Raw genomic sequence first — 57,671 nt, forward strand, 5'->3', positions numbered from 1 at the left:
TAGCCGCCTCAAGCAGTTTCGCCGCGTGGCCACGCGCTATGACAAGTTGGATGCCCATTTTCTGGCCTTTGTTCATCTTGCCGCAACCGTACTCTGGCTGCGTGACTGTTAACACTTCCTAGAATCTATGACCTACTGTTAAGCCTAATATTCCAGTTAAACCACCGGAATTGCGCAAGCTAGCCAGACCTATTCGACTGCCCAGAGCAGTATGTCTAGTGAGCAAGTATTCGTACTCCGATATTACATGGAACCCGGCGTTAACGCCTTGCGAAGGCTCCCAATTCACTTTCACATTTGTTATACTACCATCTCCGCGAATAGTATAAGAGGCTGCTCCCATTTTCTCATCCTCACAGTACCACACTGAAGGACCCGCCCCTAATCTCAGAGCATGTCGTGAACTGCGCAGAAAGTCGAATAAAAAGGTAGCATCGGCAGTAACTCGTTTTACGCGCCGGCCATATAGCTTGACATCTGTTCCAGTCAGATAACGCGGATTCGGCGCATTCAAATACCCCCCACTGAATGAAATTACCATTTTATCGTCGTGAAGGTGCCTAACATATTTCCCTAGATAGCGAACACCTACGTTATCAGGCATGCCCAAGTAATCGGCCCCGAGGTGGAAGGAGTTTTTGTACTCTGGCTGTTGAGCTTGAGTAACACTTATAACCAGTAGACTGAAGAAAGCCAGCAGTAAAATGCGCATTATTCTAGAAAAGTAAATTTTTCTTACGGAATATAAGTTCTGTTATTTAAAGTAAAGCTATCATCGGACGAATCATATCGAATAGGCCAACCATTATAAAACCCACTTCCTTGATCGATTCTATTTAAATAAAAAAATACATCATGCTTATAGTTAGTTTGAAATATAATATTATCATCTGATTTGTAATTTATAGTAAATCCTATGTTACCTTCCCCTGTACTTCCTGTTCCAAGTGGATCTTTCAGAGTTGTTTTTAAAGAGCCATTGATCGTGGAAGTGTTTCTATTATCCTCTTCATACAAAGCAATATTTTGCTCTTTGTTATCTACTTCCCAATCCTCATCCCATGCAATATCTATAGCACAGAATTTTTATTTCTAATATGCCAACGGTTGACCTCTCTTTGCTGAGTCTTGTATGCATCAGCCTGCACTTGCCCATCTGCAACCTTCAAAAAGCCATCCGCCCTAGTAAACACCATATCGTTACCGCCACCATTACCAGTAAAACTCACAAGTGCATCGTAATACTTCTTACATCTTAAATCTCCTATGTGAACCTGCTTAACCGCTCTAGGAATACCAGGAAGCACGATAGGACCTGAAGGTTGATAAACAGCGTTGGCAACAGCAGGTTCAGTATACGGCTCGATTCCGTTGATACCTATTATCAGAATAGGGTTATTATAAGCGTAATCATCGTCTATCAACACCTCTCTATACTGTTGATAACCGTTCTAATCAGTGTAAGGCTGCCAACCCCAAGCCTGATCAGCATCAGCAGTGGCAGTAACTATGCTCGTGATAGGTTGATAGTCATAGCCTCCACCACCCCCTTCTTGCTCGTAAGGTATTTGAAACACCTCACTATAAGGATAGTAAATAGAAACTTCTTGTTGATATACTTGTGAGCGATTAGCTAAGCTGTGCGTGTCAGTTTTTTTGATAAAATCAATAAAATTTGGGTCATTTAATTTCTCTACTTGCTTCCAAAATTCACTGAAAAATAATACTAAATCAATTCTTTTTTTTCTTACAATACTCAATAAACTTTTTGTTTTTTTTATTAAAACACTTGTCGTATGAAAAATAAGATTTTTTAGCAAAATAGATTCATCCGTATAAGCTTTTGCATATACAGCAGCACTCATTATTTTTACATTCTGCGGTTCTTTATACAACTCTTTTAAAATAATACCTATTTTACCTAAATTCTCCACCAACTTAATCTCATCAGATGATGTTGGGTACCTATAAATTAAACTAGGATTTATTTCACCTCTTGATTTTGGACGATCATCCTCTTGCTTCTCACAAGAAATAAGCGCACTATTGGCTAAAATGGCAGCAACGGCTAAAAGCGGTCTGTAATGTTTGTACACACTATTCTGAAGGTTTTATTGTTACGCACAAAAATCACAGATTTTACATTATCAACCTAAGCCAATGTTGGCGGTTTTGTGACAAGCCTTGATCAAGCATAATTCATCTTAAAGTTGCTCAACAGATGTTCAACGGCTATTTTGAATACTCTGCAAGCAGAAATCAGGGCACAAAGACCTTATTTGTGACATTGGGTGATGGCTCGTCTTGAATCTATTTCTCAGGCTGGCTCGTGCTATTGCAGGTTCACCAAGTATGGTGCCTACTCCAACCCTATGCAGGCCATTTGTCTGTGGCTGACAATTATATAGAGATACATTAACAGCCATGCAGTGGAAACAGACCCGACGGGCTACTCCCATAGGACCGATACATTGTTTACGAAACCACCATAGCTTTTTCCCTTACCCCAGCAACTCCTCAATATCCTCGCGGGTGAGGCTCTTGATGATAGCTTCGTCGGTGGTGATGAGGTCGGTGACCAGCTGGATTTTCTTGTTCTGCAAAGCCAGAATTTTCTCCTCCACCGTGTTCTGGGTGATGAATTTGTAGGTGAACACCGTGCGCTGCTGCCCAATGCGGTGGGCGCGGTCTACGGCCTGGGCCTCCACTGCCGGGTTCCACCAGGGGTCGAGGATGAACACGTAGTCGGCAGCGGTGAGGTTTAGGCCCACGCCGCCCGCTTTCAGGCTGATGAGAAACACCCGCAGCTCCTCAGTTTCCTGAAAACGGGCCACCTCCTTATGCCGGTCCCGGGTGTTACCGTCCAAGTAAGCGTACTCAATCTGGCGCTCATCCAGGGCCGCCCGCACGATGTCGAGGTGTTTTACAAACTGGCTAAACACCAGCACTTTGTGCCCCTCTGACACCACGTTTTTCACCATCCTAATTACTTCCCGCAGCTTGCCCGACTCGTGCTCATAGTCCTCGTGGGCCATGCGCGGGTGGTTGGCAATCTGGCGAAGCTTGGTGAGGCCCTGCAACAGCATAAACTGGGTGCTGGCCGTACCGTGCTCCTCCAGGCTCTGCAGAATTTTGTTGCGGTAAAAGCTCTTGGTTTCCTCGTAGCACTGCTGCTGCTCCTCCGTCATGGGGCAGTAGCTCAGGTTCTCAATCTTATCGGGTAGCTCTTTGGCCACCTGGGCCTTGTGCCGGCGCAGAATGAATGGCTTGATAAGGGCGTGCAGGCGGCGTGTTTTACCCTCGTCTTTGCCTTTTTCAATGGGCTTGAGAAATTCCTTGCGGAAGAATGCTTGGGTACCCAGCAGACCGGGGTTGATAAATGACATCTGCGACCATAAGTCCATGGTGCTATTTTCTACCGGCGTACCCGTGAGGATGAGGCGGTGGCGGGAGTGCAGCCCCCGCACGGCCTGGGAGGTAGTAGAGCCCGGGTTTTTAATGGCCTGCGACTCGTCCAGAATCACGTAGTCGAACTTGTAAGACTTCAGCAGCTCCGCGTCCAAGCGCACAATACCGTAGCTGGTCAGCACCACGTCGTAGTCGGCAAACTGCTCCACGTTTTTGTCGCGGTACGTGCCCGTGTAAATCAGCAGGCGCAGGGTGGGCGTAAACTTGAAGGCCTCCGTCATCCAGTTGTATACCAGGGAGGTAGGCATTACCAGTAGGGAAGCCGCGCTCTTCGCCGCGCCCGTTTCCTTGCGTTGCAGCAGCAGCGCCAGCGTCTGGATGGTTTTGCCCAGCCCCATATCGTCGGCCAAGCAGCCCCCAAACTGATACTCCTGCACAAAGTGCAGCCAGTTATACCCGGCTTTTTGGTAAGGTCGCAACTCGCCCCGGAAAGAGGCGGGCATGGGCCGGTCTTCCACAGTATCAAACTCGCGTAGCTTTTCCAGCTTGCGGCTCATCACCACCGTGGCCAGGTTGCCGTTCTGCAGGTCCGATACCAGTGCTAAGTGGTGCTTGCGCAGGGTGAGGGTATGGGCGTGCTCCTCCGAAAATGCAAACAATTCCAGGTACTGCGAAAACCACTCCTCGGGGATAATGGCAATCTGCCCGTTGGGGAGCCGGAACTCGTGGCGCTTATTCAGGATGTAGGGCCGCAGCTTGATAAAGGGAATTTCAAACTCCCCGAACGAAACCGTGCCGTGCACATCAAACCAGTCGTTGGTTTCAGTGATGCCTACCTGCACCGTTATGGCCCCAATGAAATAATCTTTGCCCGAGCTACTTCCCTGCTGCACCGTAAAGCCCATGCGGGCCAGCTCATCGGCGTGGTGATGCAGCCAGCGGAAGGCGGTGGCTTTTTCCAGCACGGCCCGGCCATTGCGTACTTCCAGGGCGCGGTCGGCCAGTTCGGCAATGATTTCCTGCTCCCGGTCCAGGTTCCGGATAAGGCGGTGAAATATGTAGTTGTCTTCCTTTTTCTCCAGCTTTACGCACACCCGCTTGTCGTGGGTAGTATGCACGGTATGGTCGCCGTAGCGGAAACTCAGGTCGAAGTGAATATGGTCAGAAGGGGCATCAGCGGTGGCTACGGCCGTGGCCGTGGGGCTGCTCCGCCGGGCCACAGCCGTGCGGGCAGCCGGCGCGGGCGGTACCACCGTAACCCGGGGCGCATCCGAAAACGTGAGTTGGGGCCGGGCCACGTACCGCTCCGAGCGGATATCAAACCCACGGGCATGCACATCAAACGACTCTACCAGTGGCGCCACGAAGCGCTGAAAGTAGCTATCCTCTACCTGCCGGGGAATTACAATAAACTTCTTGTTGAGAAAGGGCTTGATTTTTTTACCGTCCACATCGTTGTGAAAATTGTGCAGCACGTCGCCCAGCAGCAGCCAGGCCGGATGCTCGCACACAATCACGGCGTTTTTGTACTGAAAATCGAGCTTCTGGCCCTGATACTGAATGGTGGGGAAATAATGGGTGCTTTCCTCGTTGCGCCGAAAATGGAATAATACAGAAGCGGGTTCGGGTGCCACGCTGATTTCCCGCCAGGTAGGCTCCCCATCTTTGCCCGTAATGAACACGTATTTGCCCTGCAGCCGCGCCAGAATCTGGCCCATGCGGTCCTGCACGTAGTGGCAAATAGCCTCCTGCAGATTTTTGTCGCCTTTGTCGGCGTCGAAAATCTTTAGAAAAAAGTCGGCCGGAGTGGTTTTCTTCGACCAGAATTCCTTGATTACTGCGTCCTGCTGAATCTGGTCGGTAAGGGCAATTAGCTCAAAGTCCGTTTCATCCAGGCCATCGGCAAATTCCGGGGCGTTCTTGGCCGAAACCGTTTGGTGCTGCAGGGTTAGCTGGCCGCGCTGGTTGCGCTGTACTACATACGACTCAAATAAATAGCCCAGATACTCGTGCTCGAGTAATGAATATACTATTTGAAATGGCTGTGAAGTTGAAACCTTCATAGTTGGTAACTAGAATGCAACGTTGAGGGTAATATCAGTTGCCAAATACCATATTTTCTACCAAAAAGTAAAATTTAATCCATGAATAATTACATTATCCAGTTCAACGGATAGAATTCACCCGTCGGATTACCCTTTACAGTCTACGAAGGTAACGGTCTTCCCTTTTTATAGTTATAGTTTCTTGTAAAGAAACAAGCCGAATTGGCCGCTTTTTCGTGCGGTCAATTCGGCTTTACTACCAATTTGGGAAAACTCAGTGGTCCACCGCCAGGAATAGCGGGGTAGCTTCCCAATTGCGGAACAGATTTCTTACTTGGAACGCACTACAAATTCTCGCGCAAATCGAGACTGGCGGCATTCAGGGCAGGCCGGATGGATACGGCTATGGTAATAACAATGATGGCCACACCCGTGAGCACCACATCGGAGAGCTGCATCTTGACGGGGTAAGAATCTACCACGCTAGTAGCCATGCCCATACTCACGATATGGAAGGTTTGCTGTAGCCAGCAGATACCCACGCCCAGCACCAAGCCGGTAACCGCGCCTACCTGGGCCACAATGGCTCCTTCCAGCAAAAACACATTCCGGATGGTGCGGGAGCTGGCTCCTACGGCCATTAGCACGGCAATATCCTTGCGCTTGTCAATCACCAGCATCGACAGGGAGAAGAAGATATTGATACTGGCAATGAGCAGGATGAAGGCGAAGGTGATGAACACAAACATCTTCTCCACCTTGATGGCCTTCAGCAGGGACACATGCTGCTCGTCCGAATCCAGCACTTTGAAGCTGCTGCCGAGCTGCTTTTTCAGGGCATCCTTCACGTCGCCAATGTCGCGGCCGGGTTTGGCTTTTACCTCCAGGGCCGTGCGGCGGTTGCCGTAGCGCAGCAGGTTTTGGGCAAACTCCAGGGGCACGAAAATGTAGCTGTCGTCGATGTGCTGCTCAATCAGGAACACGCCGCCGGCCAGAATATTCTGCTCGTTGAAGGCGGTTTCGGGGTTCATCGACAGCGTTTTGCGGCCCGTGTTGCGCGGGTACAGCAGGTGCATGGGCGAGAACCGGTTGTCGAGGGTGATGCTGAGCTCGTGCTGCACGCCGGCCCCTACCAGGGCGTAGTCCATCCCGTCGCGGTGCAGGCGGTGGCTACCATCCACAATGGCCGAATCGATGTTGCTTTGCAGGTGGTAGTTATCCGAAACGCCCTTCATCTTCACCACCATTTGCCGGTCGTGGTACTGCAGCAGGGCGTTGTCCTCGATTACCTCCGTCACCAGGGCTACACCGGGCGTGGCGCGCAGGGTAGCCAGCATGGGGGCCTGGAGCTCAAAGGATTTACCCTTAACGGCAGTAATCACCAGATCAGGGTCCGACTTGCCGTAGAGGGAACGAACTAAGTCCTCCAGCCCATTGAACACTGACAGCACAATAATCAGCGCCATCGTTCCCACGGCCACGCCCACCATGGAAATGTTGGAGATAATGCTGATAATGTTGCGCTTCTTCTTCGAGAGAAAATAACGCCGGGCAATGAGCAAAGGTACGTTCACGTGCGGGGCGCGGGGCGGAGCTAGTTAAAGGGCTGCGTGTAGGAAATAGCAACGGAATAATCAGGAGCAAGATACGCCACTGAACGAAAAAGGTCTATTTCCAGGCTTTTACAATGAGGCCGGTACCCGATTCGTGCTTGGAATTGGCATCAAACCAATTGAGCAGCAAGCAGAACGGGAAGGTAAGCAGATAGTAGAAAGGCAGCAACAGGAAGAACAGCCGCGACTTGCCCAGCATCAAAATAGGATACTTCATGCTCAGGCGCCAGGAAACCTGGCCCGGCTCCCCATAGCTGTACTGGGCCTCAATGCGCTCGAAGCCGGCCGTGCGCAGCTTCTGCTGAATCTCGTGAATGTTGTAACCGTCCCGCACGTGCTCCTCAATGAAGCTGGTTTCGCCGTCGGAGTGCACATCGGAGCCGCCCTGGTCGGAGGGGGTGGAAATCAGCAACATTCCGCCGTCCTTGAGGGAAGCGTGAATATTACGAAACACTTCTACGTCTTCCAGAATGTGCTCCATCACATCTACCGACAGGGCCAAATCAAAGGAGTTAGGCTGTTGGTAGAGTACCAGGTCCTGCACGGCAAACTGGGCGTTGGTGCGGCCAATCTGACGGAAAAAGCGGTTGGAATCGGCTACCTGGTCGTCCTTGACATCCACGGCCAGAATCTGCCACTTACGGCTCAGCCCCGACAGCCAGTACGTGTACTGCCCGTAGCCCGAGCCGGCATCCAGAATATTCAGGGCCTCCCCGGTTCGGCCCTTCGACCACTGCCGTAGCTCCCGGTGCACGTGCCAGGTACGCAGCAAGAGCAAATCGAGCAGATGATAAAATAGCTGGCGCAACCAGGGCGTCCGGTTGAACACTTCGCCGAGCGACTTTTTAATCGGGTCGTAGTACAAGGAGGGAAATGTGAAGTTGTGAAGGGTGAAATTGTGAATGAAGTTAAGATGGACCACCAGCCCTATCACAACTTCACCCTTCACAATTTCACTATTGTCTATTCGTCTTCGTCGGCGAAGAGTTTGGGGCGCTTGGGAGCAGCGTCGGGGTTGTCGGGGGCCGGCTCGTTGGAGGTGGCGGGCGGAATGTGCAACTGCCCCAGCACCTGGTCCATGTGGGCGGCGTAGGAGGCCGAGTCATCGAGGAAGAACACCAGTTCGGGCACAATGCGCAGCTGCTTGCGCACGCGCTTGGCCAGCGCCTGCCGGATTTCCTTGGCATTGTCCAGCACCAAGTCCAGCTGCTGGGTATCGGAGCCGCTGTTGCCTACTGTGAGCACGCTCAGGTACACGCGGGCTACGCCCAGGTCGGGCGAGACGCGCACGAGGGTAATGCCCGGAGGCAGGCCCGGAAACACGTGTGGTAAGTCGCGCTGAAATACGGCGGCCAAATCCTGCTGAAGCAGGCTGGCTACCTTCTGTTGTCGTTTGCTATCCATAAGAATCGGCAAAGATAGGGACTTACGGACTTGAGTACCTGCAGCCAGGGCCGAAGAGGGAGGCTATATTTGCCAGCTAACACTCCGGGCGGCGGCAAACCAACGCGTGTTGCGCTTTTCCCCTCCCTGGAGCACTCCGGTTTCTAAGCTTTTTCCTCTTGCTTCAATTCTTTAAAAGCTCCCTGCTCACTCGCCTGATAGTGCTGCTGCTGCTGCTGCTGGCTTTGCGGCTGCCGCTGCTCTGGTGGGGCATTCCGCTGATGCCCGTGGAGCTGCGCAGCCTGCTGATAGGCGAGCGGCTGCACGACGGAGCCCGCCTCTACCAGGACGTGTACGACAGCACAGCCCCGCTGGCGGCGGCCTTGGCGGGCCTCGCTGAGCTGGCCGGCAACCGCTTGCTGTGGCTGCACCGGCTCCTGGCGTTGGCCCTGTTCACGTTCCAAGCTCTGCGCTTCAACTTTGTACTTAACCGCGCCGATGTGCACCCCGAGCGGGGCTACGTGGGTGCGCTGGTGTACCTGCTACTGGGCTCCATCACCCCCGACCTGGACATCCTCTCCCCCCTGCTGCTAGGGCACTCCTTTCTCATAGCTGCCTTTAGTGCCCTGCTGCCCACCTCCCGGGAGGGCTATGACAACCGGCGGCTGTTTCGGGCGGGGTTTCTGATTGGGGTGGCAGCGTTGTGCTATTTGCCGCTGGCGCTGTTTCTGCTGCTGGGGCTGTTTGCCGTTATCATTTTCGCGGCCAGCTCTTTCCGGAGCTTTTTGCTGCTACTGTGCGGTTTTTTCTTCCCGTATGCAGTGGTAACTACGTTTTTCCTGTACACCAACTCGCTGCCGGGTTTTTCGCAGTTTCATTTGCAGCCTACGTTCAGCGGGCTGGTAGCCGGGGCCGATGGCCTGCCGCTGTGGGTGCAGCTGCGGCTACTGGTACTGCCGGGGCTGCTGCTGCTGCTGGGCCTGGGGCGCAGCTTTGCCATTCCGCCGGGCCTAGTGTTTCAGGTGAAGTTTCAGCAACTGATGCTGGTGTGGCTGGTGGTGGCCGTGGCCATGGGCGCGGCCGGCGGGGGCCGGGCCCCGGGTACGCTGGTACTCATTCTGCCCCCACTCACCTACTTCAGCCTCTACCTCTGGCAGAAGAACCGCCGGGCCTGGGTGCCGGAACTGCTGTTGCTGCTGGTAGTGGGGGCAGTGCTGGTGCTGCGCTACCGTTCGGCCCTGTTTCTGGATGCCGTTATTCCGGTTCCGCTGGAAAGCCGCTACGCCGTGCAGCCCAATCCTCGCTACGCTTTTCTGCAGGGCCAGCAAATTCTGGTGCTGGGCCCCGATATGCGGCCTTATGCCCAAAACCGCTTGGCTACGCCTTACCTGGATTGGCAACTGGCCCAAACCGACCTGGGACGCCTCAACGAATACGATGCCGTGTTTCGGGTGGCGCGCAACTTCCAGCTAGCCCCGCCCCGCTACCTCATCGACCAGCGCGGCCTAGTGCCGGAGCTGCAGTACAAGATACCCGCCGTTTTCAGCCGCTACGAACCCACCAACACGCCCGGCGTGTATCGGCTTAAACGGTGAGATGGTGATTTAGTGAAATGGTGAGTTTGATGTTTCGGCAGCACCTGTTGCGCGGCTTAAACATCAAACTCACCATCTCACCGTCTCACCGTCTAGCTAATGCTTACGCGGACTTTGGCGGTGTACTCGCGCAGGGCGGTTTTGAAGTCGGCGCCGGTATCCTTCATGTGGTTGAGGATGAAGATGGCCGCGAATACGTGCGTAAGCTGTTCGCCTTCATCTTCGCCTTCCACCTCGAAAGCGGGAGTCTGTTCTTCCAGTAGAGCCTCCTCAGCAGCTACCAAGCTCTCCAGCGTCTGGGTTTCTACCAGGCGCTTGATTACGGGCATTTTCATAGCGAAGCGGGCTTAGTTCAGGCGCGAAATCAGGCTGGCTACGGCCTCTTCCTTGCTAGCGGCCACGGTATCTACCAGCTCTCCGTTGCGGAACACGGCGAAGAAGGGCAGGTTAGTTACGCTGGCCAGTTTGCGGGCCTCCGGGCTGGTTTCGGCGTTTACGTCTAGGAAGGCCATATCTTGATTCTGCTCAGCCAGGCGCTTAAACTTGGGCGAGAACAGGCGGCAGTTGCCGCACCAATCGGCGTAGTATTTCACTACTACCTTCTCATTGTCTTGCAATAGTTGTTGAAAATCGGCGTCAGTGGCTTTCGTTACGGACATTATGCGGTTGGTTGGTAGAAGAAATCAGGCTCAACAGAGGAGAATCATTCTCATCTGGCAGCAAAGGTAAAGCCCAAAATGGCCAAAAAAGTTTGTCTGCTTCAACTTTTCTGCCGGAGTACGTGCTTATCAGGCTGGGCCGAACTCTGGCTTCATCGAGCCGTTTAGCTGTTTGCCCTTTCTCTTTTCGGCCTCTCTTTATGCATACTCTCCTCTTCTTCGGCGACTCCCTCACGGCTGGCTACCAGCTCCGCGCCAGTGAGTCGTTTCCGGCCCGTATCCAGGAAAAGATTGACGCGGCGGGCCTCGCTTACAAAGCCTATAACTACGGCGTAAGCGGCGAAACTAGCGCCGGAGGCCGCCAGCGCATCAGCTCCGTTCTGCAGCGCTTTGATACGATTGATGTGTTTGTGCTGGAACTGGGGGCCAACGACGGCCTGCGGGGTATTCCGGTGCGGGAAACCACCCAGAACCTGCAGTTTATTCTGGATGCAGTGCGCCGGGCCCATCCTGAGGCCCGAGTGGTGCTGGTAGGCCTGGAATTTCCCTTTGATTTGGGGCCGCTGGCTACACTAGGCGGCGGGCGGCTGGGCAACTATGCTCAGGAGTTTAATGCGCTATTTCGGCAGCTGGCCGAGAAAAACGCAGTGGACTTTGTGCCTTTTCTGCTGCACGGCGTACTGGGCCAGCGCCACCTCAACCTCCCCGACGGGGTACACCCCAATGCCGAAGGCCAGAAGCTGCTGGCTGCCAACGTGTGGCAGGTGCTGCAGCCAGTACTGGAGCGGCAGCCCTAGCGCAACAGCCCGGAACCGTATTCCTGCTATTTTAGCCCCTCAATCTGCCACTTCTCTTTCCTTGCTATGAAACGCCCTTTTTACCGTCTTGGCGACTGGCGCCGCAACCTGTTTCTGCTCACGGCGGCCGCTAGCCTGGGCCTGGGGGTTCTGCCGGCCTGCTCCTCCAACGACAACCGCACCGATACCTCGGAGCCCTCCTGGGATAACGCCGCGTCGGACTCTTACAGCCAAGGCGTTATCACCGAAATGACGGAAACCCAGCCGGGCCAGTGGAAAATTACGGCCGAGCGTCCGGCCGGGAAGGAAGAAGTAGCCGCCATTCTCCGGCACTTTGATGGCAAAGTGGATACGTTGCAGGGCCAGGCCTTGCAGCAGCAGATGCAGGATTACACCCGCCGCTACCCCGAAAACCGGGTAGGCAGCACCGGCATGATGGATGTGCTCATGTGGAGCGGCATTGGGTACATGGCTGGCCGCTGGCTTACGCCCAACACCGGCTACTATGCTTCGCCAGGCATCTTCCAGGGAAACAACGGCTGGCGGCAGAATATTGCCCGGGAGCGGGACAATGAGCGGCGCGGCTTTTTTGGGCGAGGTTTTACGGGCAGCCGCACCAGCGGCAACGCGGGCATCAGTGCCAGCCCCACCGTGCGGCGCTCCGTGTCGCGCAGCACTTACCGTAGCTCGGCCCCCCGCAGCAGCCGCAGCAGTGGCTTCGGCAGCCGGGGCGGCTCTCGGGGCTTTGGGGGGTAAGCTCCTGGTTTCAAACCGGTCGGGGAACGACAAACGGTCATACCTTATCTGGCGTCCGCTTGTTGAAGTATCAGTTCCGCTCCACCTGAACGCCACACTGGCCGGGGGTTTACACTCTGGGCCGTAGAGTCGTGGTCATCATAACCCCAGCCCGCAAGATTCCTCGCACGCTCGGGATGACGTTCATGCGAAGCGTTGAAACTGCATTAGCTCTGCTCAGCATGACAACCGGAACAAAACCAGCTGACGCTCAAAAAATTACGTTATGATTCGATTATTGCCGCTATCCGGTAATGTGGAGCCGGCCATTCGCCAGCTGGGCTGGGATTGGGCCGTGGAAGATGCCTGCGCCGCTTACTTGGCCCCCGAAGCCGTGGCCCTGCCCGAACCTGAGGCTGAAACCCTGCTCCAGGCCGTCGACACCCTCTACGACATGCTGGTGCAAGCCATTCCGGACCCCATTCCCGACGACTTTCTGCAGCAGCTCGGTATTCCTACTAACCTCTGGGAAGCCGTGCGCCACAGCTGGAACGATGAGCGGCACTGGCACCTCTACGGCCGCTTCGACCTGGCCCAGACGCCCGAGGGACCTAAGCTAGTGGAGTTCAACGCCGATACGGCCACCAGCATCCCCGAAACGGCCGTGGTGCAGTGGGCCAGCCTTATGGCCGCCGGCCGCCCCGCCGAAGAACGGCAGGCTAACGGTCTGTTTGAGGGCCTGGAAGCTCAGCTGCACCACTGGCGGGAGCTGAACTCTGACCTAGCGCCCCACCTGCTGCTGGTGCACCTGCCCGACAGCGCCGAGGACGAAACCAACTGCGCCGTGGTAGCTGAAGCCGCCCGCGCGGCCGGGTTCAGCACCACCCATAGTTGCCCCGTGGATGCCATGCGCGTAGCCGTGGAGGGGGAGGACCGGGGCATTTGGGCGGAGGTGGCACCCAACCAATGGCAGCGCTTCGACTTTCTGTTTAAGCTGGTTCCCTGGGAGCTGCTGGCCGATGAGGAACCGGATCTTACTGCCGACCTCACCCACCTGCTGCTCACCCGTGACCTAGTTATTGCCAACCCGGCCTACACGCTGCTATTCCAAAGCAAAGCCCTGCTGGCCCGCCTCTGGGAAGTGTTTCCCCACCACCCGCTGCTGGTGGAAGCCAGCCTGCGCGACTTAGCGGGCCACCACGTGCGCAAGCCTTTGTTCGGGCGCGAAGGCCAGAACCTGACCGAGCTGGATGGCACGCAGACTCGCCAGGAGCAGCCCGGCGACTTTGCCGACCAGCCCCAGGTGCGCCAACGCTGGCTTGATTTCCCGACTGACGCCGAGGGCCGCCGCTACCAGGCCGGTGTGTTCTGGGCCGGGGAGGCCTGCGCCATTAGCTTCCGCCGGGACGTGGGCATTATCACCAACCTCTCCGAGTTCGTCCCGCACATTCTCACCAAGTAGATTTTGCTACCGGCTACTAGGTAAGAATAAAGCTAGAAACTAGTTCCCCTTCTCAGATGAGGAGGGGCTAGGGGTGGTTGACAGTTACTCAACGTAAACTAGAAATTAGCTCTAGCAACCGTTCTAATGCAACATCAACCACCCCTAACCCCTCCTCATCTGAGGAGGGGAACTAGCTTTTAGCCTTTCAGCAAGAACTATTTAGCGTTGTACATCCGCTCGTAGTACTCGGTGGCCATGCGGTGCGACTCGAACTCGGGCTCTACCTCGCGCATGCCGGTTTTCACCAGCTCCAGGAACTTCTCGGGCTGGCCGTAGTAGAGGGGCACGATTTCGTTTTCGAGCACGTCGAGCACGTTGGTGGCTTCGATGTTGTCCTTCACCTCATCGGGCTGGTTGATGTCGGTGTGCTCGATGATGAACCCGTTTTCGCCGTGGCGCACGAACTCCGGAATCCAGCCGTCGGCAATGCTCAGGGAGGCCGAGGCGTTCATAGCGGCCGTCATACCCGAGGTGCCGGAGGCTTCGCGGGGGTAGCGGGGCGTGTTCAGCCAGATATCGGAGCCCTTTTTCAGAGCCGCCGACAAAGCCAGCTCATAGCCCGTGAGCACGGCGCAGTTCTTCAGGTTCTTGGTCTTCTCGATGATGCTGTTGAACAGGCCGATAGCACCGAAATCCTTAGGATAGGGCTTACCGGCCCAGATAACCTGCACGGGCCGGTCGGCGTTGTTCACGATATCCAGGAACCGCTCGAAGTGGCGCAGAATTAGGTCGGCGCGCTTATAGCCGGCAAAGCGGCGGGCCCACACAATGGTCAGCACCTCGGGGTCAAGCAGGGTACCGGTCTGGTCGGCCACGATGTCGAACAGTTCCTTTTTCAGCTCCCGCTTGCGGGCTTTCAGGGCCTTATCGTCGCCAGCCTCCAGGGCTTCGTGCAGGGCTTTGTCGCGCCAGTAGGTGCCGTTCTGGGAGTTGGTAATGGCAATGATGGGGCAGATACCCGCGTTAGTGCCCCACATGTCGTTGGCCACCTCGCCGTGCACTTTGCTCACGCCATTGGAGATGCGCGAGAAGCGCAGGGCCGTGAGCGTGTAGTTCACCCGCTCGTTCTCCACCAGGCCCAGGCTGCGCACTTCCTCCAGCGGCACGTTGCCGAAGAATGACATGTCGTGCAGCAGTTTCACGGGGTGTTCCTCATTGCCGGCCAGCTCGGGCGTGTGGGTGGTGAACACCAGGCGCTTCTTCACCTCCTCCAGGTTGCGGCCGTGCTTGTCGTAGAGGTAGAAGGCCAGGGGCAGGCCGTGGCCCTCGTTGAGGTGGTACACCTCCGTGTGGCGGCCCAGCACATCGAGCAGCTTGCCCCCACCTACGCCCAGCAGGATGCTCTGGGCCACGCGGGCAGCCGTATCGGCGTCGTAGAGGTGGTGGGAGATGGTGCGGGAGAGGTAGTCGTTTTCGGGAATGTCCGTCGTGAGAAAGAACATGGGAGCCGTCCCGAACGTGTCGGGGGCAAGGTACAGGGCCTTTACCATCACCTGCGCGTTGTGGATGGTAATGGGGAACACCAGGCCGGTATCCTGCAGGAAGCTGTAGTACTTCAGACGGAAGTCGGCGCGCATGCTCTGGTCCTCGTTGCGGCCCTGATCATAATAACCAAACGACCATAGAATGCTGATACCTACCAGGTTCTGTTTGAGCTCATACACGGAGCGCATGTGGGAGCCGGCCAAAAAGCCTAGGCCGCCGGAGTAGGTTTTCAAGGCCTGATCCAAAGCGAATTCCATGGAAAAATACGCCGCCGGGGTACTGAATTCGGGAGCGGGCGTGTAGGTATTAAACTCGAATGCCATAGTAGCAGAATGTGTGCGGTGAGTGTGAGCTTACTGGTAGTGCTGAGAAAAATCAGCTCACCCATTGAAAGCCCAAAAAAAGCGGAAAAGAATGGACCAAGCGGATTGCATTCAGATAAGAATGCCAAAATGTTAACGCGCCACTAGTAAAAGGCAAACAAGCACCACTAAATGGGCCGGGTGAGCTGTCCGACTCGTTTTTGCTAGGCGGTAACTTTTACCCGATTTGTCTGGCAGCCCGGACGAGCTTGAGCAAGCTAAGTGTTTGATAATAATTCCATAATATTCCTGCCTCTTTTTGCTGTTCGGGCGCCCGATACCTTTGCCGAAAGAGCTTTTCGATTCCTTTTTCTCACTCCACAACCACCCTACACCTCATGCGTTACCCCCTGCGCTGGCTTACAGCTTCCCTGTTGAGCCTTACCGTTCTGTCCTGCGCCAAACAGGATAATCTTCCTTCCCCCATTGCCGCCACCGCCACCACTGGGGCGGCCGATGTGAGCAGCGCCGGCTTCCCGGAAGGCTTTGAATCTGGTACTAAAACGGCGTATACCACCGGCTCCGTCACGCTCGGCTCCGGCTCCTGGACGCTCAACGATGCCCTGCTGGGCAACACCACCGCCGACCCCAAAACTGGCGCCCAATCGGCCCGGGTGCGTAATGTGGGCTCCCTCACCATGAACTTCAACGCCACCACCGGCGCGGGCGTGGTTACGGTGCAGCACGCCGTATACGGCACCGATGGCAGCTCGCAGTGGGAGCTATGGGTAAGTCAAAACAGCGGCAGCAGCTACACCAAAGCAGGCAGCACCATCACCACCAGCAGCACAAGCCTGAGCACGGCTTCGTTCACAGTAAACCTGAGCGGCAACGTGCGCCTGCAGATCCGCAAGACCTCGGGCGGTACCAACCGCATCAACTTTGATAACGTGACGATGGAGCAGTACGGGGGCGGTACCACGCCGCCGCCCACTGGCTCAGCCAAGAAATTCCTGTTCGATGGCTCGCATGGGGAGTTGGCCGGCAACGCCGACTGGGTGCTGGACGTGGAAAGCGGCGTGGCCGTGCGCTACCCCTTGCCGGCCCAGAGCGGTATTACGGCAACCACCTCAGAAACCTACTGGACGGGCGCGGTTTCGGCCTGGGGCGTGGCTCTGGTGAAGCTGGGCCACACGGTGGAGCAGCTGCCCGCCGGTACCGCCATCAGCTACGGCAACAGCAGCAACCCCCAGGACCTGAGCAACTACAGCGTGTTTGTGGTAGATGAGCCCAACACCGTCTTCACCGCCGCCGAAAAAACGGCCATCCTGCAGTTTGTGCAAAACGGCGGCGGCCTGTTCATGATTTCCGACCACACCATCTCGGACCGCAACAACGACGGCTGGGACTCGCCCGAAATCTGGAACGACCTGATGCAGAATAACTCCGTGAAGACCAACCCCTTCGGCTTCTCGGTGAACATGGACAACATCGTGGAGAACAGCACCAACGCCCTCACCACTAGCACCAATACCATCATGAACGGCTCCCAGGGCCGGGTGTCGCAGCTGTCCTTCCACAACGGCGCCACCATGACCCTCAACCCCACCGCCAACAGCACGGTGCAGGGCCTGGTGTGGCGCAGCTCGGCCACGCAGGGCAATAGCCTGGCCATGGCCGCCAGCAGCACCTTCGGCACGGGCCGCGTAGTAATTATCGGCGACTCCTCGCCGGCCGATGACGGCACCGGCTCGCCCGGCAACACGGTGTACGACGGCTGGAACGAAAACGTGAGCCACGCCCGCCTGCACCTGAACGCCTCCTTGTGGTTGGCGAAGCTGCAATAACCGGCCTCGATCAACCAGCAACTACCTCTGCAGCCCCGCTGTCCGGCTTGTGCCGGCGGCGGGGCTTTTGGTTGGGCAAAAGTGAGGTAGTCACCTCGCCTTCACAACGGCATTACCCACCCTGAAAGCCCTAACAACTATCTTGTATCAATCCAGCACCAAAAACCCATCAATACGTCACCATTTCCGGACCGGGAAACAGTAGCATGAGCGGGGCCAGGGTGCGTACCTTGGCAGAACCGTTTCTGACTTCCCATCCGCGTATGAACTCCTTCCGATTTCTGCCTCTGCTGGCTGGCTCCTTGCTGGCCGCTACCACCGCTTCTGCAACGCTGGCGGCTCCGGCCTTAACCGTTACCGAAGCTACCGCCCCGGCCGCCAAAACGGCTGCCATCCAACGCATCGACCCCACATTTTGGTGGGTGGGCATGAAGAACCCCAAGCTGCAGCTACTGGTGCATGGCCCCGGCATTGCCAGCAGCACCGCCACGCTCAAAGCTTACGAGGGCGTAACCCTGGACGGCGTGCAGAAGCTGGAAAGCCCGAACTACCTGCTGCTCAACCTCACCATCAGCCCCTCGGCCAAGCCCGGCAAGCTGCAGCTGGAGTTCAAGGGGGATAAGAAAACGACCTTTGCCTACGAGCTGCGCCAGCGCACCACCCCCGGCGACAAGCAGAAAGTGCAGGGCCTTACCCAGCAGGATTTCATCTACTTCCTGATGCCCGACCGGTTCTCGAATGGGGACCCCAAGAACGACTACATTACCGGCATGCGCGCCCCCAAAGTGGCCCGCGACTCGATGTACGCCCGCCACGGCGGCGACCTGAAAGGACTAGAAAACCACTTCGACTATCTGAAGAAGCTGGGTGCCACGGCCGTGTGGATGACGCCGATAGTGGAAAACGACATGCCCAAGGCCAGCTACCACGGCTACGCCCTCACCGATTACTACAACACCGACCGGCGCTACGGCACCCTGGAGGAGTACCGGCAGTTTGTGGATAAGGCCCATAAAAACGGACTGAAAGTGGTGCACGACGTGGTGCTCAACCACATGGGCTCGAAGAACTACCTGTTCCTGGACCAACCGGCCAAAGACTGGTTTAACCAATGGCCCCGCTTCACGCGCAGCAACTACAACTCCTCGGCCCTCAACGACCCCTACGGCTCGGAGCTGGACCGGAGCCTCTACAACCGCGGCTGGTTTGATACCACCATGCCCGACGTGAACCAGAGCAACCCGCTGGTGGCTACTTACCTCATTCAGAACTTCCTGTGGTGGGTGGAGTACACCGGCCTCGATGCCTACCGCATCGATACTTACCCCTACTCCGACCCCAAATTCCTGATGCAGTGGGGCCAGGCCATGCAGGAGGAATTCCCGACGCTGTTCAGCTTCGGCGAGGCCTGGGTAGGCAGCACGGCCCAGCAGGCGTTCTTTGCCCGCAACGTGTTTCAGCCCGTGGATGGGTTTAAGTCCAACCTGGAGTCGGTGTTCGATTTTCAGTCGCAGGGCGCGGTACATGATGCCTTGCGCGGCGACCAGCCCAACATGAACCGGATGTACGAGGCCCTGCAGGGCGACTGGATGTACGAGGATGCTACCCGCAACGTGACCTTCCTCGACAACCACGACATGAGCCGGTTTTACTCAGTGATAGGGGAGGACTTTGCCAAGTACAAGCTGGGCGTGGCCTGGCTGCTCACCTGCCGCGGCATTCCGCAGCTGTACTATGGCACCGAAGTGCTGATGAAGAACTTCTCCAACCCCGACGGCAAGGTGCGCGAGGATTTCCCCGGCGGCTTTGCCGGCGACAAGACGAACTACTTCACCGCCGCCGGCCGCACCGGCCAGGCCGGCGAGGCGTTCAACTACGTGAGCAAGCTGGCCCAGTACCGCAAGGCCCACCCGGTACTGGCCACGGGCAAGCTCATGCAGTTCATCCCCCAGGACGGCGTGTACACCTACTTCCGCTACAACGACCAGGGCGAGGCGGTGATGATTCTACTCAATGGCAATAAGGAAGAGAAAACGGTGGACGGCACCCGGTTTGCGGAGCGCACCGGCAGCTTCACGGGCGGCACCGAAATTACCACCGGCGCGGCGCTGTCGGACCTCAAGAGCTTCAAAGTGCCGGGTCGCACGGCCTGGGTGGTGGAGCTGAAAAAGTAGGAATAGCCGGGGCCGGCGGGAACCACTGCCAGCCTTGCCTACTTATATAGTGCAATCCGGTACTATTTTCAGCTTTAACCTGACGAAACCATGACCGACCTGACCGACAAAGTAGCTATTGTAACGGGTGCTAGCCGGGGCATCGGCCGCGCCATTACCCTGCTGCTGGCCATGCAGGGTGCCAAAGTGGTAGCCGTGGCCCGCACCGCCGAGGAGTTGGAGGAGCTCAACGCCAAAACCCAGGGCTTGGCCATTCCGGCCGACGTGGCCGACGAAGACGACGCGGCCCACATTGTAGCCGAAACTCTCAGCCACTTTGGCCGCCTGGATATTCTGGTCTGCAACGCAGGGGTGGGCTCGTTTAACCTGCTAGAGCACTTTGACGCCGCCGAGTGGGACCGGATATTCGATGTGAACGTGAAGGGTACGTTTCTGCTGTGCAAAGCCGTGGTACCCCACTTCAAAGCCCAGGGCAGCGGCCACATTGTGGGCATTACCTCCGATGTGAGCAAGCGCACCTTTGAGCACGGCACGGCTTACGGGGCCAGCAAGTTTGCCCAGGATGCGCTGCTCAGCTCCCTGCGCAAGGAAGTGCGGCCCCACGGTGTGAAGGTCAGCACCATTTACCCTGGCCTGGTGGATACCTACTTCAACGACTCCCGGCCCGGCAGCCTAGACGCCGAGAAAACCCACCTCAAACCCTCCGATGTAGCCCAAGCCGTGCGCTACGTGCTGGAAGCCCCGGCCCATGTGGTGGTGGATGAGTTGATGCTGCACCCGATGACGCAGGAGTGGTAGATTTTGGATTGCGCGCTGGTAACGACCGTCATGCTTGATCTGACGTCCGCTTGTCGAAGCATCTCTACCGCTTCGTTGAATAAGATCAGACGAAGCGGTAGAGATGCTTCGACAAGCGGACGTCAGATCAAGCATGACAGCCCATCTAGCACCAACCCACCTAAACGCCTATCTTGTTCGCCGATGAAATATCTTTTTCTACCAGCCGCAGCCTGTGCCTTCGGGCTGGCGGCCTTTGGGCTTTCTTCCTTCACCTCGCAACCCTCCGCTTCCGTGGCCGAAACCGTTCTTTCTTCGGACCCCAACACCACCGACGAGCAGCCTCAGGACCATAAGCTGGTGATTTACCAGATGATGACCCGCCTGTTCGGCAACAAAACCGCCGTGAACAAGCCCTACGGCACGCTCCAGGAAAACGGCGTGGGCAAGTTCAACGACATTACCGGCCCGGCCCTGCAGGCCATCAAGAAGCTGGGCGCCTCGCACGTGTGGTACACCGGCGTAATTGAGCACGCCACCATGACGGACTACACCAAGCAGGGCATTGCCCTGGATGATGCCGACGTGGTAAAAGGTCGCGCCGGCTCGCCCTACGCCATCAAGGATTACTACGACGCGAACCCCGACCTGGCCGTGGACGTGAAAAACCGCATGCGGGAGTTCGAGGCCCTGGTGAAGCGCACCCACGACAACGACCTGAAAGTCATCATCGACTTCGTGCCCAACCACGTGGCCCGCACCTATAAGTCGGATGCCCACCCAGCGGGCGTGGCCGATTTGGGGGAGAAGGATGACAAAACCACGGCCTTCGCGCCTAACAACAACTTTTACTACCTGCCCGGCAAGCCCTTCGTGGTACCGGCCGGCTACAACCCGCTGGGCGCACTCAAAGGCCCCCGCGAGGACGGTAAATTCCAGGAAAACCCGGCCAAGGCCACCGGCAACGACGTGTTTTCGGAAGCGCCCAAGGTGGACGACTGGTTTGAAACCATCAAGCTCAACTACGGCGTCGATTACCAGAACGGCCGCAAAAAGCACTTCGAGCAGACGCCCGATACCTGGCTGAAAATGCGCGACATTCTCATCTTCTGGGCTAAAAAGGACGTGGACGGTTTCCGTTGCGACATGGCCGAGATGGTGCCGGTAGAGTTCTGGGCCTGGGTGATTCCGGAGCTGAAAAAGGTGAACCCCCAGCTGGTGTTCATCGGCGAAGCCTACGACGCCAAGACGTACAAAATGTACATCGAGCAGGGCAAGTTTGATTACCTCTACGACAAGGTGGGCCTCTACGACGGCCTGCGCCGCCTCATGCGCGGCGAAGGCAGCACCGAGGACATTACCAAAGTGTGGAAGGAGGAAAGCCGGGGCTTCAGCAACCATATGCTGCGCTTCCTGGAAAACCACGACGAGCAGCGCATTGCCAGCAAGGACTTCGCCGGCAACCCCCGGGCCGCCATTCCGGCCATGACGGTTTCGGCCACCCTGGCCACTGGCCCGGTGATGCTGTACTTCGGGCAGGATGTGGGCGAGCCGGCCCACGGCTCGGAAGGCTTTTCGGGTGAGGACGGCCGCACCACCATCTTCGACTATTGGGGCGTGCCTGAGCACCAAAAATGGATGAACGGCGGCAAGTTCGACGGGGGCAAGCTCAGCCCTGAGCAGCGCCAGCTCCACGATTTCTACGCCCGCCTGCTCACGCTCAGCAGCCAGAGCGACGCCATCCGCCAAGGTAAGTTCTACGAGTTGCAGGACGCCAACAACCTCGACGCGCAGTACAACCAGCGCCAGCTCTACACCTATGTGCGCTACACCGGGAAGCAGAAGCTGCTCATCGTGGTGAACTTCAGCCCGGACAAAACCTACCGGCCCACCATCCGGATTCCGCAGAACGTGATGCAATTGATGGGCCTCAACCCCCAGCAGTTCTACACCTACTCGGAGCTGCTCAGCCAGGCCCCGGCCGTACAAACCCTCAACCTCACCCTGGCCCCCCAAAGCGCCTACATCTTCGAAATCAACCCCAAAAAATAGTTGGTAGTTGCTGGTTGTCAGTTGTTAGCATCAGGCATTATAGCTAAACACTAACAACTGACAACTGACAACCAGCAACTGACAACTAACCCTCCCTTAATTCCCACACAGTCATATGGCAACTAGTGTAGTAGCCGCTCCCACCGGCACCGACAACAAACCCCGCCTCAGCTTCTGGCAGATCTGGAACATGAGCTTCGGCTTCCTAGGCATTCAGTTCGGTTTTGCCCTGCAGAACGCCAACGTCAGCCGCATTTTCGAAACGCTGGGCGGTACCGAAATTGCCCTATACTGGCTGGCGGCCCCGCTTACTGGTATGCTCGTGCAGCCCATTATCGGGTATATGTCGGACCGCACCTGGAGCCCGAAATGGGGCCGCCGCCGGCCATTTTTCCTGGTGGGGGCGGTGCTGGCCTCCTTTGCCTTGCTGGTGATGCCCAACGTATCGGCCCTGTGGATGGCGGTGGGCATGCTCTGGATTATGGACTCCAGCATCAACATCAGCATGGAGCCGTTCCGGGCGCTGGTGGGTGACTTGCTGCCCTCGGAGCAGCGCACCACGGGTTTCGCGGCCCAGACGTTCTTTATCGGCGTGGGAGCCGTGGTGGCTTCTATGCTGCCCTGGATGTTCACCAACTGGTTCGGCATTGCCAATACGGCCCCGGCCGGCCAGATTCCGCCCTCGGTGAAATATGCCTTCTACATCGGCGCGGTGGCCTTCTTCACGGCGGTGCTCTGGACGGTACTGACCACCAAAGAATACCCGCCGGCCGATATGGCTGAGTTTGAGGAGGAGAAGCGCCGCACTGCGGGTTTCTGGAATGGTATCCGCGAGTCGTTCGGCGGTATCTTCCACATGCCCAAGACGATGGCCCAGCTGGCCATTGTGCAGTTCTTCTCCTGGCTGGCGCTGTTTTCGATGTGGATTTACACTACGCCCGCCGTTACCAGCCACATCTACCACACCACCGACACCACTTCCAAGCTCTACAATGAGGGGGCCGACTGGGTGGGCGTGTGCTTTGCCACCTACAACGGTGTTTCGGCCGTGGCGGCTTTGCTGCTGCCGTTTATTGCCCGCGCCACCAGCCGCCGCTTCACGCATCTGCTGTGCCTGGTGGCCGGCGGCCTGGGCCTGATTTCCATCTACTTCATTCAGGACCCCAAAATGCTACTCGTGTCCATGATTGGGGTGGGCATTGCCTGGGCTTCTATCCTGAGCGTACCCTACGCCATGCTGGCCGGCGCGCTGCCCGCCAACAAAATGGGCTACTACATGGGCGTGTTCAACTTTTTCATTGTGATTCCGCAGGTGGTAGCGGGCCTGATTCTGGGCTTCTTCACCAAGTCGGTATTCGGCGGTGAATCGATTTACACCCTGATTCTGGGCGGCATCTCCATGATTATCTCGGGCCTGCTGACCCTGCGCGTCCACGACGCCGACGACATCCGCCTGCCCGCCGACGCTACCCTCCAGACCAGCTCACCCGGCTACGATACCACCGTGGAATCCGACCCGCGCGTGTAATCGAGAAGCCGGTTTCAATCAAAAACGCCCCGTTGCAACTTACTGCAACGGGGCGTTTTTATGATGTTTTTATTCTACTGGCCGTGTTGCAGCCACTGCTGGGCGGGCAGCTCTTCGGTAAACACCTGTATCTGGGTGCTGTTGCCGGAGTTTTGGTCGTACTCGGCCAGGCGGGGGCGCAGGATATCGGCGTGGTAAGGCGTGGTGAGGTAGGCAATGCGGCGGGTGGCCCCGGGCAAAGCCGCCTGGAAATCGTGACGGAAATCGTTCAGCACCCAATGCAGGTCGTTGAGGTCGGCCAGGCCCCGGCTGCGCAGATCAATCAGCCAGCGGCCGGACTGCTCCTGCCGGGCCAGCGCCAGGACGGCGGCGTAACCGTCGCGGTGCTCCTGGGAGGTGGCTGGCCGCGTCCAGCGCATAATCAGCAGCTGCAGATCGGGGCGGTAGGAGAGGCGCAGGTAGTCGGAAGTAGCGGGAGCGTACATAGGGCAGACGGGCAAAGGTAGGCAACTTTCGGTGGGGTAGGTGCCAGCAACTACCGAAGTACGGATGAATTTGCGGTGAACCCGCCAGCAAGGCTTACCGCTGAGCTTGCGGCCACGACGGAACAGAAACTGTTGACGGTGGGTTTTGGGGCTTTCGGGGCCGAAAGTGCCGGGTTGGTTGGAACCGGGTTTGCCGTCCGGGCGGTATTTGGTTTCCGGCGTGTAACTTCCGGTCCCGTTTACTCACGTCTATTTCCCTCCGTTCAATGACCCGCAATCAACTACTAGTGCTGGGCCTGGGTGCCTCGCTGGCAATGCAGCCGGCTATGGCCCAGCGAAAGGCCACTACCAAGCCCGCCACCGTTACCAAAGCGCCCACGGCCACGGCCGGCGGCGCCCGCCTCGTGGAGAAAGTCACCCGCAAAGGCTCGGAGCTGGTAATTCCCTACGAAAAGTACGTGCTGCCCAACGGCCTTACCGTCATCGTGGCCGAAGACCATTCTGACCCGCTGGTGCACGTGGACGTGACCTACCACGTGGGTTCGGCCCGGGAGCAGATCGGCAAATCGGGGTTTGCCCACTTCTTTGAGCACATGATGTTCCAGGGCTCCGACCACGTAGCCGACGAGCAGCACTTCAAAACCGTTTCGGCGGCCGGTGGCACGCTCAACGGCAGCACCAATCGGGACCGGACCAACTACTTCGAAACCGTACCCAGCAACCAGCTCGAAACCGCGCTGTGGCTGGAGGCCGACCGCATGGGCTTCCTGCTGGACGCCGTGACCCAGCCCAAGTTCGAGAACCAGCGCAGCACCGTGAAAAACGAGCGGGGCCAGAACTACGACAACCGCCCCTACGGCCTGGCTTCCGAAAACGTGAGCCGCACGCTCTACCCCTACGGCCACCCGTATTCCTGGATGACCATCGGCTACCTCGAAGACCTGGACCGCTCCAACGTCGACGACCTGAAGAACTTCTTCCTGCGCTGGTATGGCCCCAACAACGCCACCCTCACCGTGGGCGGTGATGTGAAGCCGGCCGACGTTATCCGGCTGGCCGAGAAATACTTCGGCCCCATTGCCAAGGGCCCGGCCGTGACGGCCCAGAAGCTGCCCGCCCCCAAGCTGACGCAGGACCGCTACGTGAGCTACAAGGACAACGTGCGCTTCCCCATGCTGCAGATGGTGTTCCCGACGGTTCCCAGCGGCCACCCCGATGAGTTTGCTTTAGATGCGCTGGCCGAAATCATCGGCAGCGGCAAAAACTCGTTGCTGTATAAGAACCTCACCAAAACGCAGCAGGCGGTGCAGGCCCAAGCCTACAACAGCACCTCCGAGCTGGCCGGCGAGTTCACCGTTGTTGCGCTGCCCTTCCCCGGCAAAGGCCTCGATTCGCTGGAAATCAAGGTGCGCAACACGTTCAAGGAGTTTGAGCGCACGGGCGCTACCGCCGAGCAGGTGGGCCGCTACAAAGCCAGCACCGAGGCCCAGATGATTAACGGTCTGGCCAGCGTGCAGGGCAAAGTAAGCCAGTTGGCTGCCAACCAAACCTACTTCGGCAACCCCAACCGCCTGCCCGAGGAGCTGAAGCAGCTGCGCGCCGTAACGCCCGCCGATGTGAACCGCGTGTACAACCAGTACATCAAGGGCAAAAGCGCCGTGGTGCTGAGCGTGGTGCCCAAAAACGGCAGCGTGCCGCCCGTAAAGGCCGATAACTACATGGTATCCAAAGAGGGCTACAAAGCGCCCGACTACGGCTACAACGGCCTGAAATACATAAAGGCCACCGATACCTTTGACCGGAGCAAGCAGCCGACCTCGGGTACCAACCCCGTGGTGCAGGTGCCCGCCGTGTGGCAGGCTTCCTTTGATAACGGCCTGCGCCTGATGGGCACCCGCAACGCTGAAATTCCGACGGCTACCATGCTGCTCACCATCCGGGGCGGCCACCGCCTGGAGCAGAGCATGCCCAACAAGGCCGGTATTGCCTCCCTCACGGCGGCCATGATGAACGAGGGCACCCAGAAGTACACCGGCGAGCAGTTCAGCGCCGAGCTGGAGAAGCTGGGTTCCAGCATCCGCGTGAACACCGGCGACGACAACACCACAGTGTACGTGCAGAGCCTGACCAAGAACCTGCCCGCCACCATGAAGCTGCTGGAGGAGCGCCTGCTGCACCCCCGCTTCGATGAGGCAGACTTCGCGCGCATCAAAAAGCAAACCCTGGAAGGCATTGCCAACCAGAGCACCCAGCCGGTAGTTATTGCCGATAAAACCTTTGCCCGCCTCGTGTACGGGGCCGGCGATATTATGCAGGTAGCCGGCAGCGGCACCACCTCCACGGTAACCAACCTTACCCTGGACGACGTGAAGCAATTCTACCAGCAGAACTACGCCCCCAACGTGAGCTACCTAGTGGCCGTGGGCGACGTGGACCAGGCCGCCCTCACCAACCAGGTGGGCTTCCTGAAAAGCTGGCAGAAAAAGGACGTGAGCCTGCCCGCCGGTATGGCCAGCACCCAGCCCGACAAAACCCGCATCTACTTCGTGAACAAGGACGGAGCGGCGCAGTCGGAAATCCGGGTGGGCTACCTCACCCCGCTTACCTACGATGCCACCGGCGACTATTACCGTGCCTACCTGAGCAACTACCTGCTGGGCGGGGCCTTCAACTCCCGCATCAACCTGAACCTGCGCGAGGATAAGGGCTACACCTACGGGGCCCGCTCGGGCTTCCAGGGCACCCGCTACGTGGGCCCCTACACGGCCCAGGCCGGCGTGCGCGCCGATGCCACTGCCGCCTCGGTGAAGGAGTTCATGAAGGAAATTCAGGGCTACCGCAACGGCATCACCGACGACGAGTTGCAGTTCCTGCAGGCCTCGGTGGGCCAGAGCGACGCGCTCAAGTACGAAACTGGCCAGCAGAAAGCCCTATTCCTGAGCCGTTTGCTGGAGTACGACCTGCCCACCAGCTACGTGCAGCAGCAGAGCGACATCCTGAAAAACCTGAAGAAGGAAGACGTGCAGGGCATCGCCCAGAAATACCTGCCCGCCGACAACATGTACATCGTGGTAGTAGGTGACCGGGCCAAGGCCTTCCCCGGCATTTCGGAGCTGGGCTATGAGGTAGTGGAGCTGGACGCCGACGGCAACCGCCTGACGGCCATGACCCCGGCGGCCCCCGCCGCCACCTCCACGCTCACCCCGCCCCTGGAAGCCGAGAAGATGAAGGTGAAAACCAAGGACGCCGACGGTAAAAAGGAAAAGCGCAAGTCCAAGAAAGACAAGGACGACGCGAAATAGGCTGAACAGCCTGTTGGCACCCGAAACAGGCCCGGTCTGCGCAAGCAGGTCGGGCCGGTTGGCGTTGGTGTACGGCTGACCAAAACTCTAACGCGAAACCTTTGCTGCGCGTTTGGTCCGGCGCCATCCAAAACCGCCCGTAGCGCGAAATAAAGGCTTCGTGCTACGGCCTGCACGGCTCACCTTCGCCCGCCCGGGAACCACTTGCCCCGCCGCCAGTGTAGCCTACATGCAGCCGCCGGGCCGAAATCCGTATCTTTCCCATGCCCGGATTAGGCGGCATTCTTATGGTAGTGGAGCAAGACCCCGCAACGACCCGGGCCCTGGACGACGTACTGGCCCGCCTCGACGCGTTTAAGCGTAAGTTTTACCTGAGCTTGTTGGTGCGCGGCCTCGTGGTGGCCGGTGGCCTCGTGCTCAGCCTGTTTCTGGTGTTCAACCTGCTGGAGTATTTCCTGTACCTGCCCACCTGGGTGCGGGCCGGGCTGCTGTTCGGGTTTGTGGGCGGCCTGCTCTACGCCTTCGGGCGCTGGGTCTGGCAACCCCTGGCCGCCCTCACCCACCTGCGCCGCATGCTGAGTGATGAGCAGGCCGCCCAGCGGGTAGGGGAGCTGTTTCCGGAGGTGCAGGATAAGCTGCTGAACGCGTTGCAGCTGCGCGGGCAGGCCCAGGAAAATGCCTTGCTGGCCGCCAGTCTGGAGCAGCGCGCCGGGCAGCTGCGCGGCGTAGAGTTCAGCCAGGGCATCAATATTCAGGCCCAGACCCGGCCGCTGTGGAAGTACGTGGCCGTGCCCGCCGCCGTGGTGGCGCTGCTGCTGCTCCTCTATCCCAGCCTGTTTGTGCAAGGCACCGAGCGGATTCTGCACTACGACCGAAAGTACAGCCGGCCCGCTCCATTCAAGTTTGTGGTGGAGAACAAGCAGCTTACGGCCTTCAAAGGCGAGGATTTTGCGCTGCACGTCACGGTAGAAGGCGAGGCTCTGCCCAACGAAATCAGCATTGCGTACGAGGGCAAGCAGCGCCGTTTGGTGCGCGAGGCCGCGGGCCGGTTCAGGTTCGATTTCCGCCAGCTGCGCCAGAGCGTACCGTTTCAGCTGTCGGCAGCCGGCTTCTCGTCTTCGGAGTACAACCTGAAAGTGAAGGAGCGGCCCAACCTGCGCGATTTTGCCGTGCGGGTATCCTACCCGGCCTACCTGGGCAAGCCCGCCGAAACCATCCGTAACACCGGTAACCTCACCGTGCCCGAAGGCTCCGACCTGCGTTGGGAGTTCCAGACCGAAGCCACCGACCAGCTCCAGCTCAAATTCCGCAACCCCGACGAAACCCTGACCGCCACGCCCGATGACGAGCAGTTTCTGCTCAGTCGCCGGGCCCTGCGCAGCCAGCCGTACTCGGTGCACCTGCTCAACGCCGTGAGCCCCAACCGGGACCCCATCGAGTACCAGATTACCGTTATTCCCGACCAAGTGCCGGAGGTGGCTTTGGAGAGCTTCCAGGACACCACTTCTCAGCGTTACCTAGCCCTGGGCGGCACGATCCGCGACGATTATGGCTTCTCGCGCCTGCAGCTGCACTACCGGGTGCTGAGCAAGGCGCGGCCCAACGCTGCGTACCAGGCGAAAGCCATGCCCCTGGGCAGCGGCCCCAGTCAAAGCTACGCTTACCAGTGGGACACCCGCGCCCTGAACCTGCGCCCCGGCGACCGGCTGGAGTACTTCGTGCAGGCCTGGGACAACGACGGTGTGCACGGCCCCAAAGCCGGCCGAAGCCGCACTGCTGAGTTCCGCCTGCCCAGCCGCAGTGAGCAGCACCAGCAGCTGGCCTCCCAGAGCCAGGCCGTGCAAAGTCAGCTCAGCCAGGCCGCCCAGCAAAGCAAGAAGATGGAGCGGGAGCTGGCCAAGGCCGAGGACAAGCTGAAGGTGAAGCGCGACCTGAACTTCCAGGACCGCAAGCAGCTCAAGGATATGCTCGACCAGAAGCAGCAGATGGACCAAGCCTTGGACGAGCTGAAGCGCCAGTTTGAGCAGCTCCAGGAGCAGCAAAACCAGCTGGACCCGCAGAAGAATGAGCAGCTGGCCGAGAAAGCCAAGGAGCTGCAGAAGCTGATGGAAACCCTGCTGGACCCCGAAACCAAGAAGCTTTACGAGGAGCTGCAGAAACTCCTGGACCAGCAGAAGGACCAGAACCAGCCCGATATGCAGAAGCTGCTGCAACAGCTGGAAAACAAGGAAAATACCCTGCAGAAAGAGCTGGAGCGCGCCCTCGAAATGTTCAAGCAGCTGCAGTTTGAGCAGAAGCAGGACCAAGCCCTGGAAAAGCTCCAGCAGCTGGCCCAGGAGCAGCAGAAGCTGGCCGAGGAAACCCAGAAAAACGACAAGCAGAACCCCGACAATAAATCATCGAACGAGCAGCAAAAAGCCAAAAATGAGCAGCTGAAGGACCAGCAAGCCGAGCAGCAGCAGAAGTTTGACGAGCTGAAGCAGTACCTCAAGGACATGAAGGAGCTGGACAAGCAGCTTGACGACCAGAACGGGGCCGATGAGATGAAGCAGGACCAGCAGCAGGTGGACGAGCAGCAGCAGCAGAGCCAGGAGCAGCTGGGTAAAAACCAGAACCAGAAAGCCAGCCAGAGCCAGCAGCAGGCCGCTCAGAAGATGCAGCAGATGGCCCAGAAGATGCAGCAACAGCAGGAACAGGAAGAATCGGACCAGCAGCAGCAGAACATCGACGACCTGCGCGACATCCTGGAAAACCTGCTCAAGCTCAGCTTCGACCAGGAAAACCTGATGAAGCAGTTCCGGCAGGTGGACCAGAGTGACCCGCGCTTTGTGCAGCTCGGCCAGACCCAGCGCAAGCTCAAGGACGACGCCCGCGTGGTGCAGGACTCCCTATATGCCCTGGCCAAGCGCGTGTTCCAGATCAAGAGCTTTGTGACCCGGGAGGTGGGCGAGATGAACGGCCGCATGGACGAGAGCCTCGACCAGATCCGGCAGCGCAACGTGGGCCGCGCCACCAGCTCCCAGCAGCTGGCCATGACCAGCATGAACAACCTGGCCCTGATGCTGAATGATGCCCTGCAGCAAATGCAGCAGCAGCAGCGCGAAAGTCAGCAGCAACAGCAGCAGGGCGGCGGTAAATCGGGCAAGAAAAAGAAGAAGGGCAGCAGCGCCGGCGAGGGCCAGATGGGCCGCATGCAGCAGCAGCTCAACCAGCAGATTCAGCAGCTCCAGCAAAGTGGCAAAACCGGCCGGGCCCTCTCCGAGGAGCTGGCCAAGCTGGCCGGGCAGCAACAAATGCTACGTCAGGCCATGCAGGACCTGGAGCGCATGCAGCAGAAAGGCGGTGGCAAACCCGGCTCCAACAAAGACGGCAAAGGCCAGGACGGCGCCGGCGGCCTCGGCGACGTGAAAAAAATGATGGAACAAACCGAAACCGACCTCGTAAACAAGCGGCTGACGGAGCAAACCATTATGCGCCAGCGCCAAATCCTCACTCGTTTACTGGAAGCCGAGAAATCGGCTCGGGAGCGGGACCAGGAAGAGAAGCGCGAAGCGCAGACGGCCCAAACCCGTCCGCCGGTGTTTCCGCCAGCGTTTCAGCAATATAAACGCCAGCAAACCCGGCAAACAGAGTTGCTCCGGAGCGTACCGCCTACCCTCACTCCGTACTACCAACGGGAGGTGAGTGAATATTTTCAGAAAATGAAATAGCGTTCCGCTAATTTTACCCCCTTACCCGCTGCCCCTTCTTTTCCCCTTCTATGAAGCAGGTCAAAATTCAGATTCCTTCCCTCGTTGAAAATATCCGCGTTGTAGAAAGCTTTATCGACAACTCGAAGGATACCTTCCACATCGACGACGACATCTACGGCAACATCATGGTGGCCGTCACGGAGGCCGTCAACAACGCCATCCGCCACGGCAACAAGTTCGATAAGGACAAGAATGTGTTCCTGTCGCTGTTCGTGGAGCCTGACCGGGTGAAGTTTGAAATTGAAGACGAGGGCACGGGCTTCGACTACACCAACCTCTCGGATCCTACTGCCCCCGAAAACCTGGAAAACCCTGGTGGCCGCGGCATATTCCTGATTCGCCATTTGGCCGATGAGGTTGATTTTCAGAAGGACGGCCGTCATGTGCAGCTCACGTTCATGCTGCCTACGCCCTCAGAAGATGAGTCGTCATCTACCTCAGCCATCAACGGTACTGCTGCGGCCCTTTAACTTTATTTCTTGTTTGTCAGCATGAGCGACCTGCCTACCGAGCACAATGAATTTGAAGACGAGGATGATTTCGGCTCCGAAAGTCACGGCATCGAATTCATTGTGGAAGAAGTGGAGTTTGAGCTGGCCGACGCGCAGGATTTAACCTCCTGGATTGAGCGCGTAGCCGAGGTACACGAGCACGAAATTGTGCAGCTCACCTACATCTTCTGCTCCGACGAGTACCTGCATAAGGTAAACGTGGAGTACCTCGACCACGACACCTACACCGACGTCATCACCTTCGACAATGCCGACGATGCTGATATCATTGAGGGTGACATCTTCGTTTCGGTGGAGCGAGTGCGCGAAAATGCCGTTATCCACGGCGTTACCTTCCGCGACGAGCTGCACCGTGTGATGATTCACGGTGTGCTGCACTTGCTCGGGTATGCTGATAAGGACCTGCTCAGCCAGACCGCCATGCGCAAAAAGGAAGACGACTGCCTGCTACTGCGCACGTTCTAGACTGCGCTGATCTGATACATGAAAACGCCCGCCATCCGGTGGGCGTTTTTTGTTGAAAGGATGGTTGCACAATGTAGAGACGCAATATTTTGCGTCTCGGCGTTGGACGACCGTAACCACGCTGCTTAAACAACGTCAGCAACGATGAGACGCAAAATATTGCGTCTCTACACCGTTCAACATCATACCTCGGCTTCGCTCAGCATGACGTTCTTTGTATCCCAGCTATTCCACTATGTCCGCTACTCCGCAACCTATCCGCATTATTCCCGGCCCGGCGCTGGATTACTACCTGGGCCAGGGCTACTACCGCATGCACCAAGACCTATTTACCTGTCGGTTCCTACCCATTGAGGGCGAACTGCACACGGTGCACTGGCTGCGGCTGGAATTGGCCCGCATGCACTACGGCCCCGAGCAGCGCCGCCTGTTGCGGGTAGCCGAGCGGTTTACGGTGCGGCGGCGCCCATTCCAGCTGACGCCCGAGTTGGAGCAGCTGTACGCCGCTTACCGCCAGTCCATCACCTTCGATGCGCCGCCCACGGTGGAAGCGTTTCTGCTGGCCGGCTCCCCGAACAACGTGTTCAGCACAGAGGTACTGGAAATCCGGGATGGGGCGCGGCTGGTGGCGGCGGGTATTTTCGATAACGGGGCCCGCACGCTGGCCGGCATCATGAACTTCTACCACCCCGAGTACCGCAAATTCAGCCTCGGCAAAGTGCTGATGCTGCTGAAGCTGGAACACGCCCGCGCCCTGGGCCACTTCTACTACTACCCCGGCTATGTGGTCCACAACTACCCCAAGTTCGACTACAAGCTGTTCCCGTGCCCGGCCGCTACGGAGGTGTTCGACTGCCTGACCGGGCAGTGGCTGTCGTTTTCCTGGCCGGAAGTACACCGCCAAGCGGCCGAACTGATGACTGATTGGAACGAGAACGACTTCGCGCCTGACGACGAAGCGTAAGTGCCGGGCCGCGCAAAAACGCGCCGCGCTGCGTATCTTTGCCCACGTTTTGAGCGTGTTGCGTGAGGCGTTCGGCCACGGTTTTCCTGACAAAGCGCCTGCCATCTGCGGGCGTTTTCTGTTTAGCCACTGCGCGAACTTTCCCCCTGGGGTAGGCTGTTTCCTGCAAACGGTCCGTGCACCGCAGCAAAAGTCAGCCGAATTAGCTGGCCGCTAGTCACACTCCGCTCAAACCGCTCAGTTGGTTTAAATCCGCGAATTCATGTTTCAGCAAGAAGAGTACGATGTCATTGTAGTAGGAGCCGGGCACGCCGGCTGCGAGGCTGCCGCCGCGGCCGCCAACATGGGCTCTAAGGTCCTGCTGGTGACGATGAACATGAACACCATTGCCCAGATGTCGTGCAACCCGGCCATGGGCGGGGTGGCCAAGGGCCAGATTGTGCGGGAGGTAGACGCGCTGGGCGGTCAGTCGGGCCTCATCACCGACAAAACCATGATTCAGTTCCGGATGCTGAACCGCTCCAAAGGCCCCGCCATGTGGAGCCCCCGGGCGCAGTCGGACCGCATGCGCTTTGCCGAGGAGTGGCGCATGACCCTGGAACAAACCCTGAACGTGGATTTCTGGCAGGAGGCCGTAACCGGCATTGTAGTGGAAAACGACACGGTTGTGGGCGTGAAAACCCAGCTCGGTATTGAGTTTCGGGGCAAGTCGGTGGTACTCACCAACGGCACCTTCCTGAACGGCCTCATCCATATTGGCGAAAAGCAGTTTGGCGGCGGCCGCGCGGCCGAGAAAGGCAGCACCGGCATCACGGAGCAGCTGAAGGAGTTAGGTTTCGAAGCCGGCCGCATGAAAACCGGTACCCCGCCCCGTGTGGACGGCCGCAGCCTCGACTACTCCAAGATGGAAGAGCAGGCCGGCGACGAAGTACCCAGCAAGTTCTCCTACCTCGATACGCCCGCGCTAGTGAAACAGCGCCCCTGCTACATCACCTACACCAACTCCGAGGTCCACGAAATCCTGAAAGAAGGTTTCGAGAAGTCGCCGATGTTCCAGGGCCGCATCAAGGGTCTGGGGCCACGCTATTGCCCTTCGGTAGAGGATAAAATCAACCGCTTCGCCGACAAGGACCGCCACCAGATTTTCGTGGAGCCTGAGGGTTGGAGCACGGTGGAAGTGTACGTGAACGGTTTTTCGAGCAGCCTGCCCGAAGACGTGCAATACCGCGCCCTGCGCAAGATTGCCGGCTTCGAAAACGCGAAGATGTTCCGCCCCGGCTACGCCATTGAGTACGACTTCTTCCCGCCGACCCAACTGCAGCTCACCCTGGAAACCAAGCGCATCCAGAACTTGTACTTTGCGGGCCAGATCAACGGCACCACCGGCTACGAGGAAGCCGCCTGCCAGGGCCTGATGGCCGGCATCAACGCCCACAACAAGGTGCACGGCAAGGAACCGTTCATCCTGAAGCGGAGCGAAGCCTACATCGGCGTGCTCATCGACGACCTCGTGAACAAAGGTACCGACGAGCCCTACCGCATGTTCACGAGCCGGGCCGAACACCGCCTCCTGTTGCGCCAGGACAACGCCGACCTGCGCCTGACCCCGCTTGGGTATGCCCTGGGTCTGGCCTCGGAGGAGCGCATGCAGCTGGTGCGCGAAAAGGAGCAGCAGACCCAGGCCGTAGCTAAGCTGCTGAAGAATTTCGGCATTGAGCCCCAGGAAATCAACGGCTGGCTCACGGAAATCGGCTCGGCCGTTATCAGCGAGAAAACCCGCGCCGTGAACCTACTGCGCCGCCCCGGCATTGAGCTACCGGCTTTGGCCCGCGTGCTGCCCGAGCTCACCCTGGCCCTGGCCCCATACCGCCCCGACGCGCTGGAGCAGGCCGAAATTCTGGTGAAGTACGAGGCCTACCTGGAGAAGGAGCACCAGCAGGCCGCCCGCGTGCAGGAGCTGGAAAACTTCGTGATTCAGGGCCGCCTCGACTACACCGCCATGCCTGCCCTCTCGCACGAAGCCCGCGAAAAGCTGCTCAAGATTCAGCCTGAAACCCTGGGTCAGGCCTCCCGCATCAGCGGCGTGAGCCCCGCCGACGTGTCGGTGCTGATGGTGTACCTGGGACGATAGTGGTTGTCATCCTGAGCAACCAGCACGTCATTCCGAGCGGAGCGAGAAATCTCGCCCGAGGCTAGCTGTCATTCCGAGTGCAGCGAGGAATGACGTGCTTGGTCAATGGCGTTTCTACTACCAAAACCGGCCGCAGATTCTTTCGGATTCTGCGGCCGGTTTGGTTTTGTATCTTCGTCCGGCTATTGATTCCTTTAGTAGCTTGGTTGTCGCAATCTGCGAAATCAAACTAATCAGCGAGCATCTGTGATTTACGAGCGTTTGGAGAAGTGCCCGGTGTGTGGCAAAACGGAGTTCCGCAACAAGCTGGTCGTCGAGGACAAGTCGGTTAGCAAGGAGAGCTTCGCCATTCAGCAGTGCGTGGCCTGCTCGTTCCAGTTCACCAACCCCCGCCCCGACGAAGCCCACATCGGCCGCTACTACGAGTCGGAGGAGTACGTGTCACACAACAGCGGGGCAGGGGGGATGATCAACCAGGCCTATAAGGTGGCCCGGTTTTTCACCATGCGCCGCAAGGTAGCTCTGCTGAATAAGCGGGCTAAAAAGGGCCGGTTGCTGGATTACGGCTGCGGCACGGGACACTTTCTGGCTGCGGCCAAAAGCAACGGCTGGCAGGTGGCCGGCTGGGAGCCCAATGCCCGCGCCCGGGAGGAGGCCAGCCAGCGGGTAGGGCAGCCCATTGGGGTGGAAAGCCTGGTGCAGTTTCAGCCGGCCAGCTTTGATGCCATTACGCTCTGGCACGTGCTGGAACACGTTCATACCCTGAACGAAACCCTGCAGCAGCTCATCCGCCTGTTGAAGCCCGACGGCATCCTGATGATTGCCGTGCCCAACGTGGACAGCCTCGACGCCCAGCACTACCGCCAGGACTGGGCCGCCTACGATGTACCGCGCCACCTCTACCACTTCACCCCCAAAACCATGACCCAGCTGCTCAAAAAGCACAAGATGCAGGTGGAGGAAGTGCTGCCCATGCCCCTGGATGCCTACTACGTGAGTATGCTCAGCGAGAAGCACCGGGCCGAGCGGGGCGGCGGCATGCTTACAGTGCTGAAGGCGGGCTACAAATCCAACCAGTACGCGGCCCAGCACGAAGGGCAGTACAGCAGCCTGATTTACGTGGCCCATAAGCGGCCGGCAGCAGGGTAGGAGGGTAGGAGGGTAGGAGGGAGGCTACTACGCTGCTACTGAAAAAGTTGTCATTCCGGGTCAGGCATGAAAGCCGAAGGCTACCGCAGGGTACTTCCGGATTTTCTGCTTCACCCGGAATGACAGGTTTAGGCCCTTGCCGCGTTACACCGCGTACCTTAGGAGTTCGGAAGCGCCGGTTGGGCTGCTGCCGAAACCGGCTTTTCGTCCTTCTTACACCTGCCTGCTTCGCAATGCCGCCATTTGCTTTTGCCCGCACCTCCGTGTTTTTGTTGTTTGCCGCTGCTGCGGGGCTTAGCGGGTGCGCGGCCATCAGCTCGCCGGAGGGCGGCGTCCGGGATACTATTCCGCCCAAACTCACCCGCAGCGTACCCGCCAACGGCACCCGCAACTACCAGGGCCAGTCGGTGCGGCTGGAGTTCTCGGAGCAGGTGCAGTTGAAAGACCTGGCCAAAAACCTGATTGTGGCCCCCATCATCGGCGACGACAACCCCTACAAAATCAGGGAGGAGCGCACGGCCATTACCCTCACCTACGAGAAGCCGCTGAAGGCCAACACCACCTATTCCTTCAACTTCGGCAACTCCATCAGCGACATTACGGAAAGCAACCCGGCGGCCAAGGCCATCGTCAGCTTCAGTACCGGCCCCGACCTGGACTCCGCCTCGGTGCGCGGTACGGTGCAGGCCGTACTCAGCCAGCAGCCCGTAGAAAACGCCGTAGTGCTGCTCTACCCCGAGGCCGACACCTCCACTGTGCAGCGCGGCCGCCCCACCTACCTGGCCCGCACCGACAAGGCCGGCCGGTTTGAGCTGAATTACCTGAAGGCTGCCCGCTACCGCGCCTACGCCCTGCTCGATAAAAACCAGAACAACCGCTACGAGGAGCCCGAGCAGATTGCCTACTTGCCCGATTTGCTGACGGTGGACGGCCGCACCGATTCAGTGCGCTTCCTGCTCACCCGCCCCGATACCCGCCGGCCCCTGGTTACTACCCAGAAAACCAACCCTACCGATTTCCGGGTGAGCTACAATGAGGGCGTGCAGCAGCTGACTCTGGCCCCCTTAGGAGCAGCAACAGCCCCGGCCGGCCTCAACGACGCCCTGCAGCTCACCGAAAAAGGCCGCACCGCCATCCTGTACCGCACCCCCCAGCTGCAGGAAGGCCGCTTCCTGCTCACGGCTACCGATAGTGCCGGCAATACCGGCCGCGACACTATTGCCGTGCGCTTCCAAGGTAACCCGCCCACTAAGCGGGGCATTGCTTACACCGTAGAAGGCAGCCCCAAGGAAGTGTACCGCCAGGGCCAAGTGAAGTTTGTGTTTACTGAACCGGTGGTGCTCACCCCTGGCAAACCCATTGGCACGCTGCTGGAAGACTCCCTGAAACGCCGCCCTTTGCAGCTTCCGGCTGATGGACAGCTCGGTCCTGACCGCTCCACGCTCAGCATCAACCTGAATACCACGGCCCGCAAAACCGTTACGCTGCTGCTGGATAGTGCCGTGGTCCGCAGCATCACGGGGCAGTCGTTGGGCCTGAAACCGTTGCGCCTGCGGGTAACCGAGCAAACGAGTACCGGCACCCTCAGCGGCCCCATTCAAACCACGGCCAAGCGTTTCTGGGTGCAGCTGCTGGACGCTGCCGGCAACATCCAGCTCGTGCTGGATAGCCCCAAGGGCAATTACCGCTTTGATAACCTGCCGCCGGGCACCTACCGTATCCGCATCCTTATTGACACTAACCAGGATGGCCGCTGGCAGGGCGGCGACCCGCAGCTGCGCCGGCCCGCTGAACCCGTATTCCTCTTTCCCAAAACCATACAGGTGCGCTCCAACTTCGACAACGTGGAAACCCTGAGCTTTTAGCCGGCCGCCGGCGCCAACCGTTGCCCCGCCCAATTCCGTTTTGCCGGAGTTGGGCGGGCTTGTTTTTAGCCAGTTTGGAGTCAGGCATTGACCTCTGCTGGCCCATCGTCTCGCAGAACAAACACCTTGATTGGGGGGTAAGCCCGTAAAGTGCAACTCTGGACTATATAGGGGCGGGGCGTTTTAGATATCCACATAGCAAAACCCGCGTGGCTCCTTGCTGGTGGCGTTTTCACTATTTCGAAAACAGCAATCCACAGCACTTATCCACTCCAAAACCGCTAACCGGCGTAACCTGTGGATAATAGTGGGAAACCTGGGGATAACCCGTGGAGAAGTTGCGGAAAAGTATTTTTGGATGGATAGCCCTTTCCGACACCCTCTTGGGTATGTACAAAAGCTGTGGATAGCAGTGGATAACTATCCCCCGAAAATCTAACAATCCACATACCGTTGTGGATGTGAATTGTGGATTTCTAACAGCCTATGTGAATAGTTAAAAACTTATTTAACTAACTGATAACCATGGAAATGATATCCACACACCCTGTTGGCAGACGGTGGATAACTCTACTCTTGTACACATGTTACCCACGCCGTGGATAACCCTCATTTTTTATCCACTTATAAACAGCCCTAACGACAGGGATAAAAAGAGATTTTTAAATAAAAAGATTTTTAAAAGTTATTAACCTGTGGAAAAGCGGGCCGTGCCCTTGCTCGTCCTAAATTGGCCTAAGCGACTCGAAGCAGAAGTAAGCCCGCAGTAGTTAGTGCATCCAATTCAGAGTTGCGCCGAAGTTCACCGTTGCAGTGCGTCAGTTGCAGGCCGGTAGGAGCAATGCGCATCCTCAAGCGCCGCGTTGCAAAACCTAGCCCGAAGATGAGGGTGTCCAGGTGCTGAAGCCTTGACTGTTAATGCAGGCCCCTATTCTGGTCTCACAACAGCCGGTATCAGGGGGCTGGTTGAAAAAGTGGATAACGTTGTATGAATATGTGGATAACGGGTTGGTTATCCACGGTTTATTGTGAATAGCCGTAGCTTTTGCGGAGGCGTAATAGCGCGAATAAACAGCCATCTTGCTCTAGCAGGCGTATAGTACTCCGCCACCCGCCCTGCCCCTCTCATGCCCTTTGATTACACCCTCGATTTCCATGCTACGGACTTCCGCCAGCATCCGGAACTGTACCGGGTGGGTAAGGGTGAGCAAGGAGTGTTGCTGGTAGAGCCCTATAAGAGCGAGATTCTGCCCTTCTGGCGCTTCCGGACACCGGAGGTAGCCCAGGAGTCGTCGGAGAAGATTTACGCGCTGTTTGAGGCGTATTTGAAGCAGCACGACTTCGTGGGTGCCGATATAGCCCGCAAATTTTTACAGATGGGCTTTACCCGGGCCCGGCGCTATGCCAACCACAAGGGAGGCAAAAAGTACGACGGCCCCGTACCCGATGACAAAAAAGGCCAGAGTGGTAGCCATGGCCGCGCCGAGTTGCCCCGCACCCCCGAAGATCCTGCAAAGGCGGAGGCCGCCGCCATTTTTAAACGCTGTTGGGATGAGGCCAAGCATCACCCCGAGTACCTGCGCCAGCGGGCCGAATTTGAGACTCAGTACGGAAAGTAACTTTCCAGACATCTACCTTTACTTTTCCAGAACTACTACCCCCTTCACCCCACATCGGCTATGCAGAACCCAGCCCAACCATCCAGCACCGAAGAAAACGAAATCAGCCTCGGCGTAGGCATGGGGCCCTTGAAGTTTGGCGCCTCCATGGACGAGGTACGCGCCCTGATGGGAGAGCCCGAGGAAATTGAGGAATCAGAGGACGACGACGAGTTTGAGCACCAGGCCTGGAACTACCTGGAGGAAGGCTACTCCCTGTACTTCGACCGGGAAGACGACTACCGCCTGAGCTGCATCGAAACCGACCACCCCGGTATCCGCCTCTACGGGGAAGCCATTCACGGTAAGAGCCCCCAGGAAATTCAGGACCTGATGAAGCGCCACGGCCACGAGCAAAGCGAAGTGGAGAAAATGGACACCGGCGAGATGCGCATCTCCTACGAAAAGGAAATGATTGACCTTTACTTCGATGAGGATGAGCTACAGTTCGTCAACTTCGGAGTGTTTATCAATGACGAGCTGGAAGTGCAATGGCCCGCATAACGCATAGTTATCCACAAAATTAGAGGTTTTGCCTGTTGATAAGTGGATAACGTGCTAAGTATCGGGAGTTTTCAACAGGATTTCCCAACCTGGGAGGCATTACTAGCCTGACTAGCACCCCGCTGAGAATCAGCTTATCAACAAAAAAGCCGCCCCGGTACCGGGGCGGCTTTTTTGTGTGTTTTCAAGAGCAGCTTATGAAGGCATGATAGTGCGGAGCAGCAAAAACAGGCCGCCTGCCAGCACCATGGTAACCGGCAGTGTGAGCACCCAGGCCAGGGCAATGTTGCGCACCATCTGGGGGTTCAGGTTTTTGATGCCCCGGTTGGCCACCATGCTGCCCGCAATAGCCGACGACAGTACGTGGGTGGTGGAGGAGGGCAGCCCGAACTGGGTAGTAGCCCCGATCATAACGGCGGCCACCAGCTCCGAGGAAGCGCCCTGGGCGTAGGTCAGGTGTTCCTTCCCAATCCGCTCCCCAATAGTTTTTACGATGCGCTGCCACCCAATCATAGTCCCAATGCCCAGGGACAGGGCCACCATCAGCGAAACCTGCCAGGGCGCGTAATCGGTGAAGGTGCGCATTTCGGCAATGCTGTCCTCGTACACTTTGCGGTCGGCGGAGCTGAGGGGCAGCTTTTCGCTGGCCGTGAGCTTTTTGGCGCGGTTGTACAGCAGCAGAATGCTCTTGCGGATTTCGAAGCGGGCCTGCTCCGGCAGCTGCTTCACGTCGGTTTTGCCGGCGAAAATCTGGTCCAGGGCGTTGGTTTGGGTGCGCACCTCGGCCAGCAGCTTGCGGTCGGCCTCGCCCAGCTCGGCGGCGTTGATTTTGCCCATCACCTGCTCCACGCGGGTCAGGGAGTCGCGCATATCCAGGGGGTTGAGCTTGGAGTTCAGGGCGAAGTGAATGGGCACGATGCCAATCAGAATCAGCATAATCAGGCCCACGCCCTTCTGCCCGTCGTTGGAGCCGTGGAAGTAGCTTACCAGCGTGCAGGTGGCAATCAGAATCAGGCGAATCCAGATGGGTGGGGGTTTGCGCTTGTGCGGCTCCTTAAAGATGGCCTTGTTCTTCACAAAGCGGCGCAGCAGAAACATGAGCACAATGGTAAGCGAGAAGCCAAACAGCGGGCTAATCAGCAGGGCCAGGCCGGTTTCGCCGGCTTTGCCCCAGTTCACGGCCGAGCCATTGGAGCCCGGCAGCAGCGAGAAGGCAATGCCCACCCCCAGAATGGACCCGATAAGGGCGTGTGAGGAAGAGGAGGGCAGCCCGTAGTACCAGGTACCCACGTTCCAGATGATGGCCGCCACAATGAGGGCGCCCACCATGGCAATGCCGTGGTACACGTTCTGATCCACGAGGCTTTCCACGGGCAGCAGGTACACAATGCTCATGGCCACGCCAATACCACCGGCAATTACACCCACGAAGTTCCAGAACGCCGACCAGATAACGGCCACCCAGGGCCGCAGCGAGTTGGTGTAGATAACCGTAGCCACGGCGTTGGCCGTGTCGTGGAAGCCGTTTACAAATTCAAACGCGCAGGCTGCTACCAAACAGGCAATCAGCAGCAACAGCACATGAGGCTCTAAGCCAAACATAAAGGGGAGGTTGGTGAGAATTCAGATTTCGGCAACCAAAGGTACTGCCGCCCCAAGGGGGCACAAGATTATGAAATTGTTACCGCACTGGTCGGCTGCCGTGCCATTCGAGCCGCTAAACGCAGGAACCGATGGCAGGTTCAGGCCGCGGGAGTGAGAGTCAGTAAATTACTGAAAAGCAGCCGCTCACCCGCCTTTCTGGGGGCCGGACTAGTACGGTAGGTAAAGCTTTGGCTACTTTTGCCCTTGACTTAGAATTGAGACGGGAGTAGTGAGTACAGAGTATTGCCTACCATCTGTTGTCCGGAAGACGGGCCGCTTGCCGGCCATCCGGTGCTGACTACTCACTACTCATTACGTATTACTCACTACTGACAGCATGAGCAAACCCGCGCAACCCGCCGCTAACACCACCGAAGGCACCTTGGCCGAAATCGTGTCGCACGCCAAGGAATACGGCTTCGTGTTCCCCTCCTCCGAAATCTACGACGGCCTGGCTGCCGTGTACGACTACGGCCCCAACGGCGTGGAGCTCAAGAACAACCTGAAGCAGCTGTGGTGGAAGGCCATGACCCAGCTCAACCAGAACGTGGTGGGTATTGACACGGCCATCTTCATGCACCCCACCACCTGGAAAGCCTCCGGCCACGTCGACGGCTTTTCGGACCCCATGATTGACAACCTCGACAGCAAGAAGCGCTACCGCGCCGACGTGCTGCTCGAAGACAAAGCCGCCGAGTACGAGAAAAACGGGGAAATAGCCCGCGCCGAAACCCTGCTGACTGAAATGGGCCGCCTGCTCACGGCCGAGGACCTGGCCGGCGTAAAGCAGCTCATCATCGACGAGAAAATCCTCTGCCCCATCAGCAAAACCGGCAACTGGACCGATGTGCGCCAGTTCAACCTGATGTTCTCGACCCAGATGGGCGCGGTGGCCGAGGGCTCCAGCGAAATTTACCTGCGCCCCGAAACTGCCCAGGGTATCTTCGTGAACTTCCTGAACGTACAGAAGTCGGCGCGGCAGAAGGTGCCGTTTGGCATTGCCCAGATTGGTAAGGCCTTCCGCAACGAGATTGTAGCCCGGCAGTTCATCTTTCGGATGCGGGAGTTTGAGCAGATGGAAATGCAATTCTTCGTGCGCCCTGGCACCGAGGGCGAGTGGTACCAGCACTGGAAAGCCGCCCGCCGCCGCTGGCACGAGGTGCTGGGCCTGCCCGCCGACAAGCTCCGCTTCCACGACCACGAAAAGCTGGCCCACTACGCCAAGGCCGCCGTGGACATCGAGTACGAATTCCCCTTCGGCTTCAAGGAAATTGAGGGCATCCACTCCCGCTCCGACTTCGACCTGACCCAGCACCAGCAGTTCAGCCGCAAAAAGCAGAACTACTTCGACAACGACCTCAACCCCGAAACCGGCAAGCCCTACGGCAACTACGTGCCCTACGTGGTGGAAACCTCCGTTGGGGCCGACCGCCTGTTTCTGGCCACGCTCTGCCAGGCGTATCAGGAGGAAACCATTACGGAAGGCGAAGGCGAGGAGCAGAAAACCAAAACCCGCAAGCTGCTGCGCCTGCACCCGGCCGTAGCGCCGGTGAAAGCCGCCATCTTCCCGCTGGTGAAGAAGGACGGCCTGCCTGAGAAAGCCAACGAAATCTACAACTCGCTGCGCCACGACTTCCGCCTGGTGGTGGAGGAGAAGGACAGTATCGGCACGCGCTACACCCGCCAGGACCTCATCGGCACGCCCTTCTGCATTGCCGTCGACCACCAGACCCTGGAGGACAACACCGTCACCATCCGCCACCGCGACTCCCGGGAGCAGACGCGCATGCCCATCTCGGAGCTGCGTGGCTACATTGGCGAAGCCGTAAGTCTCTCGCGCATTTTCGAGAACCTATAGGGCTGGCTAACCAGGAAAAACAGAACGGCCGCCGGAGCAATCCGGCGGCCGTTTTTGATATCAGGCAAGTGGTGTAAAGGGGCGGGTTAGTTTTCGCTCAACCACTGGGTGGCGTCGCGGCGGGAGGTAAAGTAGTTGAACTCCACGCGGGCCGGGGGCAGAGAAGTGGAGGCCAGGGAATTGCCAATCTGGTACTGGTACTGCCCCTCCGACACCACGGCAGCAATGAACAGGGGGCGGTGGGACTGGTCGGCCAGCACATCGGTCAGGGGGCCAAGCAGTTCGTCGGCTTCATCCGTGGGCGGGGCGTTGCGCTTCAGGTCCAGCAGCAGCTTGCCTACGTTCTGGGCCAGCATTTCCTCCAGGGCGCGGTGGTAGGCTTGGCCAAACGATACCGACAAGCGGGTGGCATTATAGCTCAGGTGCAGCGTTTCGGAAACCGGATTATACGTCAGGGACGCGTCCGGGGAATTGTACAAGGTCATGGCAAAAGGAAAACAACAAGCGTAGCGCGGAATAATTCAATTACTATCGTGCGCAACACCTTGTAATGAGGATGATTACGTAGAATAAGGCATAAATTGTTCCCTATATTCTGAACAATCTATGAGTTTTCCTAACTGCCTCGTTGTACACCGCTTTTAGCCCGATGAAGGTTTACTTGCTGACGCTCACCGCGTAGCTGCCGGGGGTTGCGTACCTTTGCTGCATTTTACCGGCCTATGTGGAGAAACCTCGCCTTATTCGTCATTAAGAACCGTCGCCTACTGGTTGGGCTGCTGGCCGTTATAACGGTGTTTATGGCCTGGGAAGCCCGCAAAATCGAAATGACCTACGATTTTGCCCAGGTAGTCTCGCCCGACGACCCGGACATGGTGTACTTCCAGCGCTTCAAACGCAAGTTTGGGGAAGATGGCAACGTGCTGGTGCTGGGCATGCAGGACAGCTCGGTGTACCAGCTGGGGAACTTCAACGAGCTGCGCATGCTCACCGATACGCTCAGCAAAGTGGAAGGCGTGAACGGGGTACTGGGCGTCACGCGCCTGCCCCGGCTGGTGAAGGACACGGCTACGCAAACCTTCCGGGCCGAGCCCATTTTCCGCCGCTTCCCGCGCAGTCAGGTGGAGCTGGACTCGCTCATGCGGGTAGTGAACTCCCAGGAGTTCTACAAAGGCCAGCTGATCTCGCCCACCACTGGGGCCACGCTGCTGGCCCTCACCATGGACCCCAAGTACCTAAACTCCAGCCGGCGCGAGGCCGTGATGCAGGAAATTCTAGGCCACGCCGAACGGTTTCAGCAGAAGACGGGCATCAAGATGCACTACGCCGGCCTGCCCTACGTGCGGGCCACCATGACCACCAAGGTAGCCTCCGAAATGAAGCTGTTTGTGGCCCTCACTATTGTGATGATGGCCCTCACGCTGCTCATGTTCTTCCGCACGTGGTCGGCGGTGGTGTTTCCGCTGCTGATTGTGCTCATTGTAGTAACGTGGTGCATTGGCTCCATGGTGCTGATGGGCTACAAAATCAACCTGCTCACCGGCCTGATTCCGAGCATTATTATCGTCATCGGGATTCCCAACTGCACCTACCTGCTCAGCCGCTACCACTACGACTACCGCAAATCGGGCAACCAGGTGCTGGCCATGGCCCGGGTGGTGCGCAAAATCGGGCTGGTCACGCTGATGAACAATACCACCACGGCAATAGGATTCGTGGTGTTCTGCTTTACCAACATTGCCATTCTGTTCCAGTTTGGGGCGGTGGCCACCATCAATATTTTCGTGGCGTTTGCGGTGTCGTTTATTCTGATGCCGATTGTGTTCACCATTCTGCCCCCGCCTACGCCCAAGCAGCTGGAGCATCTGGAAGCCAAGCCGCTGATGAAGCTGCTGGAGTTCTTCGATTATCTGGTGCTGGAGCGCCGCCGCACGGTGTACCTTACGGCCCTGGCCCTGCTTATTCTGGCCTCGTTCGGCGTTACGAAGGTGCGCTCGGTGAGCTACATGGTGGATGATTTGCCCAAGGATTCGTCGGTAAACTCCGACCTCAAGTTCTTTGAGCAGCACTTCAACGGGGTAATGCCCCTGGAGCTGGTGGTGGATACGGGGAAGGCCAAAGGGCTGCTGAAGCTGAAAAACCTGGAGCGCATCGACCGCCTCGAAAACTTCCTGCGCACCCAGCCGGTGCTCACCACGCCCGTCAGCGTGGTCACCTTCCTGAAAGCTTCTACTCAGGCCTTCTACAACGGCAGCCCCGAGTTTTACCGCCTGCCCGATAAGTCGGAATCCAACTACGTGTTTAATTACCTGGCCCGCTCCCAGAATACCAAGGGCTCGGAAGGTCAGCTAACCAGCAAGCTGCTGCGCTCCTTCACCGACAGCACCATGCGGGAGGCCCGGATTTCGCTGAAAATTGCGGATATCGGCTCCCACAACCTAGATACCCTGCTCAACAACCGCATCCAGCCCGAAATTGACCGGATTTTCAAGGGTACGGGCATGGAAGTGAAGAAGACCGGCACCACCATCATCTTCACCAAAGGCAACGAATACCTGATTGGTACGCTCAAATCCAGCCTGCTGCACGCGTTTCTGCTGGTGGGCGTGGTCGTGCTGATTCTGTTCCGCAGCATCCGGGCGGTGTTCTTTACCCTGTTGCCCAACTTCTTTACGCTGCTGCTCACGGGCGGTATTATGGGTTACTTCGGCATCCCGCTCAAGCCCAGCACGGCTCTTATTTTCAGCATTGCCCTGGGTATTGACGGTGACAACTCCATTCACCTGCTGGCCAAGTTCCGGCAGGAAATGGCCGCCAATGGCCGCCGGGTGAAAGCCGCCATCAGCACTACGCTTTCGGAGGCCGGTACCAGCATGATTTACACCAGCATTGTGCTGTTTCTGGGTTTCTCGGTGTTTGCCTTCTCGGAGTTTGGCGGCACTAAGGCCCTGGGCCTGCTGATGTCGGCCAGCCTGCTGATTACCAATTTCTCTAACCTGATTCTGCTGCCCTGCCTGCTGGTTACCTTCGAGCACGGTAAGGACGAGGACGTTATCGACCAGACCGGTATCCGGCACTACGACGACAACTACCACGAGGAAGACGACGACCTGGAACTGAACCTCAGCCGCATGCGGAAGGGCATAGCTTCCTAGTCGCCTAACCCCCCTCTCCGAAAAGGAGAGGGGGACTAGCTTAAAATTCTAAAAATCAGTTCTACTAGCTCTGACGCTCATATTCTAATTCCTAGGCCTCACCCCCTAGCCCCCTCTCCCTTTAGAGAGGGGGCTAGGGGGTGAGGCAACTAGAGCCAGAAAGGAGGCGACTACAGCTAGAAAAGCACCCACCAATAACATGAACTACCCCGAATTCAAGCAGCCGCTCAACTACGGCCAGGTCGGCACCGATATCCTGGCGTGGTGGAAGCAGAACGGCATCTTTGAGAAGAGCGTGAGCACCCGCGAAGGGCAGCCCACGTTCGTGTTTTACGAAGGCCCGCCCTCGGCCAACGGCGCCCCCGGCATCCACCACGTGATGGCCCGGACGGTGAAGGACATCTTCTGCCGTTACCAGACGCTGCTGGGCAAGCAGGTGCACCGCAAAGGCGGCTGGGACACCCACGGCCTCCCCATTGAGTTGCAGGTGGAGAAGGAGCTGGGCATCACCAAGGAGGATATCGGCAAGAAAATCAGCATCGAGGACTACAACCAGCGCTGCCGCGAAACCGTGATGCGCTTCAAGGCCCAGTGGGACGACCTCACCGAGAAGATGGGCTATTGGGTGGACCTCGACGACCCCTACATCACCTTCGAGCCCGAGTACATCGAGAGCTGCTGGGCGCTGCTCAAGAAGCTCTACGATAAGGGCCTGCTCTACAAAGGCTACACCATCCAGCCCTACTCGCCGGCGGCCGGCACGGGCCTGTCGTCGCACGAGCTGAACCAGCCCGGCACCTACCGGGACGTGAAGGACACGACCATCGTGGCCCAGTTCAAAGTGCAGCGTAACGAGGCGTCGGAGAAGCTGTTTGCGGCTCCTGTTTGGGATAGACAAAACGGTGATTCTCCAACGGATGTATTTATCCTAGCTTGGACGACAACACCTTGGACACTACCGGCTAACACTGCTTTGGCTGTTGGCAAGAACATCCCGTACGTAGTTGTACGCACTATAAACCCTTACACCAAGGAATATATCCGTGTTGTTTTAGCGAAAGCACGGGTCAAGAGTTATTTCTCTGAATTCACCGAAATAGGGAAAGTTACCCCATCTACCTATTCAGATTGGGGAAGTGAAACGAAGCAGATTCCATGGGAAATCGAGGCTGAATTCACTGGTGCCGACCTCGTGGGCATCCGCTATGAGCGGCTATTTGGGCAGGATAAGGGCTATCCGGCGTTTGAGGGCGAGGAAAACGCCTTCCGCGTCATCAACGGCGACTTCGTAACCACCGAAGACGGTACCGGCATCGTGCACATTTCGCCCACGTTTGGTGCCGACGACTTCCGGGCTGCCCAGCTGGCCGGTGTGCCCGCTTTGCTGGTAGCCGACGACGAAGGCAAGCTTGGCCCCATCGTGGACCGGACGGGCCGCTACGTGGCCCAGATGGGCGAATTCGGCGGCCGTTGGGTGAAGAACTACGACGGCCACGACGAGTCGGGTGCCGACTACAAAACCCTCGACGAAAGCATTGCCATCCGCATGAAAGGCGACGGCACGGCCTTCAAAGTGGAGAAGTACGAGCACACCTACCCGCACTGCTGGCGCACCGACAAGCCCGTGCTCTACTACCCACTCGACTCCTGGTTTATCAAAACCACGGCGGTGAAAGACCGGCTCATCGAGCTCAACAAAACCATCAACTGGCAGCCTGCCAGCACCGGCACCGGCCGCTTCGGCAACTGGCTGGAAAACCTAGTGGACTGGAACCTGAGCCGCTCCCGCTACTGGGGCACGCCCCTGCCCATCTGGCGCACCCAGGACGGTTCGGAGGAAATCTGCATCGGCAGCATCGAGCAGCTGAACGCCGAAATCGACAAGGCCGTAGCAGCCGAAGTCATGACCCACAACCCCTACCAGCTGGTGGACGGCAACTGGGTAATGACCAACGGCCTAACAACTGACAACGAACAACAAACAACTAAAATCGACCTGCACCGGCCCTACGTGGACGACATCTTCCTGGTGTCGCCCTCGGGCCAGCCCATGTACCGCGAAACCGACCTCATCGACGTGTGGTTTGACAGCGGCGCCATGCCCTACGCTCAGTGGCACTATCCGATTGAAAACGAAGGGCAGTTCCAGAAGAACTTCCCCGCTGATTTCATTGCCGAAGGCGTTGACCAGACCCGTGGCTGGTTCTTCACGCTCCACGCGTTGGCAGTGATGCTGGAGGACTCGGTGGCCTACAAAAACGTGATGGCCAACGGCTTGGTGCTCGACAAAAACGGTAACAAGATGAGCAAGCGCCTCGGCAACGCCGTGGATCCGTTTGCTACCATCAGCCAGTTCGGCCCCGACGCCACCCGCTGGTACATGATTGCCAACGCCCAGCCCTGGGACAACCTCAAGTTCGACGTGGCGGGCATCACGGAGGTGCAGCGCCGCTTCTTCGGCACGCTGTTCAATACCTACTCGTTCTATGCCCTCTACGCCAACCTCGACGGCTTCCAGGCCCGCGAGTTCGACCGGGTGCCGCACGCCGAATTGAGCGAGCTGGACCGCTGGATCTTGAGCAAGCTTCAGTCGCTGATTGTGGAAGTACGAGGCTACTACGATGGCTACGACCCCACGAAAGCGGCCCGCGCCATCCAGGATTTCGTGACCGATCAGCTTTCCAACTGGCACGTGCGCCTCTCGCGCCGCCGCTTCTGGAAGGGCGAGCTGACCGCCGACAAGCGCGCCGCCTACGAAACCCTCCAAGAATGCCTGGTGGTGGTGTCGCAGCTCATGGCCCCGATTGCGCCCTTCTTCGCCGAGTGGCTCTACCAAAACATGACCAACGGCATGCGCGCCGAAGCTATTGAGCGTAACACGCCGCTGGCCGCCGAATCGGTGCATCTGACCCTGCTGGTGGAGGCCGACGAAGCCCGCATCGACAAGGCTCTGGAGGAGCGGATGGAGCTGGCCCAGCGCATTTCCTCACTTACTCACTCACTCCGCAAGAAGTCGGTGCTGAAGGTGCGCCAGCCGCTGCAGCGCATCCTGGTGCCGGTATTCAACGACTCGACCCGCGAGCAGGTGGCGCTGGTAGAGGACCTGATCTGCGCCGAGGTGAACGTGAAGCACGTGGAGTTCCTCGACGATGCCAGCGGCGTGCTGGTGAAGTCGGTGAAGCCCAACTTCAAGCGCCTGGGCCAGCAGTACGGCGCCAAGTTGAAAGCCGTAGGCGCCCGCATCCAGCAGATGAGCGCCGAGGAAATCAGCACCCTCGAAAAGACCGGGCAGCTGGCCGTGGAAATCGACGGCGAAGCCTACACCCTGGCCCCCGACGACGTGGAAATCCGCACCCAGGACCTGCCCGGCTGGCTGGTGGCCACCGACGGCCCCCTTACGGTAGCCCTTGACGTGACCCTCACCGACGAGCTACGGCAGGAAGGCGTAGCCCGCGAACTGGTGAACCGCCTCCAGAACCTGCGCAAAGACAGCGGCCTGGAAGTGCAGGACAAAATCCGCGTGATGCTGCAGCAGCAGCCCGAGCTGGAAGCCGCCGTTCAGTCGTTCGGCAGCTACATCCGCGAGGAAGTGCAGGCCCTGAGCCTGGATTTCGCCCCGGAAATCAGCGGCGGTTCGGTACTCGAATTCGACGAGTTTTCCGTGCCGGTGCAACTGGAGGTAGCCAACTCGTAACCTCACTTGGTAGCATCAGTCAAAAGGCCGCGAAACACTGTTTCGCGGCCTTTTTCGTTGTGTGCCTTCCTGCCGAAATGCTCTTGTATGACAGCCAGCTCTAGCGGGTGCTGGCTTATTGCACTACCAATTCCTGCCTGACTTCTTTTAGCTGTTTTTCTGATACTACCCGGTAGGTGTACCTGCCCGGTGCCAGACGCAGGGGCAGAACATCATCGGTGGCCTGCACTTCGTGAACAAGGATGGGCGCAATGTCTTCCCGTACGGCCAACTCCGACTGTGGGTACAGCTGCACCAGCCGCCGACCAGTGGCCGCGGTGGGCCGGAAAGGGCGTAAATCCAAAGAAGCCGGCCGCACCTCACCCGCCCCGGCGTAGGGGAGGGGCAGTTGCTGTATATCGAAGTTATTGCGAACCGCTAATTCAGCCCCAGGATAAAGCGGGCGGCGCTGGCCATGCCGCAGCCGGTACACTACCTCGGCGGTACCAGGCATGGTGGCCGGCAACTTGCTAATGGCGTCGTTGGATAATTGGGACTGATTGATACGCAGCACCGGCCAACCCGTAAGCTCCGTGAACTGCTCGGGCATCGACTTTGCGGCAGACTGTCCCTGCATTACCAACTGACTATTCATTGGAGTAGCGCCGTAAATCAGCACCCGGGCCTGAGCATCCTGCCGCAGTGCGGCGTGGAGAGCAGCAGCCTGGGTCTGATTTTTATCTGTGAGTCCGTGGCTGGTATTATAGGCAATAAGCGTAAAACCCAGCCGCCGGGCCGTGCGCACCAGGTTAGCAAGCGTAGCTTCCCGGGTCTGCAGGCCTGCTTGCAGCGGCAGCGGGCTGAGCGTACTAGCCGCCGAATCTTCCAGCGCCTCCAAGGCCAGGTAGCGGAAGCCCTGTTGGTACAGGCCCGGCAGGAGGGTCATGGCCAGTGCCCGGTGCTGGGGCCGGATAGGGGATTCATCAAGTAATACCGCCCGGGCTGTAGCCGTCCGCCTCAGAATTTCTGGTATCGCCTCCACACTCACCAATGTATCCGAAGTAGCCCGGCGCGGCCGGGTTTGAGCAGTAGCCGCTTGGGCAGCAGGCAGCCGAATATTAGTGGAGCCCAAGCGCTGAAAATAGGCCACTGAATCAGTGTTACCAGCCAAGGCATGGTATTGGAGCAGGGTATAGAGTAGCGTGCCGTCCAGGGAAGGGTCGGCGGGGGAGTGGCGGCTTTGCGCCAGCGCTACCAGGGGGGCTAGGTAGTTGCCGTTCGGTTGGCTCAGAAACGCGCTGCTGGCCATGCGGCCAGGAAACATTGTGCGGGGCCAGCGCCCCGTTTGCACCGAGGGAAACGTGAACGTGACGAACTCCGCATCCATCTCCCGGCTCCGACTTTCGACAGTAGCGGCAGGCTGCGTTTTGGCTTCGTTGGTGGCCAGCAGGTACAGCCAGCCCTGCTTATCGGGTAGGGGCGCGGCATATTCCATCCGCAAATCGGGAGAGGTAGCAGTGGTGCGCTGGAAGCGGCCCTGCCCGGTTTCCTGAAAGCCAGCGGCGGCCCAATTGGGGCTGCCAGCTATGCGCAGAGCCCGTAGCTGATAGGCCGGCTCCACGGTGGTGTGACCCGTAAACAGCACGGCGGCCTGCTTACGCGGTACGGCCAGCTGCCGCAGGGTGGCCTGGGTGGCCGCATCGGGCCGGTTGCGCGGCTTCAATTCCAGGGCGTAGTCGCCGTTGAGCATCAGGCTGGTATTGAGCTGCTGGTTGTAAAACGTGATGGTAGTGGTGCTTTGCTGCTCATTGGCGCGGGTGAGCAAGTGAGGTGTGGCACAGGCTCCTAGCAGGAAGGCGGGCAGCAGATAGGAGGTGGCCAGACGCTGGCAGCGGAGGCGGTTCGGTAGCATAGAAAACACGTAAGAATGGGATACAGCCAGTAAGATAGGAGGAGTTAGCACTGTTTCCAGGCCTCTTTTCAGGGTAAAAGCTCACCAACTCTGTGCGGACGGCTAGTTGGCGGTACCTTTGGCTGCATGGTGCCAGAATAAAGTATTGGCACAAACACGCACAAACAAACGGGAGCGAAGCTTAAACCGGCACAAAAGCACCGTCTCACCATATACCAGCGGCGGCAAGCAGCCGCAGTGCCACATGCAGCATAGTCAAAAAATCTTCGTCAATTTGTACCCAATAAGAGAGTACGCCCCGCTCCTGACAGCCTGACAGGGTAACGGTGCCCAACTCACTTGTTATCCCTCATTGCTCTTTACATGAAATACTGGAAGTATTACCTGGTGGCCCTGCTGGTCATCGTTATTGATCAGCTCTCCAAATGGGCTGTGCACCGCTACATGCCCATGGGTATGCCCGGCGAAATTCCGCTGCTCGGCGACTGGTTTAAGCTGCATTACACGCTGAATCCGGGCATGGCCTTCGGGGTGGAGTTGCCGCCGCCGTACGGTAAAATTCTGCTTACCAGCTTTCGGTTGGTGGCCGTAACGGGTATTGCCTACTATATCTACAAGCTCTGGAAACAGCGCGCCCCTAACGGCCTGCTCGTGTGCATTGCCATGATTTTAGGCGGAGCTCTGGGCAACGTTATCGACTCTATTTTTTACGGTATCATCTACAATAACGCGCCCTATGGCTCGCCTACGCCCTGGTTTCACGGGCAGGTGATTGACATGCTGTACGTGGATATCTACGAAGGAATCCTGCCGGCTTCCTGGCCCTTGGTGGGCGGCTCACACGTCTCGCTCTGGCCCATTTTTAACATTGCCGATTCGGCCATCTTCGTGGGCGTGGCGCTGATTCTGCTGTTCCAGAGCCGCTTTTTCGCCCACTACGAAGCCGCCCACCCGCTGTCCGCCGATGATGCCCAGGCCGCCCAGGCCCGCCGCGACGCGGAAGCTTCGGAGGTGGCGTAAAATACCCTTGTCAAGGTAAAAAAGCCCGCTGGAATCGTTCCAGCGGGCTTTTTTTTGTTAACTATCATTTCGAACAAAGTGGGAAGTTGGGTCGCTTTATACTGGTCAATCCTACTTTCTCACTCCGTTCGGAATGACAATGCCTGGGCACTATTTACCATAGGTTGTGCACCAGTGGCTTGATGCGCTGCTCGTAGACAGCCTGTACAGCTTGCATTTGCTCAGGTGGAAGTTCGGGTAGCTCGGCCGCCTGCAGGTTCGAATGGAGCTGGTCGGGGCGGGAGGCACCGGGAATTACGCAGCTTACTTCCTCAAACATCAGCACCCAGCGCAACGCTGCTGGGGCTAGGTTGGGTTGATCAGGGAAAACCTTTTTCAGCTCCTCCACAGCCGCCAGGCCGGTTTCGTAGTCTACACCCGAAAAGGTTTCGCCCTTGTCGAAGGCGGCCCCGTCGCGGTTGAACTGGCGGTGGTCGTCGGGGGAGAAGGTGGTGTGGGACGAGAACTTACCGGTGAGCAGGCCGCTAGCCAGGGGTACGCGCACAATCAGCCCTACATCCTGGCGCTTCGCCTCCTGGAATAACAGCTCGGCGGGGCGCTGCCGGAACATGTTGAAGATGAGTTGGATAGTGGTGACATTGCTGAAGTTCAGAGCTTTAAGACCCTCTTCCACCTTTTCCACGCTCACGCCCAGATTCAGGATTTTGCCTTCCTCCTTGAGCCGGTCAAACAGCTCGAATACTTCGGGCCGGTAAAACACCTCGGTGGGCGGGCAGTGCAGCTGAATCAAGTCCAGGGTTTCGAGCTGCATGTTGCGCAGGCTGTTTTCCACGAAGCGGCGCAGGGCGGCGGGTTGGTAGGCTTCGCTGGTGTGGGGCTGGAGCTGGCGGCCGCACTTGGTGGCCACGTACACCCGCTCGGAGCGGCTGCGCACGAGGCGGCCCACGGCCTTTTCACTTTCCCCGTCGCCGTACACGTCGGCCGTGTCAATGAAGTTGATGCCTGCATCAACGGCGCTGTTGAGAATGGCGTCGGCGGTGTCGTGGCTGAATGGGTCGCCCCATTTGCCGCCCACCTGCCAGGTGCCAAGGCTGATTTCGGAAACGTTGAAGCCGGTTTTACCGAGTTTGCGGTAGTGCATAAGTGGTAGGTCAGGTTGAGTTAAAAGAGTAGCTAAAACGCCAGAATCAGCTCCCCGCCTAGGAAAGGAGAAGCTGGGGTGGTTGGTCGGAGCGTTGAACAGGGACTAGCTCTGGTATTCAACTACCGTTCTACTGGCATCAACCACACCCAAACCTCACTTCCAAGGAGGCGAGTTGGCGTAAGACATACGCCAAACGCGCGCCGCAAGCTACCGCGCGCCGGCCTATCTTTACCTTTTTCCGCTTCGATTCTCGTCGCCGTGTCCCAGCCCATCCTCTCCGTCCGCAACCTCACCATCGACTTTCACAGCCACCGGGGCAACACGCGGGCCGTGCAGGGTATTTCCTTCGACCTGCACCGGGGCCAGACGCTGGCCATTGTGGGCGAGTCGGGCTCGGGCAAGTCGGTTACCTCCCTGGCCTTGATGGGCCTGATTCCGCTGCCCCCCGGCCAGATTGTAAGCGGCGAAGCCCAATTCCAGAGCGAGGCGCTGGGGGAGGTGGATTTGCTGACGCTCACGGATAAGCAGCTGCAGCAGGTGCGGGGCAACGACATCAGCATGATTTTTCAGGAGCCGATGACCTCCCTGAACCCGGTATATACCTGCGGCAGCCAAGTGGTAGAGGCGTTGCGCCTGCACACTACGCTTACTGCCAAAGAGGCCGAATCCCGCACTGTGGAGCTGTTTACGATGGCCCAGTTGCCGCGCCCCGAGAAAATCTTTAGTAGCTACCCCCACGAAATCAGCGGGGGCCAGAAGCAGCGCGTGATGATTGCCATGGCCATGGCCTGCAACCCCGCCATCCTCATTGCCGATGAGCCCACCACTGCCCTCGACGTGACCGTGCAGGCCCAGGTGCTGCGCCTCATGAACGACCTGCGCCGCCAGCACAACACGGCCCTCATCTTCATCACCCACGACTTAGGCGTGGTAGCCGAAATAGCGGATCGAATTCTGGTGATGTACCGCGGCCGGGTGGTGGAGCAGGGTTCGGTATTGGATATTTTCACCAACCCCCAGCACCCCTACACCAAAGGCCTGCTGGCCTGCCGCCCAAAACTTTCCGTGGGCCGAAAAAAACTTCCCGTAGTGGCCGATTTCATGCGTGAAACGCCCGATGGAGGCTTTATTGCCACTGAAACTGCCGCTACGCAAGTGACTGAGACTGTTGCAGGTGAAACCACCGCTTTAGTCTCTCAAAGCGGCGTTGAAACCACCAAAACGTTCCCCGTGGAACATCGTGTTTCACGGCCGTCAGAACCGCAATTTGGTCTAGAAACGGCCCCGGGGCTGGAATCGGGGCAGCCGCTGCTGTTCGATGCGGCCGTGCCGGAGCCCCAGGGCTCAAGCTCTGAGCCAGTCAGCGTGGCAACGACGGAGACGGAAGCTACACCAGCGCCTTCCGTAGCTCAGAGTTTCAACCCTGGGGCACCCGGGCCATTCGCGCCAACCGCCCTGACAACTGACAACGACCAACCGACAACTAACCCCCAACCCATTCTTCGCGTCGAGAACCTCAACGTGCATTTTCCCATCCGCAAAGGCTTTTTCAACCGCAAGCCCGAGTTCGTGCGGGCCGTGGACGGGGTGAGCTTCGACATTTACCCCGGCGAAACTGTGGGCCTGGTAGGGGAGTCGGGCTGCGGCAAAACTACCCTGGGCCGCACGCTGCTGCGGCTGGTGGAGCCCACCTCGGGCAGCATCCTGTTTGAGGGGGTTGACTTGGCCACGCTGCCGGCCGAGGAGCTGCGCCGGAAGCGCCGGGAGTTTCAGATGGTGTTCCAGGACCCCTACGCCGCCCTTAACCCCATGATGACGGTGGGCGAGGCTATTCTGGAGCCCATGCGCGTGCACGGCGTGGGCAGCAGCAAGCCGGAGCAGAAGGCCAAGGTGCTGGAGCTGCTGCGCACGGTGGGCCTGCAGGAGGAGCACTACTTGCGCTACCCCCACGAGTTCAGCGGCGGCCAGCGCCAGCGCATCTGCATTGCCCGGGCCCTGGCGCTGCAGCCCAAGTGCATCATCTGCGACGAGTCCGTGTCGGCCCTTGATGTGTCGGTGCAGGCCCAGGTGCTCAACCTGCTCAACGACCTCAAGCGCGAGTTCGGCATCACCTACCTCTTCATCACCCACGACCTGTCGGTAGCCCGCTTTATGAGTGACCGGCTGCTGGTGATGCGCCAAGGCAAGATTGTGGAAAGCGGCCCCGCCGCCGACATCTACGCCAACCCCCAGCACGAGTACACCCGCCAGCTGCTGGCCGCCATTCCCAAAGATACCCCCGCCGATATCCGGGCCGCCGTAGCCAGCCGGGCGTAGAAAGAACGTTATGCCGAGCGCAGTGAAGCATCTCGCGTGCTGACGTTGTAATGGTGACTCAACGGCAGCACGCGAGATGCTCCGCTCTGCATGACGTTCTGTAGATGTAAGCACTTAACTACTTGTCCTGCATCTTAGAGGTAAATCTCATGTACGTCTACCTGCTCACCAACCCAGCCCGCACCGTAGTGTATACCGGAGTCACAAGTGACTTGGAGCGGCGCCTGTATGAGCACGGGCAGGGACTGGGGAAGGGCG

Annotated in this window: 39 protein-coding genes and 1 pseudogene (1 of these 40 running past the window's edge); 26 read left to right on the top strand and 14 right to left on the bottom strand. The window is 58.3% G+C overall.

Annotation, left to right across the window (positions count from 1 at the left end):
* A pseudogene (locus ROI90_RS17165) lies at window positions 1-112 on the top strand (IS5/IS1182 family transposase); the annotation flags it as partial.
* 958 nt (window positions 113-1,070) lie between these two features.
* On the opposite strand, the gene ROI90_RS17170 reads toward ROI90_RS17165, so the two are convergent.
* From ROI90_RS17170 to ROI90_RS17195, 6 genes are all read right to left on the bottom strand, one after another.
* Window positions 1,071-1,424, bottom strand: a complete 354-nt coding sequence (locus ROI90_RS17170) for a hypothetical protein (RefSeq protein ID WP_315999589.1) — start codon at window positions 1,422-1,424, stop codon at window positions 1,071-1,073.
* Window positions 1,425-1,451: 27 nt separating this feature from the next.
* On the bottom strand, window positions 1,452-2,096 hold the full coding sequence (locus ROI90_RS17175; RefSeq protein WP_315999590.1) for a hypothetical protein: 645 nt from the start codon (window positions 2,094-2,096) through the stop codon (window positions 1,452-1,454).
* A gap of 405 nt (window positions 2,097-2,501) precedes the next feature.
* Window positions 2,502-5,471: a DEAD/DEAH box helicase gene (locus ROI90_RS17180; protein ID WP_315999591.1), complete on the bottom strand. Its 2,970-nt coding sequence runs from the start codon at window positions 5,469-5,471 to the stop codon at window positions 2,502-2,504.
* 326 nt (window positions 5,472-5,797) lie between these two features.
* On the bottom strand, window positions 5,798-7,027 hold the full coding sequence (locus ROI90_RS17185; RefSeq protein ID WP_315999592.1) for an FtsX-like permease family protein: 1,230 nt from the start codon (window positions 7,025-7,027) through the stop codon (window positions 5,798-5,800).
* Between the two features lie 94 nt (window positions 7,028-7,121).
* Window positions 7,122-7,931 (bottom strand): class I SAM-dependent methyltransferase, encoded by an 810-nt coding sequence (locus ROI90_RS17190; RefSeq protein WP_315999593.1) that lies wholly within the window; start codon window positions 7,929-7,931, stop codon window positions 7,122-7,124.
* Window positions 7,932-8,029: 98 nt separating this feature from the next.
* Window positions 8,030-8,470 carry a ribosome-binding factor A gene (locus ROI90_RS17195; RefSeq protein ID WP_315999594.1) on the bottom strand — a complete coding sequence of 147 codons (441 nt, stop codon included), beginning with the start codon at window positions 8,468-8,470 and terminating at the stop codon, window positions 8,030-8,032.
* Between the two features lie 158 nt (window positions 8,471-8,628).
* Here ROI90_RS17195 and ROI90_RS17200 point away from each other — a divergent pair, with 158 nt between their 5' ends.
* Window positions 8,629-10,044, top strand: coding sequence for a hypothetical protein (locus ROI90_RS17200; protein ID WP_315999595.1), 1,416 nt, complete (start codon window positions 8,629-8,631; stop codon window positions 10,042-10,044).
* Window positions 10,045-10,136: 92 nt separating this feature from the next.
* Here ROI90_RS17200 and ROI90_RS17205 read toward each other — a convergent pair whose 3' ends face one another.
* Together ROI90_RS17205 and ROI90_RS17210 are read right to left on the bottom strand one after the other, a co-directional pair.
* Window positions 10,137-10,379 carry a DUF6952 family protein gene (locus ROI90_RS17205; protein ID WP_315999596.1) on the bottom strand — a complete coding sequence of 81 codons (243 nt, stop codon included), beginning with the start codon at window positions 10,377-10,379 and terminating at the stop codon, window positions 10,137-10,139.
* 12 nt (window positions 10,380-10,391) lie between these two features.
* Window positions 10,392-10,703: a thioredoxin family protein gene (locus ROI90_RS17210; protein WP_315999597.1), complete on the bottom strand. Its 312-nt coding sequence runs from the start codon at window positions 10,701-10,703 to the stop codon at window positions 10,392-10,394.
* A 200-nt stretch (window positions 10,704-10,903) separates the two neighbouring features.
* Here ROI90_RS17210 and ROI90_RS17215 point away from each other — a divergent pair, with 200 nt between their 5' ends.
* From ROI90_RS17215 to ROI90_RS17225, 3 genes are all read left to right on the top strand, one after another.
* On the top strand, window positions 10,904-11,500 hold the full coding sequence (locus ROI90_RS17215) for an arylesterase (RefSeq protein WP_315999598.1): 597 nt from the start codon (window positions 10,904-10,906) through the stop codon (window positions 11,498-11,500).
* A 66-nt stretch (window positions 11,501-11,566) separates the two neighbouring features.
* A complete protein-coding gene (locus ROI90_RS17220) occupies window positions 11,567-12,256 on the top strand; it encodes a hypothetical protein (RefSeq protein WP_315999599.1) in 690 nt (229 codons plus the stop codon).
* 265 nt (window positions 12,257-12,521) lie between these two features.
* Complete coding sequence (locus ROI90_RS17225) at window positions 12,522-13,697, top strand: glutathionylspermidine synthase family protein (RefSeq protein WP_315999600.1); 1,176 nt, start codon at window positions 12,522-12,524, stop codon at window positions 13,695-13,697.
* 197 nt (window positions 13,698-13,894) lie between these two features.
* Here the strand turns inward: ROI90_RS17225 and glgP are convergent, their stop codons facing one another.
* Window positions 13,895-15,547: an alpha-glucan family phosphorylase gene (gene glgP / locus ROI90_RS17230; protein WP_315999601.1), complete on the bottom strand. Its 1,653-nt coding sequence runs from the start codon at window positions 15,545-15,547 to the stop codon at window positions 13,895-13,897.
* Window positions 15,548-15,924: 377 nt separating this feature from the next.
* Here glgP and ROI90_RS17235 point away from each other — a divergent pair, with 377 nt between their 5' ends.
* The 5 genes from ROI90_RS17235 (at window position 15,925) to ROI90_RS17255 (ending at window position 23,904) form a co-directional block, all read left to right on the top strand.
* Window positions 15,925-17,373 carry a hydrolase gene (locus ROI90_RS17235; RefSeq protein ID WP_315999602.1) on the top strand — a complete coding sequence of 483 codons (1,449 nt, stop codon included), beginning with the start codon at window positions 15,925-15,927 and terminating at the stop codon, window positions 17,371-17,373.
* Window positions 17,374-17,636: 263 nt separating this feature from the next.
* Window positions 17,637-19,547 (top strand): glycoside hydrolase family 13 protein, encoded by a 1,911-nt coding sequence (locus ROI90_RS17240; RefSeq protein WP_315999603.1) that lies wholly within the window; start codon window positions 17,637-17,639, stop codon window positions 19,545-19,547.
* Between the two features lie 90 nt (window positions 19,548-19,637).
* Entirely contained in the window at window positions 19,638-20,345 is a 708-nt protein-coding gene (locus ROI90_RS17245; RefSeq protein WP_315999604.1) for an SDR family oxidoreductase, read from the top strand.
* 183 nt (window positions 20,346-20,528) lie between these two features.
* A complete protein-coding gene (locus ROI90_RS17250; protein WP_380230180.1) occupies window positions 20,529-22,376 on the top strand; it encodes an alpha-amylase family glycosyl hydrolase in 1,848 nt (615 codons plus the stop codon).
* 115 nt (window positions 22,377-22,491) lie between these two features.
* Window positions 22,492-23,904 (top strand): MFS transporter, encoded by a 1,413-nt coding sequence (locus ROI90_RS17255; protein WP_315999605.1) that lies wholly within the window; start codon window positions 22,492-22,494, stop codon window positions 23,902-23,904.
* 74 nt (window positions 23,905-23,978) lie between these two features.
* On the opposite strand, the gene ROI90_RS17260 is transcribed toward ROI90_RS17255, so the two are convergent.
* Complete coding sequence (locus tag ROI90_RS17260) at window positions 23,979-24,389, bottom strand: hypothetical protein (protein ID WP_315999606.1); 411 nt, start codon at window positions 24,387-24,389, stop codon at window positions 23,979-23,981.
* 266 nt (window positions 24,390-24,655) lie between these two features.
* On the opposite strand from ROI90_RS17260, the gene ROI90_RS17265 reads away from it, so the two are divergent.
* From ROI90_RS17265 to ROI90_RS17310, 10 genes are all read left to right on the top strand, one after another.
* Entirely contained in the window at window positions 24,656-27,691 is a 3,036-nt protein-coding gene (locus ROI90_RS17265) for a M16 family metallopeptidase (protein WP_315999607.1), read from the top strand.
* Window positions 27,692-27,954: 263 nt separating this feature from the next.
* A complete protein-coding gene (locus tag ROI90_RS17270; RefSeq protein ID WP_315999608.1) occupies window positions 27,955-31,401 on the top strand; it encodes a DUF4175 family protein in 3,447 nt (1,148 codons plus the stop codon).
* Window positions 31,402-31,451: 50 nt separating this feature from the next.
* Window positions 31,452-31,913 (top strand): ATP-binding protein, encoded by a 462-nt coding sequence (locus ROI90_RS17275; protein WP_315999609.1) that lies wholly within the window; start codon window positions 31,452-31,454, stop codon window positions 31,911-31,913.
* 21 nt (window positions 31,914-31,934) lie between these two features.
* Window positions 31,935-32,420, top strand: coding sequence for an rRNA maturation RNase YbeY (gene ybeY, locus ROI90_RS17280; protein WP_315999610.1), 486 nt, complete (start codon window positions 31,935-31,937; stop codon window positions 32,418-32,420).
* Window positions 32,421-32,655: 235 nt separating this feature from the next.
* Window positions 32,656-33,384: a GNAT family N-acetyltransferase gene (locus ROI90_RS17285; RefSeq protein ID WP_315999611.1), complete on the top strand. Its 729-nt coding sequence runs from the start codon at window positions 32,656-32,658 to the stop codon at window positions 33,382-33,384.
* Between the two features lie 262 nt (window positions 33,385-33,646).
* Window positions 33,647-35,515 carry a tRNA uridine-5-carboxymethylaminomethyl(34) synthesis enzyme MnmG gene (gene mnmG / locus ROI90_RS17290; protein ID WP_315999612.1) on the top strand — a complete coding sequence of 623 codons (1,869 nt, stop codon included), beginning with the start codon at window positions 33,647-33,649 and terminating at the stop codon, window positions 35,513-35,515.
* 246 nt (window positions 35,516-35,761) lie between these two features.
* Window positions 35,762-36,664 carry a class I SAM-dependent methyltransferase gene (locus ROI90_RS17295; RefSeq protein ID WP_315999613.1) on the top strand — a complete coding sequence of 301 codons (903 nt, stop codon included), beginning with the start codon at window positions 35,762-35,764 and terminating at the stop codon, window positions 36,662-36,664.
* Between the two features lie 233 nt (window positions 36,665-36,897).
* Window positions 36,898-38,529: an Ig-like domain-containing protein gene (locus ROI90_RS17300; protein ID WP_315999614.1), complete on the top strand. Its 1,632-nt coding sequence runs from the start codon at window positions 36,898-36,900 to the stop codon at window positions 38,527-38,529.
* 1,127 nt (window positions 38,530-39,656) lie between these two features.
* A complete protein-coding gene (locus ROI90_RS17305; protein ID WP_315999615.1) occupies window positions 39,657-40,148 on the top strand; it encodes a DUF4385 domain-containing protein in 492 nt (163 codons plus the stop codon).
* 60 nt (window positions 40,149-40,208) lie between these two features.
* A complete protein-coding gene (locus ROI90_RS17310; protein WP_315999616.1) occupies window positions 40,209-40,691 on the top strand; it encodes a hypothetical protein in 483 nt (160 codons plus the stop codon).
* A gap of 195 nt (window positions 40,692-40,886) precedes the next feature.
* Here ROI90_RS17310 and ROI90_RS17315 read toward each other — a convergent pair whose 3' ends face one another.
* Window positions 40,887-42,293, bottom strand: coding sequence for an inorganic phosphate transporter (locus ROI90_RS17315; protein WP_315999617.1), 1,407 nt, complete (start codon window positions 42,291-42,293; stop codon window positions 40,887-40,889).
* Window positions 42,294-42,672: 379 nt separating this feature from the next.
* Between ROI90_RS17315 and ROI90_RS17320 the strand changes: the two genes are divergently transcribed.
* Window positions 42,673-44,193 (top strand): glycine--tRNA ligase, encoded by a 1,521-nt coding sequence (locus tag ROI90_RS17320; protein ID WP_315999618.1) that lies wholly within the window; start codon window positions 42,673-42,675, stop codon window positions 44,191-44,193.
* Window positions 44,194-44,279: 86 nt separating this feature from the next.
* On the opposite strand, the gene ROI90_RS17325 is transcribed toward ROI90_RS17320, so the two are convergent.
* Window positions 44,280-44,678, bottom strand: coding sequence for a hypothetical protein (locus ROI90_RS17325; protein WP_315999619.1), 399 nt, complete (start codon window positions 44,676-44,678; stop codon window positions 44,280-44,282).
* A gap of 237 nt (window positions 44,679-44,915) precedes the next feature.
* Between ROI90_RS17325 and ROI90_RS17330 the strand changes: the two genes are divergently transcribed.
* Together ROI90_RS17330 and ileS are read left to right on the top strand one after the other, a co-directional pair.
* On the top strand, window positions 44,916-47,348 hold the full coding sequence (locus ROI90_RS17330) for an efflux RND transporter permease subunit (RefSeq protein ID WP_315999620.1): 2,433 nt from the start codon (window positions 44,916-44,918) through the stop codon (window positions 47,346-47,348).
* 199 nt (window positions 47,349-47,547) lie between these two features.
* Window positions 47,548-51,042: an isoleucine--tRNA ligase gene (gene ileS / locus ROI90_RS17335; RefSeq protein WP_315999621.1), complete on the top strand. Its 3,495-nt coding sequence runs from the start codon at window positions 47,548-47,550 to the stop codon at window positions 51,040-51,042.
* Between the two features lie 115 nt (window positions 51,043-51,157).
* On the opposite strand, the gene ROI90_RS17340 is transcribed toward ileS, so the two are convergent.
* The gene (locus ROI90_RS17340; protein WP_315999622.1) at window positions 51,158-52,933 is read right to left on the bottom strand and encodes a hypothetical protein; all 1,776 of its coding nucleotides are present in this window, start codon (window positions 52,931-52,933) and stop codon (window positions 51,158-51,160) included.
* A gap of 363 nt (window positions 52,934-53,296) precedes the next feature.
* Here ROI90_RS17340 and ROI90_RS17345 point away from each other — a divergent pair, with 363 nt between their 5' ends.
* On the top strand, window positions 53,297-53,953 hold the full coding sequence (locus ROI90_RS17345; RefSeq protein ID WP_315999623.1) for a lipoprotein signal peptidase: 657 nt from the start codon (window positions 53,297-53,299) through the stop codon (window positions 53,951-53,953).
* A gap of 154 nt (window positions 53,954-54,107) precedes the next feature.
* Here ROI90_RS17345 and ROI90_RS17350 read toward each other — a convergent pair whose 3' ends face one another.
* On the bottom strand, window positions 54,108-55,094 hold the full coding sequence (locus tag ROI90_RS17350) for an aldo/keto reductase (RefSeq protein ID WP_315999624.1): 987 nt from the start codon (window positions 55,092-55,094) through the stop codon (window positions 54,108-54,110).
* Window positions 55,095-55,355: 261 nt separating this feature from the next.
* Between ROI90_RS17350 and ROI90_RS17355 the strand changes: the two genes are divergently transcribed.
* Both ROI90_RS17355 and ROI90_RS17360 read left to right on the top strand, forming a co-directional pair.
* Window positions 55,356-57,413 (top strand): ABC transporter ATP-binding protein, encoded by a 2,058-nt coding sequence (locus ROI90_RS17355; protein ID WP_315999625.1) that lies wholly within the window; start codon window positions 55,356-55,358, stop codon window positions 57,411-57,413.
* Window positions 57,414-57,562: 149 nt separating this feature from the next.
* Window positions 57,563-57,671, top strand: the 5' portion of a protein-coding gene (locus ROI90_RS17360) for a GIY-YIG nuclease family protein (RefSeq protein ID WP_315999626.1). The gene runs 200 nt beyond the window's last position; only the first 109 of its 309 coding nucleotides appear in the window; it begins with the start codon at window positions 57,563-57,565; the stop codon falls past the right edge of the window.

The organism is Hymenobacter endophyticus (genome assembly GCF_032464715.1).
In the GTDB taxonomy this organism is placed as follows: domain Bacteria; phylum Bacteroidota; class Bacteroidia; order Cytophagales; family Hymenobacteraceae; genus Hymenobacter; species Hymenobacter endophyticus.

What these genes read in the sequence shown, in the direction of transcription:
- ROI90_RS17180 (WP_315999591.1), bottom strand. Translation starts at nt 5,471, where the DNA reads ATGAAGGTTTCAACTTCACAGCCATTTCAAATAGTATATTCATTACTC.
- ROI90_RS17195 (WP_315999594.1), bottom strand. Translation starts at nt 8,470, where the DNA reads ATGGATAGCAAACGACAACAGAAGGTAGCCAGCCTGCTTCAGCAGGAT.
- ROI90_RS17205 (WP_315999596.1), bottom strand. Translation starts at nt 10,379, where the DNA reads ATGAAAATGCCCGTAATCAAGCGCCTGGTAGAAACCCAGACGCTGGAG.
- ROI90_RS17210 (WP_315999597.1), bottom strand. Translation starts at nt 10,703, where the DNA reads ATGTCCGTAACGAAAGCCACTGACGCCGATTTTCAACAACTATTGCAA.
- ROI90_RS17215 (WP_315999598.1), top strand. Translation starts at nt 10,904, where the DNA reads ATGCATACTCTCCTCTTCTTCGGCGACTCCCTCACGGCTGGCTACCAG.
- ROI90_RS17220 (WP_315999599.1), top strand. Translation starts at nt 11,567, where the DNA reads ATGAAACGCCCTTTTTACCGTCTTGGCGACTGGCGCCGCAACCTGTTT.
- ROI90_RS17225 (WP_315999600.1), top strand. Translation starts at nt 12,522, where the DNA reads ATGATTCGATTATTGCCGCTATCCGGTAATGTGGAGCCGGCCATTCGC.
- glgP (WP_315999601.1), bottom strand. Translation starts at nt 15,547, where the DNA reads ATGGCATTCGAGTTTAATACCTACACGCCCGCTCCCGAATTCAGTACC.
- ROI90_RS17235 (WP_315999602.1), top strand. Translation starts at nt 15,925, where the DNA reads ATGCGTTACCCCCTGCGCTGGCTTACAGCTTCCCTGTTGAGCCTTACC.
- ROI90_RS17240 (WP_315999603.1), top strand. Translation starts at nt 17,637, where the DNA reads ATGAACTCCTTCCGATTTCTGCCTCTGCTGGCTGGCTCCTTGCTGGCC.
- ROI90_RS17245 (WP_315999604.1), top strand. Translation starts at nt 19,638, where the DNA reads ATGACCGACCTGACCGACAAAGTAGCTATTGTAACGGGTGCTAGCCGG.
- ROI90_RS17250 (WP_380230180.1), top strand. Translation starts at nt 20,529, where the DNA reads ATGAAATATCTTTTTCTACCAGCCGCAGCCTGTGCCTTCGGGCTGGCG.
- ROI90_RS17255 (WP_315999605.1), top strand. Translation starts at nt 22,492, where the DNA reads ATGGCAACTAGTGTAGTAGCCGCTCCCACCGGCACCGACAACAAACCC.
- ROI90_RS17260 (WP_315999606.1), bottom strand. Translation starts at nt 24,389, where the DNA reads ATGTACGCTCCCGCTACTTCCGACTACCTGCGCCTCTCCTACCGCCCC.
- ROI90_RS17265 (WP_315999607.1), top strand. Translation starts at nt 24,656, where the DNA reads ATGACCCGCAATCAACTACTAGTGCTGGGCCTGGGTGCCTCGCTGGCA.
- ROI90_RS17270 (WP_315999608.1), top strand. Translation starts at nt 27,955, where the DNA reads ATGCCCGGATTAGGCGGCATTCTTATGGTAGTGGAGCAAGACCCCGCA.
- ROI90_RS17275 (WP_315999609.1), top strand. Translation starts at nt 31,452, where the DNA reads ATGAAGCAGGTCAAAATTCAGATTCCTTCCCTCGTTGAAAATATCCGC.
- ybeY (WP_315999610.1), top strand. Translation starts at nt 31,935, where the DNA reads ATGAGCGACCTGCCTACCGAGCACAATGAATTTGAAGACGAGGATGAT.
- ROI90_RS17285 (WP_315999611.1), top strand. Translation starts at nt 32,656, where the DNA reads ATGTCCGCTACTCCGCAACCTATCCGCATTATTCCCGGCCCGGCGCTG.
- mnmG (WP_315999612.1), top strand. Translation starts at nt 33,647, where the DNA reads ATGTTTCAGCAAGAAGAGTACGATGTCATTGTAGTAGGAGCCGGGCAC.
- ROI90_RS17300 (WP_315999614.1), top strand. Translation starts at nt 36,898, where the DNA reads ATGCCGCCATTTGCTTTTGCCCGCACCTCCGTGTTTTTGTTGTTTGCC.
- ROI90_RS17305 (WP_315999615.1), top strand. Translation starts at nt 39,657, where the DNA reads ATGCCCTTTGATTACACCCTCGATTTCCATGCTACGGACTTCCGCCAG.
- ROI90_RS17310 (WP_315999616.1), top strand. Translation starts at nt 40,209, where the DNA reads ATGCAGAACCCAGCCCAACCATCCAGCACCGAAGAAAACGAAATCAGC.
- ROI90_RS17315 (WP_315999617.1), bottom strand. Translation starts at nt 42,293, where the DNA reads ATGTTTGGCTTAGAGCCTCATGTGCTGTTGCTGCTGATTGCCTGTTTG.
- ROI90_RS17320 (WP_315999618.1), top strand. Translation starts at nt 42,673, where the DNA reads ATGAGCAAACCCGCGCAACCCGCCGCTAACACCACCGAAGGCACCTTG.
- ROI90_RS17325 (WP_315999619.1), bottom strand. Translation starts at nt 44,678, where the DNA reads ATGACCTTGTACAATTCCCCGGACGCGTCCCTGACGTATAATCCGGTT.
- ROI90_RS17330 (WP_315999620.1), top strand. Translation starts at nt 44,916, where the DNA reads ATGTGGAGAAACCTCGCCTTATTCGTCATTAAGAACCGTCGCCTACTG.
- ileS (WP_315999621.1), top strand. Translation starts at nt 47,548, where the DNA reads ATGAACTACCCCGAATTCAAGCAGCCGCTCAACTACGGCCAGGTCGGC.
- ROI90_RS17340 (WP_315999622.1), bottom strand. Translation starts at nt 52,933, where the DNA reads ATGCTACCGAACCGCCTCCGCTGCCAGCGTCTGGCCACCTCCTATCTG.
- ROI90_RS17345 (WP_315999623.1), top strand. Translation starts at nt 53,297, where the DNA reads ATGAAATACTGGAAGTATTACCTGGTGGCCCTGCTGGTCATCGTTATT.
- ROI90_RS17350 (WP_315999624.1), bottom strand. Translation starts at nt 55,094, where the DNA reads ATGCACTACCGCAAACTCGGTAAAACCGGCTTCAACGTTTCCGAAATC.